The sequence below is a fragment of the Catenulispora yoronensis genome, from assembly GCF_039531695.1.
GTDB classification, from domain to species: domain Bacteria; phylum Actinomycetota; class Actinomycetes; order Streptomycetales; family Catenulisporaceae; genus Catenulispora; species Catenulispora yoronensis.
Genome location: NZ_BAAAQN010000034.1, coordinates 1 through 57,671 on the forward strand (window position 1 = coordinate 1; position 57,671 = coordinate 57,671).

At 69.7% G+C, this 57,671-nt stretch carries 46 protein-coding genes and 4 pseudogenes (1 of these 50 running past the window's edge); 21 read left to right on the forward strand and 29 right to left on the reverse strand.

What is annotated here, in order from left to right; translation table 11 throughout:
- Positions 1-89: 89 nt before the first annotated feature.
- Positions 90-476 carry an SDR family NAD(P)-dependent oxidoreductase gene (locus ABD481_RS25355; RefSeq protein ID WP_344668252.1) on the reverse strand — a complete coding sequence of 129 codons (387 nt, stop codon included), beginning with the start codon at positions 474-476 and terminating at the stop codon, positions 90-92.
- Positions 477-530: 54 nt separating this feature from the next.
- Positions 531-653 (reverse strand): annotated as a pseudogene (locus tag ABD481_RS25360) (alpha/beta hydrolase); the annotation flags it as partial.
- 25 nt (positions 654-678) lie between these two features.
- Here ABD481_RS25360 and ABD481_RS25365 point away from each other — a divergent pair.
- Positions 679-1,581 carry an AraC family transcriptional regulator gene (locus ABD481_RS25365; protein WP_344668253.1) on the forward strand — a complete coding sequence of 301 codons (903 nt, stop codon included), beginning with the start codon at positions 679-681 and terminating at the stop codon, positions 1,579-1,581.
- A 134-nt stretch (positions 1,582-1,715) separates the two neighbouring features.
- Here ABD481_RS25365 and ABD481_RS25370 read toward each other — a convergent pair whose 3' ends face one another.
- Positions 1,716-2,615 (reverse strand): hypothetical protein, encoded by a 900-nt coding sequence (locus ABD481_RS25370; RefSeq protein ID WP_344668254.1) that lies wholly within the window; start codon positions 2,613-2,615, stop codon positions 1,716-1,718.
- Positions 2,612-3,040, reverse strand: a complete 429-nt coding sequence (locus tag ABD481_RS25375) for a hypothetical protein (protein ID WP_344668255.1) — start codon at positions 3,038-3,040, stop codon at positions 2,612-2,614. The genes ABD481_RS25370 and ABD481_RS25375 overlap by 4 nt, the downstream gene beginning before the upstream one ends.
- Before the next feature lie 162 nt (positions 3,041-3,202).
- Between ABD481_RS25375 and ABD481_RS25380 the strand changes: the two genes are divergently transcribed.
- The 3 genes from ABD481_RS25380 (at position 3,203) to ABD481_RS25390 (ending at position 10,883) form a co-directional block, all read left to right on the forward strand.
- A complete protein-coding gene (locus ABD481_RS25380) occupies positions 3,203-8,311 on the forward strand; it encodes a CHAT domain-containing tetratricopeptide repeat protein (RefSeq protein WP_344668256.1) in 5,109 nt (1,702 codons plus the stop codon).
- A 361-nt stretch (positions 8,312-8,672) separates the two neighbouring features.
- Positions 8,673-9,272, forward strand: coding sequence for an STAS domain-containing protein (locus ABD481_RS25385; protein ID WP_344668257.1), 600 nt, complete (start codon positions 8,673-8,675; stop codon positions 9,270-9,272).
- A gap of 276 nt (positions 9,273-9,548) precedes the next feature.
- Entirely contained in the window at positions 9,549-10,883 is a 1,335-nt protein-coding gene (locus ABD481_RS25390; protein WP_344668258.1) for a carbohydrate-binding protein, read from the forward strand.
- A 634-nt stretch (positions 10,884-11,517) separates the two neighbouring features.
- Here ABD481_RS25390 and ABD481_RS25395 read toward each other — a convergent pair.
- Both ABD481_RS25395 and ABD481_RS25400 read right to left on the reverse strand, forming a co-directional pair.
- Positions 11,518-11,943, reverse strand: coding sequence for an Nmad2 family putative nucleotide modification protein (locus tag ABD481_RS25395; RefSeq protein ID WP_344668259.1), 426 nt, complete (start codon positions 11,941-11,943; stop codon positions 11,518-11,520).
- A gap of 469 nt (positions 11,944-12,412) precedes the next feature.
- Positions 12,413-13,411 (reverse strand): phosphotransferase family protein, encoded by a 999-nt coding sequence (locus ABD481_RS25400; protein ID WP_344668260.1) that lies wholly within the window; start codon positions 13,409-13,411, stop codon positions 12,413-12,415.
- 270 nt (positions 13,412-13,681) lie between these two features.
- Here ABD481_RS25400 and ABD481_RS25405 point away from each other — a divergent pair, with 270 nt between their 5' ends.
- The 3 genes from ABD481_RS25405 to ABD481_RS25415 all read left to right on the forward strand — a co-directional run bounded on the left by ABD481_RS25405 (position 13,682) and on the right by ABD481_RS25415 (position 17,259).
- Complete coding sequence (locus ABD481_RS25405) at positions 13,682-14,995, forward strand: bifunctional folylpolyglutamate synthase/dihydrofolate synthase (protein ID WP_344668261.1); 1,314 nt, start codon at positions 13,682-13,684, stop codon at positions 14,993-14,995.
- Positions 14,995-16,044 carry a hypothetical protein gene (locus ABD481_RS25410; RefSeq protein ID WP_344668262.1) on the forward strand — a complete coding sequence of 350 codons (1,050 nt, stop codon included), beginning with the start codon at positions 14,995-14,997 and terminating at the stop codon, positions 16,042-16,044. The genes ABD481_RS25405 and ABD481_RS25410 overlap by 1 nt, the downstream gene beginning before the upstream one ends.
- Positions 16,045-16,146: 102 nt before the next feature.
- On the forward strand, positions 16,147-17,259 hold the full coding sequence (locus ABD481_RS25415; RefSeq protein WP_344668263.1) for a hypothetical protein: 1,113 nt from the start codon (positions 16,147-16,149) through the stop codon (positions 17,257-17,259).
- A 57-nt stretch (positions 17,260-17,316) separates the two neighbouring features.
- Here the strand turns inward: ABD481_RS25415 and ABD481_RS25420 are convergent, their stop codons facing one another.
- Both ABD481_RS25420 and ABD481_RS25425 read right to left on the reverse strand, forming a co-directional pair.
- Positions 17,317-19,635: an ABC transporter permease gene (locus ABD481_RS25420; protein ID WP_344668264.1), complete on the reverse strand. Its 2,319-nt coding sequence runs from the start codon at positions 19,633-19,635 to the stop codon at positions 17,317-17,319.
- On the reverse strand, positions 19,632-20,498 hold the full coding sequence (locus ABD481_RS25425; protein WP_344668265.1) for an ABC transporter ATP-binding protein: 867 nt from the start codon (positions 20,496-20,498) through the stop codon (positions 19,632-19,634). Before ABD481_RS25425 ends, ABD481_RS25420 begins: the two co-directional genes overlap by 4 nt.
- 134 nt (positions 20,499-20,632) lie before the next feature.
- Here ABD481_RS25425 and ABD481_RS25430 point away from each other — a divergent pair, with 134 nt between their 5' ends.
- The 3 genes from ABD481_RS25430 (at position 20,633) to ABD481_RS25440 (ending at position 25,812) form a co-directional block, all read left to right on the forward strand.
- Positions 20,633-21,970, forward strand: coding sequence for a sensor histidine kinase (locus tag ABD481_RS25430; RefSeq protein ID WP_344668266.1), 1,338 nt, complete (start codon positions 20,633-20,635; stop codon positions 21,968-21,970).
- Complete coding sequence (locus ABD481_RS25435) at positions 21,967-22,641, forward strand: response regulator (RefSeq protein ID WP_344668267.1); 675 nt, start codon at positions 21,967-21,969, stop codon at positions 22,639-22,641. The genes ABD481_RS25430 and ABD481_RS25435 overlap by 4 nt, the downstream gene beginning before the upstream one ends.
- A gap of 207 nt (positions 22,642-22,848) precedes the next feature.
- Positions 22,849-25,812 (forward strand): glycoside hydrolase family 3 C-terminal domain-containing protein, encoded by a 2,964-nt coding sequence (locus ABD481_RS25440; protein WP_344668268.1) that lies wholly within the window; start codon positions 22,849-22,851, stop codon positions 25,810-25,812.
- On the opposite strand, the gene ABD481_RS25445 is transcribed toward ABD481_RS25440, so the two are convergent.
- Positions 25,746-26,399: an LUD domain-containing protein gene (locus ABD481_RS25445; protein ID WP_425559286.1), complete on the reverse strand. Its 654-nt coding sequence runs from the start codon at positions 26,397-26,399 to the stop codon at positions 25,746-25,748. The genes ABD481_RS25440 and ABD481_RS25445 overlap by 67 nt on opposite strands.
- A 77-nt stretch (positions 26,400-26,476) precedes the next feature.
- Between ABD481_RS25445 and ABD481_RS25450 the strand changes: the two are divergent.
- Positions 26,477-26,656, forward strand: a pseudogene (locus tag ABD481_RS25450) (winged helix-turn-helix transcriptional regulator); the annotation flags it as partial.
- 247 nt (positions 26,657-26,903) lie between these two features.
- Here the strand turns inward: ABD481_RS25450 and ABD481_RS25455 are convergent.
- Complete coding sequence (locus tag ABD481_RS25455; RefSeq protein WP_344668269.1) at positions 26,904-28,529, reverse strand: ricin-type beta-trefoil lectin domain protein; 1,626 nt, start codon at positions 28,527-28,529, stop codon at positions 26,904-26,906.
- A gap of 1,123 nt (positions 28,530-29,652) precedes the next feature.
- Here ABD481_RS25455 and ABD481_RS25460 point away from each other — a divergent pair.
- From ABD481_RS25460 to ABD481_RS25470, 3 genes are all read left to right on the forward strand, one after another.
- The gene (locus ABD481_RS25460; protein WP_344668270.1) at positions 29,653-31,968 is read left to right on the forward strand and encodes a ricin-type beta-trefoil lectin domain protein; all 2,316 of its coding nucleotides are present in this window, start codon (positions 29,653-29,655) and stop codon (positions 31,966-31,968) included.
- A 142-nt stretch (positions 31,969-32,110) separates the two neighbouring features.
- On the forward strand, positions 32,111-33,523 hold the full coding sequence (locus ABD481_RS25465; protein WP_344668271.1) for a ricin-type beta-trefoil lectin domain protein: 1,413 nt from the start codon (positions 32,111-32,113) through the stop codon (positions 33,521-33,523).
- A gap of 284 nt (positions 33,524-33,807) precedes the next feature.
- Entirely contained in the window at positions 33,808-36,411 is a 2,604-nt protein-coding gene (locus ABD481_RS25470) for a lectin (RefSeq protein ID WP_344668272.1), read from the forward strand.
- Between the two features lie 367 nt (positions 36,412-36,778).
- On the opposite strand, the gene ABD481_RS25475 is transcribed toward ABD481_RS25470, so the two are convergent.
- The 3 genes from ABD481_RS25475 to ABD481_RS25485 all read right to left on the reverse strand — a co-directional run bounded on the left by ABD481_RS25475 (position 36,779) and on the right by ABD481_RS25485 (position 38,777).
- Entirely contained in the window at positions 36,779-37,123 is a 345-nt protein-coding gene (locus ABD481_RS25475) for a winged helix-turn-helix transcriptional regulator (protein WP_344668273.1), read from the reverse strand.
- Positions 37,124-37,127: 4 nt separating this feature from the next.
- Entirely contained in the window at positions 37,128-37,709 is a 582-nt protein-coding gene (locus ABD481_RS25480) for an NADPH-dependent FMN reductase (protein WP_344668274.1), read from the reverse strand.
- A gap of 111 nt (positions 37,710-37,820) precedes the next feature.
- Positions 37,821-38,777, reverse strand: a complete 957-nt coding sequence (locus ABD481_RS25485) for an alpha/beta fold hydrolase (RefSeq protein ID WP_344668275.1) — start codon at positions 38,775-38,777, stop codon at positions 37,821-37,823.
- Between the two features lie 63 nt (positions 38,778-38,840).
- Here ABD481_RS25485 and ABD481_RS25490 point away from each other — a divergent pair, with 63 nt between their 5' ends.
- Entirely contained in the window at positions 38,841-39,788 is a 948-nt protein-coding gene (locus ABD481_RS25490; protein ID WP_344668276.1) for a helix-turn-helix transcriptional regulator, read from the forward strand.
- A gap of 65 nt (positions 39,789-39,853) precedes the next feature.
- Here ABD481_RS25490 and ABD481_RS25495 read toward each other — a convergent pair.
- The 3 genes and pseudogenes from ABD481_RS25495 to ABD481_RS25505 form a co-directional block, all read right to left on the reverse strand.
- A pseudogene (locus ABD481_RS25495) lies at positions 39,854-40,390 on the reverse strand (SDR family oxidoreductase); the annotation flags it as partial.
- Positions 40,391-40,571: 181 nt separating this feature from the next.
- Positions 40,572-41,978, reverse strand: coding sequence for an IS1380 family transposase (locus ABD481_RS25500; protein ID WP_344668277.1), 1,407 nt, complete (start codon positions 41,976-41,978; stop codon positions 40,572-40,574).
- Positions 41,979-42,098: 120 nt separating this feature from the next.
- A pseudogene (locus ABD481_RS25505) lies at positions 42,099-42,293 on the reverse strand (SDR family NAD(P)-dependent oxidoreductase); the annotation flags it as partial.
- 81 nt (positions 42,294-42,374) lie between these two features.
- Here ABD481_RS25505 and ABD481_RS25510 point away from each other — a divergent pair.
- Positions 42,375-42,965, forward strand: a complete 591-nt coding sequence (locus ABD481_RS25510) for a TetR/AcrR family transcriptional regulator (RefSeq protein WP_344668278.1) — start codon at positions 42,375-42,377, stop codon at positions 42,963-42,965.
- Positions 42,966-42,991: 26 nt separating this feature from the next.
- Positions 42,992-43,147: a hypothetical protein gene (locus ABD481_RS25515; protein WP_344668279.1), complete on the forward strand. Its 156-nt coding sequence runs from the start codon at positions 42,992-42,994 to the stop codon at positions 43,145-43,147.
- A gap of 119 nt (positions 43,148-43,266) precedes the next feature.
- On the opposite strand, the gene ABD481_RS25520 is transcribed toward ABD481_RS25515, so the two are convergent.
- The 12 genes from ABD481_RS25520 to lxmK all read right to left on the reverse strand — a co-directional run bounded on the left by ABD481_RS25520 (position 43,267) and on the right by lxmK (position 53,235).
- The gene (locus ABD481_RS25520; RefSeq protein ID WP_344668280.1) at positions 43,267-43,731 is read right to left on the reverse strand and encodes a DUF2871 domain-containing protein; all 465 of its coding nucleotides are present in this window, start codon (positions 43,729-43,731) and stop codon (positions 43,267-43,269) included.
- Positions 43,728-44,192, reverse strand: coding sequence for a DUF6069 family protein (locus ABD481_RS25525; protein WP_344668281.1), 465 nt, complete (start codon positions 44,190-44,192; stop codon positions 43,728-43,730). Before ABD481_RS25525 ends, ABD481_RS25520 begins: the two co-directional genes overlap by 4 nt.
- 221 nt (positions 44,193-44,413) lie before the next feature.
- Positions 44,414-44,782 (reverse strand): hypothetical protein, encoded by a 369-nt coding sequence (locus ABD481_RS25530; protein ID WP_344668282.1) that lies wholly within the window; start codon positions 44,780-44,782, stop codon positions 44,414-44,416.
- A gap of 62 nt (positions 44,783-44,844) precedes the next feature.
- Entirely contained in the window at positions 44,845-45,333 is a 489-nt protein-coding gene (locus tag ABD481_RS25535) for a TetR/AcrR family transcriptional regulator (protein ID WP_344668283.1), read from the reverse strand.
- A gap of 92 nt (positions 45,334-45,425) precedes the next feature.
- The gene (locus ABD481_RS25540; RefSeq protein WP_344668284.1) at positions 45,426-46,799 is read right to left on the reverse strand and encodes a M16 family metallopeptidase; all 1,374 of its coding nucleotides are present in this window, start codon (positions 46,797-46,799) and stop codon (positions 45,426-45,428) included.
- Positions 46,796-48,166: a M16 family metallopeptidase gene (locus ABD481_RS25545; protein WP_344668285.1), complete on the reverse strand. Its 1,371-nt coding sequence runs from the start codon at positions 48,164-48,166 to the stop codon at positions 46,796-46,798. Before ABD481_RS25545 ends, ABD481_RS25540 begins: the two co-directional genes overlap by 4 nt.
- Positions 48,163-48,930 carry a hypothetical protein gene (locus tag ABD481_RS25550; RefSeq protein WP_344668286.1) on the reverse strand — a complete coding sequence of 256 codons (768 nt, stop codon included), beginning with the start codon at positions 48,928-48,930 and terminating at the stop codon, positions 48,163-48,165. The genes ABD481_RS25545 and ABD481_RS25550 overlap by 4 nt, the downstream gene beginning before the upstream one ends.
- The gene (locus ABD481_RS25555; RefSeq protein WP_344668287.1) at positions 48,923-49,891 is read right to left on the reverse strand and encodes an ABC transporter ATP-binding protein; all 969 of its coding nucleotides are present in this window, start codon (positions 49,889-49,891) and stop codon (positions 48,923-48,925) included. Before ABD481_RS25555 ends, ABD481_RS25550 begins: the two co-directional genes overlap by 8 nt.
- Positions 49,888-50,085 carry a PLDc N-terminal domain-containing protein gene (locus tag ABD481_RS25560; RefSeq protein ID WP_344668288.1) on the reverse strand — a complete coding sequence of 66 codons (198 nt, stop codon included), beginning with the start codon at positions 50,083-50,085 and terminating at the stop codon, positions 49,888-49,890. Before ABD481_RS25560 ends, ABD481_RS25555 begins: the two co-directional genes overlap by 4 nt.
- A gap of 47 nt (positions 50,086-50,132) precedes the next feature.
- Positions 50,133-51,140: an LLM class flavin-dependent oxidoreductase gene (locus ABD481_RS25565; RefSeq protein ID WP_344668289.1), complete on the reverse strand. Its 1,008-nt coding sequence runs from the start codon at positions 51,138-51,140 to the stop codon at positions 50,133-50,135.
- The gene (locus tag ABD481_RS25570; RefSeq protein WP_344668290.1) at positions 51,137-52,129 is read right to left on the reverse strand and encodes a T3SS effector HopA1 family protein; all 993 of its coding nucleotides are present in this window, start codon (positions 52,127-52,129) and stop codon (positions 51,137-51,139) included. Before ABD481_RS25570 ends, ABD481_RS25565 begins: the two co-directional genes overlap by 4 nt.
- A 2-nt stretch (positions 52,130-52,131) precedes the next feature.
- Entirely contained in the window at positions 52,132-53,235 is a 1,104-nt protein-coding gene (lxmK, locus tag ABD481_RS25575; RefSeq protein WP_344668291.1) for a class V lanthionine synthetase subunit LxmK, read from the reverse strand.
- Positions 53,236-53,532: 297 nt separating this feature from the next.
- On the opposite strand from lxmK, the gene ABD481_RS25580 reads away from it, so the two are divergent.
- The 4 genes from ABD481_RS25580 to ABD481_RS25595 all read left to right on the forward strand — a co-directional run bounded on the left by ABD481_RS25580 (position 53,533) and on the right by ABD481_RS25595 (position 56,132).
- Entirely contained in the window at positions 53,533-53,694 is a 162-nt protein-coding gene (locus tag ABD481_RS25580; protein WP_344668292.1) for an LxmA leader domain family RiPP, read from the forward strand.
- Positions 53,695-53,917: 223 nt separating this feature from the next.
- Positions 53,918-55,249, forward strand: a complete 1,332-nt coding sequence (locus ABD481_RS25585) for a cytochrome P450 family protein (RefSeq protein ID WP_344668293.1) — start codon at positions 53,918-53,920, stop codon at positions 55,247-55,249.
- Entirely contained in the window at positions 55,246-55,578 is a 333-nt protein-coding gene (locus ABD481_RS25590) for a helix-turn-helix domain-containing protein (protein ID WP_344668294.1), read from the forward strand. The genes ABD481_RS25585 and ABD481_RS25590 overlap by 4 nt, the downstream gene beginning before the upstream one ends.
- Positions 55,579-55,661: 83 nt before the next feature.
- Positions 55,662-56,132 carry a flavin reductase family protein gene (locus tag ABD481_RS25595; protein ID WP_344668295.1) on the forward strand — a complete coding sequence of 157 codons (471 nt, stop codon included), beginning with the start codon at positions 55,662-55,664 and terminating at the stop codon, positions 56,130-56,132.
- Between the two features lie 42 nt (positions 56,133-56,174).
- On the opposite strand, the gene ABD481_RS25600 is transcribed toward ABD481_RS25595, so the two are convergent.
- On the reverse strand, positions 56,175-57,671 hold the 3' portion of the coding sequence (locus ABD481_RS25600) for a LuxR C-terminal-related transcriptional regulator (protein ID WP_344668296.1). The gene runs 369 nt beyond the window's last position; the window shows 1,497 of its 1,866 coding nt (coding positions 370-1,866); the start codon falls outside the window, past its right edge; it ends in the stop codon at positions 56,175-56,177.

The following is a 57,671-nucleotide window of genomic DNA, read 5'->3' on the forward strand; positions in this document are numbered from 1 at the left end:
CAACCGCCTCGTCGGGATCCTGCACGGCTGCCTGAAAACCGGCACCCTCTACGACGAAGCCACCGCCTGGACAAACCAGCACGAACCCATCACCACTTGACACCCCTAACTCCAGGGATGTCTTTGAGCAGGACTCGCGAGAGCCGGTCGAACAACTCCTCGGGGGTGTCCTCGATCAGCGCGGTCTGCGAAGTGCCGGCGTTGTTCACCAGGTAGTCGAAGGTGTCGCGCTGGAAGGTGTCGCGGAGCGCCCCGGCCACGGACTCGCGGAAGGCGTCGAAGGTGCTGGATTCGCCGAGGTCCAGGGGCAGCGCCACGGCGGTGCCGCCCAGTTCCTCGATGGCGGCGATCGTGTCGCGGCCGCCCTGGGCGTTGCGGCCGTAGGTCAGGATGACGCCGACGCTGCGCCGGGCGAGCTCCAGGGCGGTGCCGCGGCCGATGCCGGAGCTCGCGCCGGTAACGATGGCGACCTTCATGGTGGTCCTCCTAGGGATGAGGCGTGGGTGCCGCTACGGGGGGGGTGGGTGATGTCACGTATTCGGGCTCTGCGTGAGCAGTCGCGCCAGCCAGTCGGTACGGGTACGCCGGGCGGCGGCGGAGATCCGGGCGTCGGGGAACAGCACGTCGAACCCGTGGCAGCCGCCGGTCCAGACACGTGAACAGTGCTGCAATGGAGCCATGGCCCCCGACGAGCTGCCCGCCCTCAACGAACTGCGCACCCTGCTGGACCGCCACGCGCGGCCGGACTACGCCACGGCGATCGACGGCGTCCTGGTGTCGAAAGTCGAGCGCCCGGACCCGCCGGCGCCCTCGATGACGGGGATGGTGCTCGCGGTCATCGTCCAGGGCGCGAAGCGGCTCGCCCTGGGCGACCGCGTGTACGAGTACCGCGCCGGCCAGTACCTCGTGACGTCAGTGGATCTGCCGGTCACCGGGCAGTTCCTGCAGATCGAGCCCGGACGCCCGGCGCTGGGCTTCGGCCTGGTGCTGGAGCCGTCAGCGGTCGCCGACCTGTTGCTGGAGGCCGGTCCCGGGAGCGTGCCGCGGTCGGCCGCCGCGCCATCCGGGATCGCGGTCAGCGACGCCCCGGCCGCGCTCCTGGACGCCGTGCTGCGGATGGTGCGGCTGCTCGACGAGCCCGGCGACCAGGCCGTGCTGGCGCCGCTGCTCAAGCGCGAGATCCTGTGGCGCGCCGTCACCGGCGAGCAGGGCGCCACCGTGCGCCAGCTGGGCCTGCCCGACAGCAGCCTGAGCCACATCTCACGCACGGTGCGCTGGATCCGCGAGCACTTCGCGCAGCCGTTCCGGGTCGAGGACGTCGCACGGATCGCGGGCATGAGCGTCTCAGCCTTCTACCGCAACTTCCAGGCGGTGACCGCGATGAGCCCGATCCAGTTCCAGAAGCAGATCCGGCTTCAGGAGGCGCGGCTGCTGCTGGCCACCCGCCCCGGGGACGTCACCGGCGTCGCCCAGCGGGTCGGGTACGACAACCCCTCGCAATTCAGCCGCGAGTACCGGCGCCAGTTCGGCGCGGCGCCCAGCCAGGACGCCGCCCGGCTGCGGCTGGCGGCCGGGGCCTGACGGAGCAGACCAGGCGTACCTGCTGCACCTCACCGCCATCTGCTCAGCCCAGCCCGCGCCTCAGCCAAGCCCGCGCCTCGGCCCAGCTGCGCGACGTCCACCCGGCCGAGTCCGAAGCATTGGCGGGCGGGCTGTCAGCGGATCACGATCAACGCCTTCATCATCTCGAGCCCGTCGGAACGCTGAAGCGGCCGCGTGGCGGTGATGCCGAGCCTGTCTGCAAGATCCGTGACATACAGCTCGACACTGGCGCAGATCAGGTCGGTGAGCGCCACGGCCGCCGTGCGGCTACGTGTCTCGCCGGCGACGATGACCGCGGCGCCGATCGCCAGCGCAGGCCACCAGACGACGGCTACGAACGCGTACATGACGCCCCACGCGGTGCGCCTAGAGGCTGTGGCGTATGCGTCCTGGGCCGCGGAGAGATCGGTCCGCAGCGGCTCCGGGAGGATCACCCAGAGGCGGGGCCACACATGATCCAGGTCCAGGCCGAAATCGGCGTGGATCCGGGCGCCGGTCGTGGAGAAGCGGTCGCCGATCCAGGTCGGTCGGGTGGGGGCCGTCTCGCCCAGCCGGACGTGGGCCGCGTGGGCGGCGTGGATGCGACGGTCGGCTGCGGGCCGGGCCGCGGCTGTGGACGCTGCGGCAGCCACGAATGCCTCCCGGTACCGCCGATCGGTCCGGTTCCACCGTCGAAGCCGTAGCGCGACTGCCAGTCGGGAGAGGCCTCGCCGCCCCGGGAGCGTGCGCCAGCGCTGGACGGCGACGCCCAACGCCGAGGCCGCGAGACCCGCCGCGGCGGCGCAGGCCAGGATGGCGGCCGAGATCAGGAGGATGCCTGCCGCGTCATGGCCTCCTGGACGGCTCGCCTGATGGTCGATCCAGGTGCTCAGGCGGGACGGTGCGAAGGCGTGGGCGTGCCCGAGGCGCAGCCCCAGAACCACTGTGGCCACCCAGAGTGCTCCCGGGAGGACCAGGAGGTCCAGCCAGCGGCCGGCTGCCCGTTTGGCGATCTCGGCGAGGAATCCCGTCACATCGAGGTCCGGTATTCGGCCATCGGGACCCGGCTCGGACCCAGAGTGCAGTCCGGTGCGGTCTCCGACTCCCCCGACGTGACGACGCGGCCGCAGCTGCTGTGCGGACAGACCCATGCCGAGACGGACTCAGCGCGGGCCAGGCCGGCGGGAAGCGGGCGGTAGCCCTTCGATCCGGTGGTCACGCCGTCCAGGTTCAGCGCGGCCATGCCCACCTCGTCGACCAGGTCCAGCAGGGCCGTGGCCTCGTCGGCATCGAACCGGCCCCCGGCCACGATCTCACGCAGCCGATCGAGCGCGTCGCCCGCGCCGCCCGCGGCCAGGCCTTCGTGGAGTCCGGGGGTGCGCTCGACCATCCGGCACAGCATGCCGATACGTGCTTTGACGCCGGCTTCGGCGCGCTCGCGGCGCCGTTCGCTCCTCATGCGGCAAGCGTATGCGTACCCTGATGGAAGTGGGAGCCGTCCGGCGATCCTCCTCAGGAGGTCAGGGTGAGATTCGCGAGTGAGCACGCCGCCATCGCCGAGGCGGCCTCGGCAGCCTTCCAGGGGCTCGTCGACTCTTCGCAGACGCGTGATACCGCCGCGATGCTGCGCTCGATCCTCCGCATGTACGAAGCCGTCGACGCAAGCCGCGAGGCCGCCGACACCGGGACCCGGGATCAGGCCGATCACGTCGAGTTGCTGACGGAGTTCGCCGCGGGGCTGGAGCGTGCCCACGCCGAGACCGGCTTGATCGACGCGCTCCAGGAGAGCGTCGATCTCTGGTGGGAGGCCGTGAACTCCGTTCCCGACGAGTCGCTCGAACAGCGCCGAATGCTGGGAGACTACGCCGAGGTGCTGACCGAGCTGTTCGACCTCCAGCCCACCTCCGAGGTGGTGATGGGGCTGACCAGGATGATGCGGATGGCGCCGGCCGAAGCCCGGTCCGAGGACAGCGTGGCTCTCTTGGCCCAATGGGCTGACGAACTGCGTCCGCAGGCCGTCGCCGACCGTCGGGTCGGTATCTGGCAGGAGATCGTCGCCATTATGCGGATCGTCGTCGACGCGACGTCCGACGACGACCCCGCGAAGACCGGCCTCGAGTCCACCCTGGCGAGCGATCTCCGGTCTTTGGCCAGTTGCGGAGGCACAGTGCAGGCGGGCCCTTCAGCCGCCTCCTCACGCGACTTCGCACAGAACAGCATCGTCCGAAGCACCCGGCTGGTGAATCTCGGCGTCGCGCTGTCGGAGCGGTACGACCTGACCGGCGAAACGGCTGTCCTCAGCGAAGCGCTCACGGCAGTCCGCAGTGCGATCGCCATCTCACCAGAGGGTGATCGAGATGTCCATTCCCACCTATCGGTTCTCGGGACGACGCTGCTCAAGTTGTGGGAAGCCACGGGCGATGACACCGCACTGGCCGAATCGATCTCCACCCATGAAGCCGCGATCGCCGCCATGGCTGGTTTCGACCAGGCCAACGCGCCGAGGCTCTACTCGAACTATGCGGGCGCGTTGGGGCGGCGTGCCACGACCACCGGCGACATCGAAGACTACGCAAAAGCCGCCCAGGTCGCCCGAACAGCCGCCGGTATCGGGTCCGACGACGATCCCGGGCGTTTCATCCACCTCATGACGCTGGGGAACGCTCTCGGCAGCCTGGCTCAGGCCGGCCATGACGACTCGCTGTTGCCAGAAGCCGTGGCCGTCATGCGAGAGGCGCTGGCGCGTACCCCGGCCGGCCACCCTGGCCGCAGCGCGATCCAGATGAGCCTTGCGCGGCTGCTCCAGGAGTCCGGGGCACGCAGCCACGACAAGGAGTCCCAGCGCACCGCTGTCCAACTGGCCCGGGACGCCATCGCAGCAATCCCCGGTGACTTCCCGAACCAGCACCGGTACCAAGGTCAGCTCGCCGACGCGGCGATGGAACTCTTCGCCTTGACCTTCGACCCGGAGCTGCTCAACGAAGCGGTGGCCGCCGGCCGGGCATCGCTTGCCACGCTTGCTCAGGACACGGAGCAGGGGCGCGACGGACAAGACGCCCGCATGGCGGGGCTCGCGCAGATGACCTCCCTGATGATCCACCTGCAGATGCTCTTTCGCTGGACGCGCGACAGCGACCTCCTGCACGAGTCCGTCGCCCTCGGCACCCGGCTTCTCGCCGTCCGGCCGCCGCTGGATCCGAACGTCCGTGCGCTGGTCGAGGTTCAAGTCGCCCTGGCAAAGGGCACGCTGGGCCGAACCAACGGCGACCCCGCAGCTCTGGACGAAGCGCTGGAGACGGCACGCGCAGTGATGACCGCACCGGTTTCCGACCCCAGTGTCCGGTCTCTGGTCGTGGACCGCGTGCTCGAAATCTTCCAGGACGTCGCCGATGCCACCGAAGACGCCGGCCTGCTCACGGAAGCGCTGGACTTCATCGGCGCGGAGCAGAGGTCACTCGCTGTCGATGCGGCCGGGCAAAGCAAACTCACCGCCAAGCGAGCGCTCTGTCTGGCAGAGCTCTACAAGCTGACGCAGAGCCCTGATCTACTGGCCGGGCTCAGGGCCGCCTGTGTCGCCGCCACGGAATCCGTTGCGGCGCACGCCGATGAGACGGACGATTTGGCGGTCGACACGCTCGCGGAGCTTTTCCGGACGGTCTATCGCCTGACGGACAGCGACGACGACCTCGGGCTGCTCGACCTCGCGGTTCAGGTGGGGCGGGCCGCTGTCCAGTCCACGGCTCCGCATGACGTCGACCGCGCGAACCGACTCGCCGACCTGGTGACCGCACTGGATGGCCTGGCCCGTACCCGTGCTGACCCCGCTATCCGCGAGGAGGCCGTCGGTATCGCGCGGGCCGCCGCCGACGCGGTCGATCCGGAGGGCACACAGCGGACGAATCCGCGTCTGGACCTGGCCAAAGCACTCCGCGCCTACTACGAGGTGAGCGGCGACCCCGCGCTTCTGGCTGAAGCCGAGGCCGCCGTCCGGGAGTCCTTGGCGACTCGGCCCGATGACATCGCCTCGCTCTTGGCGTTGTCACAGACCCTCACGGAGAAGGCCCACCAGCGTGATCCGGAGGCGATCACCGAGGCGATCGAAGCGGCCCAGGCCGCACTCGACGCAGTCAGTCCCGACGATCCCGGCCGTGGCTCCCTCTACACCGGTCTGGGATCCGCGCTCCACACCCGCTTCGAGCTGACGAGGGACATCTCCGCGATCACCGAGGCCATCGATGCCTACCGCATCGCCGTGAACCTCGCGATCTCGCGGGACACCCGGGCCGGCTTCACCTACAACCTCTCTCAGGCACTCCGAGACTTCTATTCGCTTCGCGGCGACTCGGATGTCCTTGCCGAATCGGTGGCGCTCGGGAGAGAAGCGGCCGCGACCACAGTCTTCGGCCATCCGGAATACGCCAAACGCCTTACCGCAAGCGCGGCGAACATCTCTCTGCTGTACGACCGTACGGGGCAGGTCGGCTTGTTGGACGACGCCCTCGATGCGATCGAGACCGCGATGGCCGCGACCTCCCCTTCAGCGCCGGACTACGCAGGTCGCCTGACGATCCAAGGAAACACGCTCTGGCAGCTGTTCATCCACACGGACGACGACCAGGCGCTACTGGCATCGATCACGGTCCTCGACGACGCCGTCCGCCGCACGCCGGTCGGGCATCCGCTACGGGCCGGCCGGCTCACGAATCTCGCCACTGTCCTGGCCGCCGCCGTCAGCCTGGGCATTGACGTGGAGGACAGCGACAGCCTCGATGAAGCGAACGCGACGCACGCTCGGATCATAGGCCTCGTGACGGAGGCAGTGGCCACGACACCTGATGACCACCCCGCTCTGGCCGACCACCTGATCAAACTCGGCCGCGCCACCTTTCACTTCCTGCTCGCCGAATACGACGACGACCCGACCTGGTCCGGCGAGGGACTCGATGAAGTCCAGAACGCCTTCCGCCTGGCGGCCGAGCACACGGCCGCGTCCCCGGAGACCAGGCTGAGCGCGTACGCCTTGATGCTAAGCCTTGGCGGCATGTCCCCCACCGCCGCGCTCGCCTCAGCGGAGGAAGCAATCGCCCTGCTCCCGCTGCTCGCTGATCGAACACTGTCCCGCGCCGACCGAGAGTTCAAGGTCTCCGAGAGCAAGGGCTCCGTGGCGACACAATTCGCGACGCTCGCCTTGAACGCGAGTCAGCCGGAGCGCGCCGTGGAGATCCTGGAGCAGACCCGGGGAATCCTGGTCGCGGACCGGCTGCGTGTACGAAGCGTCGACATGGCTCGGCTCGAAGAGGTCCGACCCGGCTTGGCGCACGAGCTGCGATCGGCGACCGAGCTGCTGGACGATCTGCAACACACGCTCACGGAGAAGGACGACGGCGGCGCCGTCGGCGAGCCGGTGCCAGTCGCGGAGCAGCGGCTCGCGGCTCGACGCCTGGCAGTGCTCAGACAGGACGCGCTCGCCGCGCATACGCGGATTCTTGCCGAGATCCGCGCGACCGAGGGCTTCCAGGACTTCCTGGAACCGAAGTTCAGCGACCTCGCCGCGCACGCGGCGGAAGGCCCGGTGGTCTACGTCTACGCCGGCCCGCAAGGAGGTGTCGCGCTCGCCGTGGATGCCGGGCACCCTGGTTCTGCGCGTTCTGCGCGTTCAGCGCGTTCCCCGCGGTCAGCGCGTTCCCCGCGGCCAGTGCCCACAGTCCTGCAGATTCCACTGCCGGAGCTCACCGAGGACGCAGTCGAAGAGAAGGTGGCGACGCTGCTGGACACCGTGGAGATCGCTCGAGATCAGGATGCTGACGCCGAAGACCGAGCCGCCGCGCAGAAGGGTATCGCTGAGATACTCCGCTGGTTGTGGGACGCCGCGGTCAGCGACATCCTCTCAGCCCTCGGATTCGTCGACCCCCTGCCCGAAGCCGACTCGGACGCCTCAGCAACCCGCCGTCTGTGGTGGTGCCCGGTCGGAGGGCTCGCTTTCCTCCCACTCCACGCGGCCGGGCATCACCAGGACCTGACCGGCGACGATCCCGGCGTCCGCGCCAACCCGAGGACCGCCTTCGACCGGGTCGTCTCCTCATACACGCCGACCCTGCAGAGCCTGGCGTTCGCACGGAGCCACGTCCCGGATCCCGCGCTGCGGGGCACGGTGGCCATCGCCGTCACGGACGCCGAAGGCATGCCGCTGCCGAGCGCCGACGCCGAGGCAGCGGCGATCGAAGCGACGCTCCCAGCAGTCCGAGTCCTGACCGAACCCACCCGCGACGAGGTCATAGCAGCGCTGCCCGACTACCTGACCGCGCACTTCGCGTGCCACGGAGTCGCATTCGCCGATCCCGGCGCCAGCCGCCTGATCCTGGCCGACCACCAAGACCGCCCGTTGACCGTGGCAGACCTCCAAGGCCTGCGGCTGTCAGCAGGACTCGCCTACCTGTCGGCCTGCGAGACGTCGCTCAGCAGCGTGGAACTGGTCGACGAAGCGGTACACCTGACCGGGGCGTTCCATTTGGCGGGCTACCGGCACGTCATCGGCACGCTCTGGCCGATCGGGACGTTCGCCTCACAACGGCTGGCCGCCGACTTCTACCGCCGACTCGCTCCCGACCAGGCCGAGCCGTTGGCGCTCGACGGCACGGCCCGAGCGCTGCACTCGGCACTTCGCGCGCTGCGGTCCAAGTTCCCGGGAGTGCCATCGGCGTGGGCCGCACACGTGCACATCGGCCCGTAAAGCCAGCAGCCTGCGGCGGGACGGCCGTTCCAGCTGGACATAGGTGTACCGATGTTGAGTATCCGGCGCGGCACCTCGGCGCCTCCCGGATCCGCCGCTCCCCTAGGCGTTGTAGGTGGTGTGCGGACGCGCCCGGAACAGCACCGCCTCACATTCCGCAACCGTCGGCGCGGCGCTAAAGTCGTTGCCAGTGCGGGACGCTCCGGACCCTGGCGTCGTGGACAGGCGCGCAGCGTCGAGGACGGATGAGGCTCCGGAACCCGGGGCAGCCGTCCCGACGAGTAAGGCGTGCCCCGTGACCCTGAGGGGCAGGGCCAACCCAGTGAACGTCCCACCTCGCGTACCGAATCCGAACCCTCGGATGATCGCCGTGCGCGGCGACATCGACCTGGCGGTCCTGACCCGCTTGCCACGGTGGCTCCACACCGTCTTCGAACCACCCGGCAGCCACTTCTGCTTGGACCTGACCGCGGTGTCCTTCCTGGACTGCGCCGGTCTGCGAGCGCTGCTGGCGATCGAGGACCGTGTGGTCACCGCCGGCGGCAGCATCGAGGCAACCGGGATGTCCGCAGCGGTCGTCCGGCTCCTCGAACTGCTGAACCTGCCTGCTGGTTCAACCTTCTTGGCCATTCCGGCGGCCACGTTCGCCACCGTGACGCCAGCGGCGTCGATGGCGTATGAACTGCTGCCACGCGCTGATGAGACCTTCAGCCGCCGGCCGCTCTGGTCGTCGACGATGACCGAACCGGAGCTCGCTGCAGCCTGCGACGCCGCAGTGGCGCAGCTTGTTGAACAGCTGGTAGCCGGCTTGGTCGGCAACGCAGCGGGCGCGGGGACTGAGATGCTACGCCTGCACGTCCTGGCCCTGGTCCGCGATGCTGCTGACCGTCAGGTGGTTCAGGCCATCAGCCGCGCCAATTTGCTGCTGTCCAGCACCGACGTGAGAGTCGATGCAGAGTAGTAGCCGCTGTTTTGTTCTGTGGTCCGGGGGACGACTCGATACCGAGCCGCAGACCGCGAGCACGCCGACGCGCCGTCTGACCCGACTTCTGTCGGGGCGTCATGGTCAAGCCGAGCAAAAAATGGGTCTAGACCATTGACGAGGCTGCGCCGTTCTCTGAAGATTGCGTCGGCACAACACGTCGCCTCGGTGAGTATCGGCACCTACCGCCAGGCGCCCGGTCCGATCAATCCGTTTCAGGAGGCGTGATCCATCACCATGCTTAGCAGACTGTCCATGAAGATGCGGGCGGCGCTGACTGCCGTCTGCGCCACAGCGTTGTGCGTAGGCGCGCTGGTCGCCGCACCGCTGATCAGTTCGGCCCAGGCGGCCGGGGCCGGCCCGGCCGCGAACCTGCCGGCCTGTAAGTTCTGGGCGCCCGATGTCACGGCGCCGCCCCGGTCGGTCACCCCCTGGGTGCCGCCGCTGCAGACCGCCGCCGCGTTCAACTACTCCACCCGTCAGGCCCCGCCGGCGATCACGGGCACCATGGTCAACGGCCAGGAGACGATAACCGTCTACCCCGTGGCCAACGCGGTGGCGTACAAGGTGTGGCGTGACGGCGTCACCATCGGCTACATCAGCTACTGGGGCCAGACCACCCCGCTGACCGTGACCGACACCGAGCCGTGTGCGAACTCGTACTACGACGTCATCGCGATGTACGACACCAACAACAACGACGCCTCCTATGGCCAGCTCTCGGTTCCCTACTGGCTCAATAGCGACGGCAGCATCGCGCCCGGGAACGGCAACGTGGCACCCGGCACCGCACTCAACGATTTCATGGTCACCTCGTACGACAACACCGGTCCGACCGCGACCGGCTTCAACGCGCAGAGCGGCATATGCGCCACCGACCCGCGGTACATCCCATGGGGCACGTACTTCAGCATCCCGGACTACGGCACCTGCGTGGCCGGCGACCTGGGCACCTGGATCCAGGGCAGCATCGTGGACGTGTGGCTGCCGAACCCCCAGGCCGGCAACTGGGGCGTTCAGAAGCGGAACATCACGATCATCGCGAACCCCTATGGCAACTCGACCCCGCCCACCGTCCCGTCGACGGGATCCTCGTCCTCGTCGCCCGCACCCGGCGGCTGCACGGCTGCGGCGTGGAACTCCAGCATCGCCTACACCGGTGGCGCGGCGGTGTCCTACAACGGCCACAACTGGACCGCCAAATGGTGGACGAAGGGCGACACCCCCGGCAGCAACTCCTCGGGTGTGTGGACCGACAACGGCGCCTGCACCGGCGGTGGCAGCACCAGCAGCGGTGGCAGCACCAGCAGCGGTGGCAGCACCAGCGGCGGGCCCACCGGTAGCAGCCCGCCCGCGACCACCAGCAGCAGCGCGCCTCCGACCACCACCAGCAGCGCGACCGTCACCAGCAGCGCGCCTCCGACCACGTCCGGCAGCTGCGCAGCGGCGTGGAACGCGAGCACCACGTACACCACCGGCCAGAAAGTCTCCTACGCCGGCCACAACTACACGGCCACCTGGACCTCCGCAGGAGCGGTTCCGAACGCGGCGAGTTCGTGGGCGGTATGGAAAGACAACGGAGCCTGCTGACACCTGACACACACTGACGGAACCTGCTGACGCCTGACACACACTGGACGATGGTCGCGACGCGACCGCCGACTGGTAGGCAAGCAGGAACGGCGCGCGACCGGGACCAGGGAGAAAAACCCCGGACCGGCCGCGCGACCTCGAAGGCGACGAGAGCCCATGCTGTGGCGGAGCAGGGCCGTCGGCAGGACTGCCTTCCGCCTCCCATGACCTCCTCGACCGGCCCCAATGACGAACAGTGGCGACTCGCCCGCTCGCCCGGCGCCAATTGCGACTCAGTCCACGTCGCTCCGCTGGTCATCAGTGCGGCAGCGGTGGCCTGGACGGCCTGGCGCTTCAGCGGGTCGAACACCGAGGTATAGATGTCCCGGGTGATCGTGGTGGCGGAGTGGCCATGTCCTGCCGCTGGCGATAGCGGGCCGACTCGATCGCCAGCTCATCCGACAGCATCACCGACCGGATACTCGACTCGGGCTTCGGCTCGGTCTCCTCGACCTCCCAGCCGGTCTGCACACATCAGGTCCGGGTCACGGTAGGCAAAGTGGTCGGGGAGCGTCCTCCCGCGAGTGAGATCAGAGGGGAGTTGGCGACTCTGCCGGCGTCCGAGTCGAATGCCTTGCGGCCATGATCAACCTCACGACTGACGCCAGCTATGGTCGCCTGCCATCCACTCCGCAGGCGCACCCTGGACGCCGCCCGGGAGGTCCTCAAACCAGCGAACAACCGCACTTACCTGGTCGTTGGCGAAGTTGCAGCGGTGGCCGCGTCCCACCGCGAGGAACTCGATCTGCCCCGGCAGCGCTGGGCCGCTTCTTCCCCAATAGGTAAAGCGTTCACCTATCAGGACGTTGTTGCCCCCGAGATCCGCTCGCTTACGGTCGGCTCTCTCTGACCCGTCGCAATTGGAGTGGAACGAGGGCAGCTGTCGGTAGCCGCCGCTCACTGGCTCATAGATGTTGTCGCCCGTGCGATCGATGATCCGTGGCGAGTTCATGATCGGTCGGCGCGACCGGTACTCAGGGTCTGCCCAGTACTCCTCGAAGCTGAGGATTTCGGCCACCTGTACGGTCGCGAGGCGGGTGACATGGGGACGTTGTCAGGGCCGGACATCTCCAAGGTCGGCGCCCGGCAGCTCAGGATCGCGATACCGGGTTCGTCATCCCATCTCGGTCCGCAGGACACTGAGTTTGGCGGAGGCCGACGGTGCTCTGCTACACGTGGCGGCGCCTGCTTCGCCGTCCCACGCGTCCACGTGTGGCCGCATTGGTCGCAGGCGATCCGGCGACGGCCGTCGTCGAGCGCAACCCCGTGCAGCTCCTCGTCCTCGCAGCAGTTGGGACAGTCGATCTGCGGGTTCGTCATCCGGCCCGCGACGATCCGAAAGACGGTGCGAAGTGGGGCCGACCTGCACAGCACCCGCATCGCCGCGTCCGGCGGCATCGCCGTGAGCGGGTCGTCCACTTTTCAGTTGCCGCTACGAGGTTCGGATGTTGCCCACGCCAGTCGCGATTGGGATCCGGTGTCGCGTATCAGAGCTGGAACTCAAGCGCCTTCCGCAGGTGGAAGTCGGCGAGGTCGAGGAACCATTGGCGTTCGGGGTGGTCGCTTGCGGCGATGCGCAGCGGGCCGGCGACCAGGTCGATGTGCATGGCCAGTTGGTACAGGTGCAGCCGGTGCTGGTCGAGGTCGTCGCGGCGCAGGCGGTTGTAGTGTCGGTCGAAGCGCATGCGGGTCCAGGCGTGTTCCCATTCGATGTCGAAGTACATCAGGCCTTCGATGTCGATGAGCACGGGTGTGCCGTCGGGGTCGATGAGGACGTGGTCCGGGCCGAGCTCGCCGTGGATGAGCCCGATGCGCGAGCGGGGGCTGATTCGTGCGGCGAGGGTGTGCAGCATGTCGTTGAGGGCGTCGCGGCCGGTTGCGGCGCGCGGATCCTTGTTGGCGGCTTCGGTGACCTGGGTCAGAGCCCGGTCCAGGACCACCTGCTCGCAGGTGGTGCGTGTCGAACGGCCGCCGCTGTCGACGAACCCGACCTTGCCGAAGGCGGGGGCTTGGTGGCCGTGCATCCTGCGCAGCGATTCGGCCAGCATGTCCAGGCTTGCCGTGGCGGCGTCGGGTTCGTGCTCCAGGAAGTGCTCCAGGGTTCCGCCGGTGACGTCTTCGACGATGGCGATGTCTGCGGGATACAGGGTGCGGCTGCGGTCGGCCAGCAGTACGGCGGGGCTGCGGACGTCGAGATCGGCGAGGCGGATGCTGGCGGCTTGGAACAGGTCCAGGCCGGAGGCGTGGGAGAACGGGTCGGCTGGGTCGGTGGCGCCGTCGGGCAGCACGTCGTGCCAGTAGTCCTCGGCCGGGTCCCAGATATAGACGACGGCGCGGGTGGCGTCGTCCAGTCGCAGGCGGTAGACGCCCTTCTTGGAGCCGTTGGGGAGGCGCTGAAGGTCGTCGATCCGGCGGTCGGTGCCGAAGGCGGCTTTGACGAGGTCGGTGAGGTGGTCGGCATCGGCGAAACGGCGTGCGGCGTCCAAGACGGTTCCTCCCCGAAGACGAAATGGTCACGCTTCCATGCGGTGGCGTCGGCCGGCAAACGACTTCGTGGTCCGGCTTGCCTATGAAGTCGGGAATCAATGAACGCCACCCAAACGCTACCCTGAAGTGCAGAGCCCGTTGGCTGTCATTTGAAACGAAAGAATCTATTTTATGGAGTTCGCGTTTCGCTAGCCCCGCTGGCACCCTTCAGGTATTGGAGGCACTCCATTGGCTCTGGGCACGTATCTCAACCTGTCAGGAGACTGGCCGTGGGCTTCGAGCGTTTGTACGGGACGTGGCTTCCGTCGAGCTACGAAGAAGCCGTCGAATTCCTCTACGCCGAGCTGACGCCGGCCGGGCGTGGTCAGTTCAGCGGCGCTGACGGCTTCGAACGCTCGAAGCGGTACCTCGCGCTGCTCGGCAATCCGCAGGACCGGGTCCAAGCCGTGCACATCGCCGGGACGGCCGGGAAGGGCTCGATCTCCTACGGGGTGTCGCGGCTCCTGACGGCGCACGGGCTCACGGTCGGCTGCCATGTCTCACCGCACGTATACGACATCCGCGAGCGCCTCCAGATCGACAGCGAGCTGTGCGGCAAGGAGCAGTTCCGCGACCTGCTGGCCGGCTGCCTGCCCGCCATCCGGCAGATGGCGGGCTCACCGTCCGGCTGCCCGACCTTCTTCGAGGTCACCGTCGGGATGGCGTTCCTGCTGTTCGCCCAACAGGGCTGCGACGTGGCCGTGGTCGAGACCGGTCTCGGCGGCTTGTTCGACACGACGAACACGATCACGCGCCGCGACAAGCTCGCCGTCATCTCCAGGATCGGCCTGGACCACCAGGTGGTGCTCGGTGACACGGTCGAGCTGATCGCCCAGCAGAAGGCTGGGATCCTGGGCTGCGACCGGGCCGTCGCAGCGCGCTCGGCGGACGACTCGGTCAATCAGGTTCTGGTACAGGAGGCCGCCCGCCACGGCTGCGACCTAGCCTTCATCCCGTCCGAGCCGGGATTGGGCCGGGCGCCCCACGAAGCCGAGAACGCCGGGCTCATCCTGGCTGCCGCGCGCATCACGCTCGCTTCCCGCAACCGGGAACTCGATGAGGCCGCGGCCCGGACCGATCTGGCGGCCTCGGCCTCCCGCCTACCGGGACGGATGGAGCCGGTGCACGGCCCGGGAGGCGAGGTCGTCGCTGTGCTCGACGGCGCGCACAACCCGCTCAAGCTCGCAGCTCTGTGCGACTCGCTGGCAGCGCAGTACGGGCCCGAAGCTCGCTTCCCATGGATCTTCGCCTGCCGCGCCGACAAAGCCATGAGCGAGATGATCGGCATCATCGCCGAGCACGCGTCGGCGATCATGTTCGGGCAGTTCGCGGTGCTGGGCGGCGACGTGCCGGTGGGCCGGTCGGCCACGGCCGAGCAGCTGCTGGATGCGGCGCGCACAGCCGGCGCTGCGGACCTGTGCCAGGGCCTCGACGTGCCGCGGCTGGTCGGGCTCGGCCGGGCGTCCGGCTCGCCGGTGGTGGTGGCCGGCTCGTTCTACTACCTGGCCGACATGCGCCGGGCCATCGAGAACGCAGTCCGCTGATGGCGCTGACCGTGCTGCGGCGTTACCCCTTCGTCACCCGGATGGCCGCCGAGCTGTTCAACAGCGGTGCGCTGAGCAACGTCGAGGACATCGAGATCGAGCCGGAGTTCGGACACACGACGCGCATCCGCTACACCGGCGGCCGGGTGCGGATGACTCGCGGGAACGACGTCGGCCTGAACTCCGGCGCCGCCTGCGAGGTGGTCCGGGACAAGGCCTTCACCCGCTACTTCCTCCAGTTGCAGGGCGTCACCTGCGCGCGCGGACAGTCTTTTCTGCTGAACTGGTGGGCCGACCTGCTGCGTCCGCGGGCCGGCGTGCTGGGTCCGGAGCTGCTGCGGACCGTCGACCAGATGCTCCCGTACATCCGCGAGCAGCTGCGGATGCCGGTCTACGTCAAGCCGGTCGACGGGTCGAAGGGGCAGAACATCTGGTGCTGCCGTACTGAGCAGGAGGTCGTCGCGGCGTTGGACGGCTACGAGCGGGAGCGGGTCAAGGTCGCGCTGGTCGAGCAGGACGTCGCACTACCCGACTACCGTCTCGTCGTGCTCGACGGCGAGCTCATCTCGGCCTATGAGCGACGTCCGCTCCAGGTCGAGGGGGACGGCGTCGGGACGATCGCCGAACTGGTCGGCCGGCTGCAACTGGCCTTCCGGGCGGACCAGCGCGACACCGTGCTCACTCCCGGCGACCGGCGCATCGCCGCACGCTTGGCGGCGAACGGCCTCACCTGGGATTCGGTCCCCGCCGCCGGCGTCCGGGTGCGTCTGCACGACATCTCGAACCTGTCCGCCGGTGGCACGGCGGTGGAGTACACCGACACCGTCTGCGAGCGATGGCGCCTGCTCGCGATCGACATCTGCGCCCAGTTCGGCCTGCGCTTCGGCGGCGTGGACCTGGCCTGCTCGGATCTGACGGCGCCGGACGGCGACTACGCCGTGCTCGAAGTCAACGCCAGCCCGGGGCTGGACCACTACGGCTCGGTCGGCGCGACGCAGGCGCAGATCGTGCGGCGGCTGTACGCGCGCGTGCTCAACACCATCCCCTGAGCCGCCGACGAGGCAGCTGGCCATGCCGTCGCTCGCCGTTCGCCTGTAGCGGCCGTTCGCCCGTAGCGGCAGTGCCTTGAGCCGACCTATATGCTCCACGACGTGCCTCTGAGCCCGACCGACATCCTCCCCGTGGACGCCGCGATGCGCCTTGCCGGCGATGACCGCGACACTTGCGAGGCTGAGGGTGCCTCCGTCGTTGTCGGGAACGATGCGATGGTCATCATCACCGACCCGCAGGACTCGATAGGCATCAGCGGAGTGTGGAACAGTCGGCGGTTTCGACTTCACGGTCCGTTCGTCGAGGATGCCGCCGTCCGCTCGGTTGGCCACCTGCCGGGCTCGCCGCACTGGAGTTGGGCCACAGAGCGCGGCGCGCGCCAGATCCACCTCTTCGCCCGGCTGCCCGAAGGCTGCTTCTACCTGGGGGCCGGGAAGCCGGTTCAGGGCGAGTACCGCGACGGGGTCATGCTCAGCGCCGAGCTGGCAATCGACCCGGAGCTGACTGGCGAGGTCTTGGCACGTGTCAGGCCGGTTCGCGAACCCGACGCCCTGCCGGAGCTGGCGTGGCTCGCCAATATCAAGGACGATCCGACCGCCGCTCTCCAGGACTTTGTCTCCGGCTGGATTCCCGAGACCGCCGAGGACCTCGGCGACTTTCTCCCGCACCAGTGGGACATCCCCGCACCGCTCGCGGGCTTCTTCCGCCTTGCCCGGAAGCGCCCCGTCCTTCTCGGCCGGCAGAACTTCATCACGCGGCCAGACGAATGGGCAGAAGGGGAGCGTGGGCTTGTCGCATTCGGCCATGAGAACCAGGGATCGTTCGACTGGCTTTTCGATCCCGCGCAGGCCGACCCCGACGTCTGGTTTCACGACCTCGACGGCGAAAGGCTGAGTCGTGAACACGAGCCGATGAGCGGGTTCTTGCTCCAGTTCTCGCTTTTCGAAGCCATGGTGAGCGCCCATTACTTCGCTTACAGTCCCAAGCTATCGGCTGAACAGACAGCAAAGGTGACCGCGGCGCTGACACCGATGCCGTGGAAGCCGTGGCGCTGGCCGAACGACTCCCAACGTTTCTTCGTCGCGCCTGGCCTGATCGCGGCCGTGACCCAGGAAGGGAACGAAACCTTCTCGTTCCAAGCCGCGGCATTCCATCGCTCCGTGCTTCGCCCGCTTGGAGAACTCGGTGTTCCATGGCGCAGATTTGACGGTTGAGCGAACTACGGTAATGACGCGGTCACACTTCGATGGCCCGGCCGGCCGCACGACGGGCTATTCGGTCCGGAGCACCTCCGCGACCGGAGCCCGCGATGCGCGGATCGAGGGCAGGTAGGCCCCTGTCGCGGCGATCACGGCTCCGGACAGCGTCAGGAGGACCAGGCCAGCCCAGTTCCACACGTCCAGCATCGAGTCCGGGGTCTCTTCCTGGATGCCGTGCATAGTGAGCGGGATGACGATCCGGTGGGCGAGTATCCCGAGGGGGACGCCGATCAGGCCGCCGAGCGTGCCGAGCGCGGTCATCGCCGTCACCACCATGGCGATCACCTGTCCTGGTGTCATGCCGATGGCCTTGAGTGTGCCGAGGTCACGGCGGCGCTCGCGGGTGTTCAGGACCACCGTGTTCAGCACGCCGAGCGAGGCGACGATCGACAGCATGATCGTGAGGGTCGTGATAATGCTGAGGAAGGTCTTCTCACTGGTCTTCGATTCGCCGTCGACGGCGCCGTGCAGGCCCGGGTCCTGGCCGCCGATGGCCGCGATCACGGCTGCGGGGTCGGCGCCCTTGGCGAGGGTGACATAGAACGTCGCGGCGCGGCCCTGCGGGTTGAGTCCGATGAAGGACTGCCAGTCGGGCGTGGCGATGTGCCAGCCGGGTCCTTCGCCGACGATCTTCTCGGGCACCTCCGCACCGCTCGCGTCGAGCATCCTGATCGTCTGGCCGACAGTGAGGCCGAACTGGTGCCGGTATTCCGAGTCCACGGTGACCTCGCCGGGCGCGGTCGCCCAGCGGCCCTGGACGAGCGGGGCCTGGATGGCGCCGTAGTCGCCCCGGATCACGCCGGCCCAGATCGTCGCCGTGGAGCCCGCGATGCGCGTCTCGACGGAGGCGTCGGCGGCCACCCGCAGGACGCCCGGCTGGGCGCGGATCAGCGCGTCGATCTGGGCGTCGGTGTGGGTCGGCGCCGGGTCGGCGGGGCTCCCGGAGCCGGTGGTGAAGTACACCTGGTCCGTTCGCCGGTGGAGCTCCCCGAACCTGAACGTCGACCCCGCCATCCCGATCGCCAGCGTCACGGTCGTGACCCCGGCGACGACGGCCGACAGGGTCAGGAGCGTGCGGGCCGGCCGGGCGAACGGCCAGCCCAGACCGAGGCTGATCGCCCGGGGCAGGCGTGATCCGCCGAGCCGGCGCTGCACCGCCAGTCCGCGTCCGGCCCGCTGCGCGCTGCCCGCGCTGATGGCCACGGCCGCCGGCAGTCGGCGGGCCCGGAACGCCGGCATGAGCGCGGCCAGGACGACGACGGCGGGCATGCCGATCAGGACCGCGGGATACACCGTCGCCGGGACTCCGGCGGCACCGTCGATCAGTTCGGCCCCCTGGATCCCGTAGAACACCTGGTTCACCAGCCAGGTGCCGAGCGCCGCGCCGAAGACCGTGCCCAGGACGCAGCCGACCGCCGCGGGGAGTGTGACGATCAGGAGATAGACCACCGTGACCTGGTCGGGGGTGAATCCCATGGCCTTGAGGATCCCGATGTGCCGGAACCCGGAGACGACGGCGCCGCTGACGACGTTGCCGACGATCAGGACCGAGACGATCAGGCCGAGGATCCCGAAGACGGTCAGGAAGGGCAAGTAGGCGCTGGGGCCGCTGGCCAGCTTCGCCTTCAGCGCGAGGTAGTCGTGCGAGCCGGTGAGGGCATCGGCCGGCAGGCCCTTCGTGGCCGCGGCGAGTCCGGTCTTGAGGTCGGCGTCCGTGCCGGCGGAGTGAAAGCGGTACTGCATCTGGGTCGACGTCGCGCCCAGCGCCCTGGCCTCGTCCGGGGTGACCCAGGCGTCGGCGGACTGGCCGGCGGAGTTCGCGAACCCGACGATCCTCAGCGTCGGCTCGCCCGGGGTGACGAGGTCGATCGGGAGAGGGACTGCTTTGAAGAATCCGGGCTGCCGCAGGACGATCTCACCCGGGGCCGAGGGCCAGCGCCCCGTGCTGAGCGTGAGGTCGTCGACAGGCCCGTGGGGATCGGCGCGGCCGACCACGGTCATGATGCCAGGCACGTTGATCGGCCGGGCGCCGACCGCCACGGACTGGTGGAAGACGAGCTGGGGGAACGGGCCGGCCACGGCGGCCACGGCGGGATCCTTCGCCGCCTGGGCCAGCTGCGCGTCGGTGACCTTGGAGCGGTCGAACTCGGCGACCACATGGGCGCCCTTCGCCGCGGCGTAGACCCGGTCGAAGGGGCCTGAGACGGCCGCCAGCAGGCCGAGCGTGACGACGACCGTCACGGTCGAGATCATGACGACCAGCGCCAAGACGAAGGTCTGTAGCCGGCGCCGCTTGACCGCGGCCCGGGACGCCCGCCAGACGGCCCTCATCGCACGGTCCTGCGGAGCTCGGCGGCGTTGGTGTCCGCGGGAGCTTCGCCGGTTACGGAAGCGGATCCGGCGTTGGTGTCCGCGGAGGCTCCGCCGGTTACGGAAGCGGATCCGGCTTCGGTCCGGTGGTCGCGGGCGATGAGTCCGTCGACGACCTCGATGACGCGGTCGGCGCACCGGGCGGCGACCCGGGGGTCGTGGGTGACGACCAGCACCGTCTGGCCGAGCCGGTTCAGATCCGCCAGCAGCCGCATCACCTGGTCGCCGGACTCGCTGTCCAGCGCGCCGGTCGGCTCGTCGGCCAGCAGCAGCGACGGCTTGTTCATCAGGGCCCGCGCGGTGGCGACCCGCTGCCGTTCACCGCCGGACAGCGAGGCCGGATAGATGTCCCTCCGGTCGGCGATCCCGAGCCGGTCCATGAGGTCCAGGGCCTGCCGGCGCGCCGGGCGGGCCTTCATCCCGACCAGCTGCCCGGCCAGCGCGATGTTGTCCAGCGCCGGCAGGTCGTCGAGCAGGTTGAAGAACTGGAAGATCATGCCGATCCGGCGCCGCCGGAACAGTGCCAGGCCCTTCTCGGTCAGCCTCCCGAGGTCCTCCCCGCCGACGACGACCGATCCGGCGGTCGCCCGGTCCAGCCCAGACACCAGGTTCAGCAGCGTCGACTTCCCCGAGCCGGACGGTCCCATCACCGCCACCGACTCCCCGGCGGTGATCTCCAGCGAGACCCCGTCGAGCGCCGGGTGGTTCCCGAAGTCCTTCCGGACGTTCACGAGCCGGACGACGGCGTCCCGCTCCCCGGCACCCCCATCGTCGGCACCCCCATCGTCGCCACCCCTGCCGTCGGCATTCCTGGTTTGCGTCATGCGGTCAACGGTGTCGCGGCCGCCGCGTGGTCCTCATCTGGCTGTCGGCAACAATCGTGCGGTCGTGCTTGTGGCCCGTGGGCATACATCCGCGGGCCAATGCCCGGGCCGGGCCGGCGGCTTACGATCACTGCGTGGACGCCGACCCGCCGAACCCGCCCCGCGCCGTGAGGCCGCCGACCGCGAGATCGACCGTGCTGGTCTGGACCGGCGCCGCGCTGTTCCCGATCATGACGCTGCCGTCGCTGCTGCCCGGTGTGCCGCACCCCTCCTACCTCAGCCTCCGGTACATCGCGTCGACGCTCGCCATGGGTCTGCTGACCGGACTGCTCCGGCGGCGGCCGCTGACCGCGTTGACGCTGATGCTCGCCGGATCGGTCGTCGTGGTGGGGGCCCATCGCCGTTCGGACGACGTCCTGTTCCTGCCCTTCCTGGGCGTGGACCTCGCGGTCGGCTACATCGTCGCCACCCGGACGTTGAAGGTCGCGACAGCCGCGGTCACCCTGTCGCTGGCGGTGCAGCTCTGGGTCATCGCCTACTTCCGCGACTACCACCGGCAGCGCGTCGCCGTCGCGGTGACCGCTCCCCCGGGGCTGTCCGAGGGCCCGCACGCCTCGGTCACCATCTTCGGGGTCCTCGCGATGGCCGTGGCCTGCATGGTCGGCATGTTGGTCAGCGAGCGGCGCGGACACGCAGCGATCCTGCGCGCACGGTCCGCGGCCGAGGCCGTCACCGCGGAGCGGCTCCGTATCGCGCGTGAACTCCACGACATGGTGGCGCACAGCATCGGCGTGATCGCCATCCAGGCCGGCGTCGGCGGCCGGGTCATGGCGACGCAGCCGGCCGAGACCCGGAAGGCGCTCCAGGCCATCGAGACCATCAGCCAGGAGACGTTGTCGGGGCTCCAGCGGACCCTCGGCGCCCTGCGCGAGAACGACCCCGGCCCGGCGGCGTCCCTCGAGTCGGCGGCGTCCCTCCAGACGGCACCGGGCCTGGCCGACGTCGATCGGTTGGCGGCGACGACGACGCAGGCCGGTGTGCGGGTCGACGTCCGGTGGCGGGGGGAACGCAGAGCGGTGCCCGCCGACATCGAGCTGTCCGGCTATCGGATCGTCCAGGAAGCGCTGACCAACGTCGTCCGGCATTCCGGCGCCCGCGAATGCCGGGTGACGGTCGACTATCGGGAAGAGGAACTGGCCATCGAGATCATCGACGCGGGCCGCGGCCAGAACGGTCAGGGCGGCCAGGGCGGTCAGAGCGGCCAGGGCTGCGTTGCCGGCCTGGACCGTGAGCGCGAGCCGGAACGCGGCGCCGGCCCGCACGGTGGGTACGGCAAGTACGGCGGGTACGGCATCCCCGGGATGCGGGAGCGTGTCAGCCTGCTGCACGGCGACTTCACCGCCGGGCCGCGGCCGGACGGCGGCTTCCGGGTCGCGGCCCGGCTTCCGGTGCCCGCCGGGGCGCACCGGTGATCCGGGTCGTGATAGCGGACGACCAGCCGCTGGTCCGCGCCGGACTGCGGGTCCTGATCGCCGACACCCCGGACATCGAGGCCGTCGGGGAGGCCGCGGACGGCGCCGAAGCGGTGGAACTGGTCCGGGCCCTGCGCCCCGACGTCGCCGTCATGGACATCCGGATGGACGGCATGGACGGCATCGAGGCCACCCGGCTCATCACCTCGGACCCCGCGTCGACGACGCACGTCCTGGTGCTCACCACGTTCTACGACGACGACTACGTCTACGCCGCGCTGCGCGCCGGGGCGAGCGGCTTCCTCGTCAAGAACATGGTCCTGGAATCGATCCTCGACGGCATCCGGACCATCGCGGACGGCGAGGCCCTCCTCGCCCCGGTCGTGACCAAGCGTCTCATCGAGCACTTCACCGGGCGTCCCGGACCGGCCGCCGCCCGGCCGGTCGCGGCGGGCCCGCGGGCGCTGGACGGCATCACCGAGCGGGAGCGCGAGGTCCTGACGCTGGTCGGCCGCGGCCTGTCCAACGCCCAGATCGCCGAGGAGCTGTTCATCACCCCCGGCACCGCCAAGGCCCACGTCGCGCGGATCTTCACGAAACTCGACGCCCGGGACCGCGTCCACCTCGTGATCATCGCCTACGAGCTGGGCCTGGTGGCCGTGTCCGGCTGAGGATCGACTGCCGCGCGCGGGTGGCTCCGCGTTCTCGTGGCGCAACACAAGTGACTCAGGGCCCTTGGACACGGTGTCAGGGTTGTTTGACAACCCCGTAACGCGAGCGTATACCTCACTTCAGGATGGGAGAGCGCTCTCCCAATGCCGCGCGTCACCACGGGGACTTCGACCACTGACGTCTGCTCGACCAGAGAAGGAGCCTTCATGGCCCGCTCGAGTCCCGGCACATCGCGACGCCACGGAAGACTCAGGGTGCTGTTCACCTCCCTGACCGTCCTGGCGACCCTCATGGCACTGGTCGGCGGCACCCAGCTCGCCGTGCCGAGCAAGGCCACAGCCGCGGGCACGACGCTGCTGTCGCAAGGCAAGGCGGCGACCGCGTCCTCCACCGAGAACGCCGGGACCCCGGCGAGCGCCGCCTTCGACGGCAGCACCACCACCCGCTGGTCCAGCGCCTTCAGCGACCCGCAGTGGATCCAGGTCGACCTCGGCGCGAGCGACACGATCAGCCAGGTCGTCCTGCAATGGGAGACCGCATACGGCAAGTCCTTCCAGATCCAGACCTCTCCTGACGCCGCCACGTGGACGAGCATCTACTCGACCACCACAGGGACCGGCGGAACCCAGACCCTGAACGTCACCGGCACCGGCCGGTACGTCCGGATGTACGGCACCGCCCGCGGAACGGCTTGGGGTTACTCGCTCTGGGAGTTCCAGGTCTACGGAACGGCCGGTGGCACCGGCGGAACCTGCGGGCCGACGAACGCCGCGCAGGGCAAGCCGGCCACCGCTTCGTCGACCGAGAACGCGATGACGCCGGCGAGCGCCGCCTTCGACGGGGACACCAGCACCCGCTGGTCAAGCGCCTTCAGCGACCCGCAGTGGGTCCAAGTGGACCTGGGCTCGTCCCAGCCGATCTGCCACGTCGACCTGACGTGGGAGGCCGCGTTCGCCTCGGCGTTCCAGATCCAGACGTCGCAGGACGCGGCAACCTGGACGACGATCTACTCGACCACCAGCGGCCCCGGCGGCACGCAGGCGCTCAACGTGACGGGCACCGGCCGGTACGTCCGCATGTACGGCACGGCCAGGGCCACCCCGTACGGCTATTCCCTCTGGGAGTTCCAGATCCTCACCGGCACCGGCACCCCGCCTCCTCCCAACTGCCCGTGGGTCGGCTCCACCGCTCCGGTCGCGACGCGCGTCAGCCAGGTCATCGCGGCCATGAACCAGTCCCAGAAGATCTCGCTGCTGCACGGCGTCGGCGGCGCGTACGTCGGGGTCGTCGCACCGATCCCGGCCCTGTGCGTCCCCGGCCTCAACCTGCAGGACGGTCCCCAAGGCGTCGGCGACGGGCTCGGCGGCGTCACCCAGCTGCCCGCGCCGGTAGCGGCGGCGGCGACCTGGGACACCGCGCTGGAGAACCAGTACGGCGCGACCGAGGGCACCGAGTTCGCCGGCAAGGGCGTGAACGTCGCCCTCGGCCCGACGATCAACATCGTCCGCGACCCGCGGTTCGGCCGGGCCTTCGAGACGTTCAGCGAGGACCCCTACCTGGCCGGGCAGATAGCCGCCGCCAACATCCAGGGCATCCAGAGCCAGGGCGTGATGGCCCAGGTCAAGCACGCGGCCGTCTACAACCAGGAGACGAACCGCAACAGCCCGGCCGACAACGCCATCGTCAGCAACCAGACGCTGCAGGAGATCTACCTGCCCGCGTTCAACGCGGCGATCACCAAGGGCAACGCGTCCTCGGTGATGTGCTCGTACAGCACGGTCAACGGCACCTACGCGTGTGAGAACCCGTATATCCTCAACACCGCGCTGTACCAGCAGGACGCGTTCACCGGGTTCGTCACCTCGGACTGGGGCGCCACGCACTCGACCGTCGCGTCGGCGAACGCCGGCCTGACGATGGAGATGCCGGGCAGCAGCTACTTCGGCACGGCGCTGTCCTCGGCCGTCACGGCGGGCACGGTGACCACGGCCACGCTGAACACCATGGTCGGCAGGGTCCTGACGAAGATGTTCGAGTTCGGTCTCTTCGACAAGGCGCCCAGCGGCTCGACCGGCGCGACCGTCACCACGCCGGCCCACGTGGCCACCGCGCGGACGGTCGCCGAGGAAGGCACCGTCCTGCTCAAGAACGCCAACGGCCTGCTGCCGCTGTCCACCTCGACGACGCACTCGATCGCGGTGCTGGGCAACGACGGCGGCTCGGGCGTGCAGACCAGCGGCGGCGGCAGCGCCGGCGTCAGCAGCTCGGGCACCGTCTCCCCGCTGACCGGCATCACGAACCGGGCGGGCTCGGGCGTGACCGTCTCGTACGAGGCCGGCACCGACGCCGCCGGCGTCACCCGCGCGGTCAACCTGGCCAAGGCCTCCGACGTCGCGATCGTCTTCGCGAACTACGGCGAGTCCGAGGGCAGCGACATCTCGAACATCGACCTCCCGGGCAACCAGAACACGCTGATCTCGTCGGTGGCCGCGGCCAACCCCAAGACCATCGTCGTCCTCAACACCGGCTCGGCGGTCACCATGCCGTGGCTGGGCTCGGTCGCCGGCGTCTTCGAGAACTGGTACGCCGGCCAGGAGGCGGGCAACGCCATCGCCGCCCTGCTGTTCGGCGACGCGAACCCGTCCGGGAAGCTGCCAGTCACCTTCCCTGCGAGCCTGGCCGACGTACCGGCGCACACCGCGGCGCAGTGGCCCGGCACGAACAACCAGGTCCAGTACTCCGAAGGCGTCGACGTCGGCTACCGCTGGTACGACTCGCAGAACAAGACGCCCCTCTTCCCCTTCGGATACGGGCTCTCCTACACCAGCTTCGGGTTCTCGAACCTGAGCGTCGGCGCCCTCTCCGGAGGCACCAGCACCGTCACCGCCACGGTCACCAACACGGGGACCACGGCGGGAGCCGAAGTGGCGCAGCTCTACGTGAGCGATCCGTCGTCCACCGGCGAGCCGCCCAAGCAACTGAAGGGCTTCGCCCGGGTCAACCTCGCCCCCGGCCAGAGCCAGACCGTGCAGTTCACCGTGAGCAGCCACGACCTGGCGCACTGGGCGGACTCGGCCGGCGGCTGGACGACGACGTCGGGGGCCTACCAGATCCTCGTCGGCGACTCGTCCAGGAACCTCCCGCTGACCGGCACTATCACGGTTCCCTGATTCGGTCTCGCCCGGCCGCCGACGGTGGCGGCCGGGCGAGTCTCTTTCCGCACAGGGACGAGAACCACGGTGCCGCGCTCGGGTAGGGCCTCTCGCTCGATGATCAGGATCTTTCCGATGAACGAGCCCTGGCCGGCCAGTTCCCGCAGGTGTTGGTGCTCCTTGCCCAGGGTGTAGGTGCGGATCCGGCGCAGTGCGGTCTCCAGGTCGGGCACGATCTTCTGCGCGCCGACCACCCAGACCGCTTTCTTCGCTCCCGCTGCGTACGGGGCGAATTGGCTGCCGGTGGCCGAGGCGACGACGAGGTGCCCCTCTTCGGTCACCGCGTGGACGCTGCCGACCACGACGTCCGGCAGTGCTCCGAGCCTGATCCGCGCGTCGACGTCGTCAGCCGGGATGTCGCTCAGCTGAGTGCGTACGGACACGTGGTCCTCGGACGCGTCGACGTCCTCGGCGATTCCGGCCAGGCGAAGCGTCTCGCTGGAGGCCGTGAACACCTTCGTGTTCTTCGGCAGCAGCTCTCCGACCAGCTTGCGTGCCTCGTCCGCGGTCGCGGTGACATGGACGATGAAGCCGTTGGCCCGCAGGGCCGCCGCAGCTGTTCGGAGCCGCTCGTCCGAGACGGCGGACGCGAAGGCCCCAGTTTTGGGTACCGTGGACTCCGATCGGCGGCAGGGTGTTGATCCGCGACGAGGCCCTGTGCCGGATCCGTGACGTCCTGGACCGGATCGGCGACAAGTGGTCCCTGGCCGTCATCAACGAGCTCGGCGCCGGGACCCGGCGGTTCACCGAGATCAAGGCGGCTGTCCCCGGGATCAGTCAGCGGATGCTCACCGTGACCGTGACCGTGCGCGGGCGCTGGAGAACGTCGATGAGATCAGCAACGCGCAGGACGCCTACGACACGCGCACGGAATAGCAGTCTCGTATGTGATGCAGCATAGGCATTCGCTCAGGACCGCCGCGGTCCCTGGGAGCGACGAGAGGTGCCCCGACCGACCGGGCCGGGGCACGCCCTCATGAATTCAGGCCGACGTCATGCCCGCCGCCCGCCGCATGAGCTCGACGCCGCGCCGGCCGCTGGGTATTCGTTCAGGGTGTGGTCCATTTCTGGTTGACGCCGCCGTTGCAGTCCCAGAGGTCGAGTTGGGTGCCGTCGGTGGTGGAGAAGCCGGGATCGTCCAGGCAGCGGCCGGAGGCCGGATTGAGCAGGGCGCCGTTCTGGGCGACCCACTGCTGGTTGCCGCCGCCGTTGCAGTCCCACAGCTCGATCAGCGCTCCGTTGGTGGTCGCGGCGCCGGTGATGTCCAGGCATTTGCCGTTGATCTGGAGCGTGCCGTTCGATGCCACGGTCCACTGCTGCGCGCCGGTGCCGTTGCAGGAGTACAGATCAGCCTTCGTGCCGTTGGCGTTGGACCCCGCGAAATCGTCCAGGCACTTGCCGGCGATTCCGGAGGTGACGGGGCCGGTCCTGGTGCCGCCGGTGCCGCCGGTGCCGTTGAAGGCTCCCAGGCCGTTGGGGGTGCCCAGGCCGGTGGGCCCGTCGTAGCCGGAGCCCGCGGTGCACACGTATCCCGGGTTGCAGGAACCGTTGGAGCCGGAGGTCACGTCGTACAGGCTGCCGGTGTTCGCGTACAGGCTCGCTGCCGCGGTGGCCGAGGGCGTCCCGGCCAGGGCGTAGACCGAGGCGATGATCGGGGAGGAAGCGCTGGTTCCGCCGACGACGAGCCAGCCGCCGTTGCCGTAGGTGTCGTAGACCGCCACGCCGGTGCCGGGGTCGGCGACTGCCGAGACATCCGCGACGGTACGGTTGCCGCAGCCGGTGTCGTGCTGCCATGAGGGCTTCGCAGCCCACGACGAGCAGCCTGAGCCGGACCCGGACCACGCTGTCTCGGTCCAGCCGCGCGATGTCCCGGAGTTCTGGCGCAAGGTGGTGCCGCCCGCGGCGACGACGTAGCGCGAGGACGCCGGGTAGCTCACCCCGTAGCCGTCGTCGCCGGAGCTGGCGACCTCCACGACGCCGACGTGGTTGAAGTTCCCGTCGCCGCCGGCGTCACCGGAGTTGTCCCCGGTGCCCCAGCTGTTGGATATGTAGTGGGCACCCAAGGACACCGCGGTGTTCTGCGCGGCGCCGAGGTCGCCCGCTTCCACTACGAGGATGTGGCACTGTGGGCAGATCGCGGAGATCATGTCGATGTCCAGCGACGCCTCGGTGCCCCAGCCGGTGTCGCCACCTGGGTACGGGCCCTGCTGCCCGCTCTGGTTGACCTTGCGGAAGCAGCCGTTCGCGGTCGTACAGGCCGGAAGGCCGAACTGGGCGCGATAGGTCCCCAGGTCGGACTCCAGGCGCGGGTCGTCGGCGAGCTCTGTGACGGCCACCGTCTGTCCGCCGCCACGCGACGCGGCGGCCGAGGCCAGATTGTAGGCGGCGAGCAGGCCGGAGGGGCCGTAGCCGGACGGGGTGGCGTTCGGGGTGGCGTTCGGGCTCAGGGCGTCGGCGTGCACCGCGGCGACGTCGGTGCGCACCTGGGCGAAACAGATGGGGGCGCCGGGGTGCAGCGGCACCGAGCACGCGCGTCGCGTGTCTGCCTGGGCGACCGGTGTGGTTGCGACTGGTGCGGTTGCGACCGGTGCGGTGTGGCCGGCGGCGGGCGCGACAGCCTGCGCGGTGGCCGGGATCCCGACCGCGAACGCGGCGGCTGCGGCGAGCGCAAGCAATCTGGGCAGGGGAATCTTCAATGTTCCATCCGTTCGGGATGTTGGGCAGGGCGCTGACACACCACTGGATGACAGGGTTGTGGCGGGTGTCCGCGGGGTCGCGAACCATGCGCCACAGGTGATGGGCCCCGTGTCCCGCAGCCCGCCGAAGCCGGCGAGAGGCGGATCCGAACGGACGCCGCTCGGCCGCACCCGGACCGGCATCAGCGGCCTGATGCCTGCCGCGTCCGTGGCTCAGTGAACACCGCGCCCAAGGGGCCGTCAAGCAAAACGAACGTAAAACAACGCAACCAATCGCAAGCCTGTCGTCCGCTTGGCGTCGACCGGCACGCGGCAGCGTGCGCCGTATGCTGCGGTGGCCGCAGTCAAGCCGGCATACAGCACCCGGTAGACCACTTCCCGAAACTCTTATACAAGCTTGACCTGCTAACCCGTCGGATCCGGCGAGCGTCGCGGGCAGACGCAAGGCGTGCGCAAGAAGTTGCGGCGCGTGACGCAGAAGAGTCAACGGCGTCCTGTTGATTTATGTTCGAGGTGGTCCGCCAGGCCATGGCCATGGTCCGATGCGTGCGAATGAGGCCCCGCCGACGCTACGACGAGCACTGGCATCCCGCGGTCTTGACGGCCTCAAAGTCGGGACGCACAATTGCGGAAACGTTTCCGTCATGGTTCGAACACCAACGGAGACGCCCTCGGCACGACGGTTCGGGACAGCCCTCACTGCCCGTACTCTCCTCGGCTGCGCGGCCCGGCCGGTATCAGAACACAGACTCACCCGCATCTGCCACCGCCGTGGCGGACGACGGTGGGTGCTGGTCCGTACCGACGTCGGCGAACCCGAACAGGTGGCGTACCAGCCCTGCGATCGGATCCTGGACGCTGCCTCCCACACGGCCGCCGCCGGGCTTCGCCGCGCCCGCGTGCCGCCGGACGGTGGATCCGCGATCAGCTCCCGTCGTCACCAATCAACCGGTCACCAATCAACCGGTCACCGGTCACCGGGTCGACGCCGGGGCCGGTACACGCCTGCCCTGATGCCGACGGGAGACCTCCCCGGACGCGGCCTTACCTCCATCCGCCCATCCCTGAGACGTGCAAGAAACCGACTGTGAAGGACTCTTCCATGAGATTCAAAGACACCCCGCGCCGTCGCGCCCGGCACCGGGTCGGCGCGCTCGTCGGCGCACTCATCGGCGCACTCGCCCTGGCCGCCACGAGCCTGGCGGCCGTCGCGATCACGGCGGCCGGCGCCCAGGCTGCCGCCACGGCTGTCGCCAAGGCTGCTCTGCCCGCCGCGACAACGCCAAAGGCTGCGGCATCCGGCGTGATCACCGGGTATCAGGGCCTGTGCCTGGACGACTACGCCGCGTCCAACGCCAACGGCACCAAAGCCGACCTCTACACGTGCAACGGCACGCCGGCCCAGCAGTGGACCGTGGCGGCCAACGGCACCTTGCAGATCAACGGCAAGTGCCTGGACATCACCGGCGCGGCCACCGGCAACGGCGCCCTGATCGAACTCTGGGACTGCAACGGCGGCGGCAACCAGGTCTGGCAGGCCCAGCCCAACGGCGAACTCCTCAACCCCGTCTCCGGCCGCTGCCTGGACGACCCCGGCTTCAACGCCACCCCCGGCACCCAGCTCGACCTGTGGGACTGCAACGCCGGAGCCAACCAGATCTGGACCCTCCCCACCGGCACCGGTACCGGCGGGAGCCTGGGGCCGAACGTGATCGTCATCAGTCCGAGCCAGTCGGTGAGCGCGATCGCGAGCGAGCTCAACGCGATCGGGACCCAGCAGAATCCGAACCAGTTCGGCACCCAGCGGTACGAGATCCTGTTCCAGCCCGGGACCTACGGTTCGGCCGCGAATCCGCTGGACTTCCAGATCGGCTACTACGAGAGCGTCCAGGGCCTGGGCCAGAACCCGGGACAAGTCGTGATCAACGGAACGATCGACTCCTGGAACCAGTGCACCAACGGCGACCAGACCCAGTGCTACGCCACCAACAACTTCTACCGCTCGATCTCCAACCTGACCATCAACGTCACGGGCCTGACCGGCTGCTTCGCCGGTGAAGAGGTCTGGGCCGCCTCGCAGGCCGCGCCGATGCGCCGGGTGGCGATCAACGGCAACACGACCCTGATGGACTACTGCGACGGAACGCCGGCCTGGGCCAGCGGCGGGTTCATCGCGGACTCCGAACTCAACGGCACCGTGCAGAACGGCTCCCAACAGCAGTACCTCGTGCGCAACACCACCATCGGCAGCTGGACCAACGGCGTGTGGAACCAGGTGTTCAGCGGCGACCCCGGCGCCCCGGCGCAGAGCTTCAGCACCACCCCCGTCTCCGCCGGCGGCCCCCAGCCGTACACCACCCTGGCCACCAGCCCGATCACCGAGGAGGAGCCCTACCTGTACACCGACTCCTCGGGCAACTACAACGTGTTCGTCCCCTCGGTGAGAACCAACTCCAGCGGCCCGAGCTGGGCCAACGGCAACACCCCCGGCACCTCTCTGCCGCTGAGCGCCTTCTACGTCGTCAACTCCGCCAGCACCATCACGCAGATCAACGCCGCGCTGGCCGCGGGCAACAACCTGCTGTTCACCCCCGGGGTCTACAGCTACAACCAGACGATCAACGTCACCAAGGCCGACACGAAGATCCTCGGCCTGGGCTACGCGACGATCGTCCCGACCGCCGGCCAGACCACGATCACCGTGGCCGACGTCAACGGCGTCAACATCTCCGCGCTGATCCTGGACGCGGGCCCCGTCACCTCCCCGACGCTGCTCACGATCGGCACCGCGGGCTCGACCGTGAGCCACGCCGCCGACCCGGTGACCGTGGACGACGTCTTCCTGCGGGTCGGCGGGGCCACCGCGGGCTCGGTGAACGACGCCTTCATCGACAACAGCAACAACTCGATCCTGGACGACGTCTGGTCCTGGCGCGCCGACCACGGCAGCGGCGCCGGCTCGTGGACCTCGGACGTCGCGGCCACCGGCCTGACCGTCAACGGCAACAACGTGACGGCCTACGGCCTCGCGGTCGAGCACTACCAGCAGTACGAGACCGTCTGGAACGGCCAGGGCGGCACCGTGATCTTCTTCCAGAACGAGAACCCGTACGACGTGCCGAACCAGGCGTCCTGGAAAGCCGGCTCCACCCAGAACGGTTACCCCGGGTTCTATGTGGCCAACAACGTCACCTCGTTCCAGGGCTACGGCATGGGCGTCTACTCCAACTTCACCGCCGGACCGGCCATCCAGAGCTCGGAGGCGTTCCAGGCACCCGTCACGCCGGGAGTGGTGTTCCACGACCTGCTGACCGTGTGGCTCAACAACAACGGCGGCATCCAGTCGGTGATCAACGGAACCGGCGCGGCCGTCAGCTCCGCCAACCCGGGCCCGGTCAACCTGGTCACCTACAGCTGAGCTGCCTCCGACGACGTCGTCATCATTCGAATCCGCGACAGAAGAAGGACGAATCATGCATCTGAAATCCGCACCACCCAGTCGGCTGGGAAACCGTGGTGTCCGAGGCGCCCGGCGGCGCGCCGGGGCATCCCTGGGAGCAATGGCCGTCGCCGTCACCGCCGCCGGCTTCGGACTGATGGCGACGACCGCGACGACCGCCGAGGCGGCCGCGTCAGGAGCGGTGGTCGGTTACCAGGGAATGTGTCTGGACGACTTCGGTGGTTCCAGCGCCAACGGCACCAAGGCCGATCTGTACACCTGCAACGGCACCCCCGCCCAGCAGTGGACGGTCGGGTCCAACGGCACCCTGCAGATCAACGGCAAGTGCCTGGACATCACCGGCGCCTCCGTCAGCGACGGCGCACTCGTCGAGCTCTGGGACTGCAACGGCGGCGGCAACCAGGTCTGGCAGGCCCAGGGCAACGGTGCGCTGCTCAACCCGGCGTCCGGCAAGTGCCTGGACGACCCCGGCTTCGCCACCACCCCCGGCACCCAACTGGACCTCTGGGGCTGCAACGGCGGAGCCAACCAAACCTGGACCCTGCCAGGCGGCGGCACCACACCGGTGACCGGGCTTCTCTTCAGCCCGTACAAAGACGTCACCATCAACATGAACTGGAACACCGACCAGATGCAGTCGGCCGTGGCCGGGTCCGTCCTGCCGGTGGTGGGTTCCGGGAGCCTGGTGTCCCGGTACCTCCCGAAGCTGCCCGCGCTCACGCTCGCGTTCGCCACCGGCTCCTGCGGCAGCGAGTCCTGGGGAGGCGTCCCGGGCGCCAGCTGGGCCGCGGCGAACGTGCCCCAGCTGCACAGCGCCAACCTGAACTACGTCGTGTCGACCGGCGGTGCGGCTGGAACCTTCACGTGCGCCTCGTCCGCCGGTATGGCTTCCTTCATCGCCCGCTACGCCAGCTCGAACCTGGTCGGCATCGACTTCGACATCGAAGGCGGCCAGAGCGCGTCGGACATCCAGAACCTGGTATCCGCCGCGGCAGGAGCACAGGCGCAGTACCCGAACGTGCAGTTCTCCTTCACCCTGGCCACGCTGGGCGCCTCCGACGGCAGCTACGGCGGCGTGAACTCGCTCGGCAACCAGGTCGTCCAGGCGGTGCGCGGCTCCGGCCTGAACAACTACGTCATCAACCTGATGACCATGGACTACGGCAACGCCTCCAGCAGCGTGTGCGTCGTGGCCTCCGGCACCTGCCAGATGGCGCAGTCGGCGATCCAGGCCGTGAAGAACCTTGAGCACACCTACGGGATCCCGGCGAGCAAGATCGCGGTCACGCCGATGATCGGCATGAACGACGCCACCAGCGAGATCTTCACCACCGCGGACGTGGACACCCTCACGTCGTATGCGGCCGGCAACGGCCTGGCCGGACTGCACTACTGGTCACTGGACCGGGACACGCCCTGCTCCAACACGTGGGCCTCCCCCACCTGCAACTCCGTCCCCAGCACGACACCGCTGGCGTACACCAACAAGTTCCTGAGCGACCTCGGGCGCTGACGACGAAGTTCTTCACGGCCCCAGGGCGGGCGGCGCACGAGTCATCGTGCGCCGCTTCGAACGCGGACCCCCGCGCCGGTTCCACCGTCACCGGCGAGTTGTGGACCTGGTCGGTCCTCGCCCGGGCCCGCGAACCTCGCCCTCTTGACAGAAGCCTGCGGCAGCCGAATACTCACGTCGCATGTGAACGTTCACACTTGCTCCTCCCCAGGGACTCGACAGACCCAGACCGCTCCACCCGGCACCACAACCGACCCGCGACCCCGACCCTCTGTGGAGGCGCAATGATGAAACGATGGCGAATACCCCTGGCGGCCAGCCTCATGCTCCTGGGGGCGTCCGCACCCGCCGCGAACGTCCACGCCGCCACGCCGGCGGCGGTGACCGACCCGGCGTCCCTGGTCAACCCCCTGCTCGGCACCTCCAACCAGGGCAACACCTTCCCCGGTGCCGACACGCCTTTCGGCATGGTGCAGTGGAGCCCGGACACCACGTCCCGGCCGCCGGGCGGCGACTACGCCTACACCGACAACGCGATCACCGGATTCAGCCTGAACCACCTGTCCGGCCCCGGGTGCGGCGCGATGGGCGACATTCCGGTGCTGCCGACCACCGGTGCGGTGAACGGCGGTGCGAACGTTACCTTCTCGCACGGCAACGAGTCGGCGAGCGCCGGCTCCTACGCCGTGACGCTCGACAACGGGGTGAAGACCGAGCTGACCACCACGGCCCGCTCCGGAATGGCCCGCTTCACGTTCCCCGCGACGACGCAGGCGAACCTGCTGTTCAAACTGAACGCGGACAAGGCCACCAATCTGCATTTCACCAAGGTGAGCAGCACGGAGGTGAGCGGCTCGGTCGACGCGGGTCTGTTCTGCGCGGCCGCCCCGTCCTACACCGCGTACTTCGACATGGTCTTCGACCAGCCGTTCACGTCCAACGGAACGTTCAGCGGCGGCGATTCGCTGACCTTCAACACCACGGGCAACCAGGTGGTTCAGGCGAAGGTCGGCCTGTCGTACGTCTCGATCGCCAACGCCGTCGGCAACCGGCAGTCGGAGAATTCCGGGTGGGACTTCACCGGGACCCGGACGGCCGCGCACAACGCGTGGAACAACGTGCTGGGCAAGATCGCGATCACCGGCGGCACCTCGGACCAGCAGAAGGTGTTCTACACCTCGCTGTACCACGCACTGCTGCACCCGAACCTGCTGAGCGACTCCAACGGTCAGTACTGGGGCTTCGACCATCAGGTGCACACCGTGACGGGCAGTCAGGGGGCTCAGTACGGCACGTACTCCGGCTGGGACATCTATCGCACGCAGGCCCAGCTGGAGGCGTTGGTGGCGCCGCGGCAGGCCAGTGACAGCGCCCAGTCGCTGGTCAACGACTACGCCCAGTCCGGCGCCTTCCCCAAGTGGTCGCTGAACTCGGCCGAGACGCAAGTCATGAACGGCGACCCGGGCCCGGCGATCGTCGCGGACTACTACGCCTTCGGCGCGCGGAGCTTCGACACCGCGGCCGCCAAGGCCGACATGGTCAAGGAGGGCACGACCACCAACCCGATCCGGATGGGTCTGGACCTCCAGACCCGGTACGGATACCTGCCGTCGGACGGCAGCTATCCGCATGACTTCTACGGTTCGGTGGCCACTCTGCTGGAATACAGCGCGCAGGACTTCGCGACCTCGGCGTTCGCCGGCGCGCTCGGTGACGCCACGACCCAGTCGCAGTTCGCGAACAGGGCGCAGGACTGGAAGAACGTCTTCAACTCCGGAAGCGGCTTCATGCAGCCGAAGCTGGCGAGCGGCTCGTGGGCCTCGGGCTTCAACCCGACGAGCAGCGACCAGTTCGTGGAGGGCACGTCCTGGCAGTACACCGGTGCGGTCCCGCACAACGTCCGCGGTCTGGCCGACGCCATGGGAGGCAACGGCAAGTACGCGACATACCTGGACAGCGTGCTGTCGGACTTCCACGGTTCGGGCGGGTCGCACGCCGACCTCGGCAACGAGCCGTCGCTCGAACTGCCCTGGGAGTACGACTACGTCGGGCAGCCGTGGAAGACCCAGAAGATCGTGCGGCAGGTCCAGGACCAGCTCTGGCCCGACAACCCCGCCAACTGGGCGGTCGGCAACGACGACCTGGGGACGATGAGCGCCTGGTACGTCTGGTCCGCCATGGGCTTCTACCCCGAGACGCCAGGCACATCGGACCTCGCACTGGGGAGCCCGCTGTTCACCAACGTCACCGTCACGCTGGGCAGCGGCGGCACGATCAGCGTCAACGCACCGCAGGCCGCGGACAACGCACCCTACGTCCAGAGTGCCACGCTCAACGGCGCCGCCTGGAACAACGCCTATCTCCCGCAGTCCTTCGCAACGAGCGGCGGCACGCTCAACCTGACGCTGGGCACCGCGGCCAACACCGGCTGGGCCACGGCGGCTTCCTCAGCCCCGCCGTCCTATCCCGGCGACGGCGGCGCCAAGCCGCCGGGGCCGCCGGCCGGCGCCACCGGGCCCGTCACCTCCGGAATCGCCGGCAAGTGCATGGACGACAACACCGCCTCGACCACCAACGGCACCAAGATCCAGATCTGGTCGTGCAACGGCTCCGCGGCCCAGTCCGTGACCGTTACCGCCACCGGCACGCTCCAGATCCTGGGCAGGTGTGTGGACATCACCGGTGGCGGCACCGCCAACGGCACCTTGGTCGAGCTGTGGGACTGCAACGGCGGCACCAACCAACAGTGGAGGGCCCAGAACAGCACCCTGGTCAACCCCGCGTCCGGCCGCTGCCTCGATGATCCGGGAGGCAGCACCACCGACGGGACGCAGCTTGTGATCTGGGACTGCAACGGAGGTAGCAACCAGAAGTGGACAGTGCCCTGACTCACGGCAGGCTCACCAACGGATAGCCGGGGAGTCGCGCCTCGGTCAGGCCGGAGGTAGGAGTCCGCAGGCGGAAGCTGCTCCACTCGGAGCTTTCGCGACGTAGGGTGCGGCACGCCGAGAGGCGTGTCGCACCCTAGGGCACTTATCTTCACCGCGCCGCGTCAGGCCGAAAGCGCACCGCGTCACGCCGAAACCGCACCGGCGTCACGTCGAAACCGCACACCATCGCACAGAAACTGGACCCTGCCCTGTCCCGCTCTGCCCCGCCCGGGAGGTCGGCTTGGCGGCGAGCCGCAGGTCACTCCGACTGCGGTGGCAAGGTCGAGCAGGCCGTGCGCACGTCGCCCTCGGCGGCCGCCGCTGCTCAGAGCGTTTCGGTCAGTCCGGTGTCCGGCACTGGGATCCAGTCGTGCGACCAGGCGATGACGGCCTCCAGCACCGGTTCCAGTGCGCGTCCCATCTCGGTGAGGTGGTACTCGACCTGCACGGGAGTCGTGGCCAGTACCCGGCGCTCGACAAGCCCCTGCTCCTGCATGGAGCGCAGTCGCTGGGACAGCATCGTATCGCTCACGCCGGGGATCGCCGCTCTGATGTCGGCATAGCGATGCTGGCCGGTGAACAGCGCGCGCAAGACCGCGCCGGTCCACCGGCTGCCGATCAGTTCTATCGCGGTATGGAAGCGCGCGCAGACGGTGTGTATATCCGTCACGATGTCACGCGGCCGACTGCGGAGTGCGCAGGGGGCGCAGTGCGTCGCTCATCCGCACGAGCTCGTCGAGCATGGCCTTCGCGGATCCGATCATGACGTCGTTGGGGATCAGGCCCTCCTCCTCGCTGATGAACTGGTGGACGAACGGGATGGAGACGGCCTCGGACAGCGGAGTCATCTTGAGCGTGGTCACCACCTGCTTGATCATCTGGGCCGCGCGGGTGCCGGCGGAGACGCCGCCATAGCTGACCAGGCCGACCGGCTTGTACTTCCACTCGTTGTGCAGGTAGTCGATGGCGTTCTTCAGCTCGGCGTTGAAGCCGTAGTTGTACTCCGGCATGACGAACACGAAGGCGTCCGCCCCGGCGACTTTCGCGCTCCAGTCGAGGGTGTGCTGGTGGGTGTACTGGGCCAGGCGCGGATGGTGCGGCTCGTTCATGAACGGCAGGGCCACCTCGGCCAGGTCGACCAGCTCGACCTCGTCGAACCCGCCGTGCGCCCGGGCCGCCTCGTCGATCCAGCGGGCGACCGTCGGGCCGACCCTGCCGGGACGGGTGCTCGCGATAATGATCTCCAGCTTGGCCACGCGCCACTCCTCGGTCGATGTCGATCTTGCCGCTTCGAAGCTACGGAATTCTTAGTCGCAAAGCAAACCGTAGCTCCTGGAGGCCCCCGTCGCCACGCGGCTCAGTCGGCCTTAGGGAAGATCGAGGCCAGGTGCATCCTGCTGTTCCAGCCATTTTGAAATCACTTGGTTGGTTTCTTCGGGCTTTTCCTGCTGAATCCAGTGACCGCAGTCCAGGCTGACCACTTCCGCGTTGGGCACGAACTCGGTCAGGTTCTCGGACCTCGCGACCACGTCCCGGTCGCCGTAGATCATGAGGGTGGGCTGCTGGATGATCGGGTCCACGTCCGCCAGCAGGCGCCAGTTGCGGTCGAGGTTCCGGTACCAGTTGATGGTGCCCGTGAATCCCGACGATTCGAAGGCGGAGACGAGGACGGCCAGTTCGCTGTCGCTCATGATGGGCTCGCCGAGTGGTGTTTCCGCTCTGGCGAGATTGATCAGCGCCATGCCCGGCTGAGGCTCCGCAGGGGGCAGGTTCTTCCGGTACAGGTTGCGGAGGAACTGGAAGGTGTTGTCGTCGAACACGGCGTCCGCGACGCCCGGCTGCCGGTTGAAGTGGACGAAGTAGAAGTCGCCGCCAAGCACGGCTTCCATGAACTCGATCCAGGGCTTCTCTCCGCGCTCCTGGTACGGCAGGCTCAGGTTGATCACCTTGTTGACGCGGTCGGGGTGCAGCAGGGTCAGTCCCCAGACGACGAACGCGCCCCAGTCGTGGCCGATGAAGGTGGCGTCTTCGTATCCATAGTGGTCGAGGAGTGCGACGAGGTCACCCGACAGGTGTTCGATGTCGTAGTCCGTCACTTCGGTCGGGCGGGACGAGTTGCCGTAGCCCCGCTGGTTCGGCGCGATGACGTGGTAGCCGGCCGCGGCGAGGGCGGGCATCTGGTGGCGCCAGGTGAAGGCGTGATCGGGCCAGCCGTGGCAGAGCACGATGGGCTTTCCCGCGTTTTCTCGGCCCGCTTCGAAGACTTCGAGTTCCACACCATTGACGGGGACAAGGGTGGGCTTGGGGAAATCGGTTGAGGTCATGGCGCCATCCTGGGGCCCGAAACCGGTCATCCCACGACCGGTTTCTGTGAGAGTTTTGCCGGCATGCGAACCGACCGGCTGGTGGCCATCCTCCTCATGCTGCAACGGCGCGAGAAGGTGACAGCGGCAGAGGTCTCCCGAGAGCTGGAGGTCTCCGAGCGCACCGCCCGCCGCGACCTCGACGCCCTGTCCATGGCCGGGGTGCCCGTGTACTCCGTGCAAGGCCGAGGTGGCGGCTGGCGGCTGGTGGGCGGCGCCCGCACCGACCTGTCCGGACTGACCGCGAGCGAGGCCCGCGCCCTGTTCCTGGTCGCCGGCCCGGCCTCGGCTGCGACGCCGGCCGTCAAAGCGGCCCTGCGCAAGCTCGTCCATGCTCTGCCGGAAACCTTTCGGGAGCAGGCCGAGGCAGCGGCGTCGTCGTTGGTCATGGACCCGCAACGGTGGGGGTCGAGTCGGGTCGAGAACCGGCCGCCTCGCTTCCTCGACGAACTCCAGGACGCGGTGATCCGCGGCGTCCAGGTGCGGCTCGGCTACGTCGACGGTAAAGGCGCCGAGACCCAGAGAACCGTCCACCCGCTGGGCATCGTCGCCAAAGGTCCGTCGTGGTACCTCGTCTCCAACACCGAGACCGGCCGGCGGACCTTCCGGATCGACCGCGTGTCGTTCGTCGACCCGACCGACGATCCCGCGGACCGGCCCGAGGACTTCGATCTCGCCGCGAGCTGGCGCGAGATCGCCGACGAGATCGACCGCAAGCGAACACCCCTGGAGCTCCAGGCGCTATGTACGCCCCACGCGATAGGCATACTCCGGATCGGGTTCGGCAGCCGCCTCAAGGTGGGAGGTCCCGCGCCCGACGGCCGCATCGAGGTCGTGATCCGCGGCCACGACGAATACACGCTCGCCGGCGAGCTCGCCGGGCTGATCGAATGGGTCGAGGTCACCGGCCCCGCGAGTGTGCGAGACCACCTGGCCTCGATCGGCGACGCGCTCGTCGAACGCTACCGCTGAGACCGGTACATATACATATACATACGCATAGCGCCGAAGCCTTCCGTCACCGGAACCGAGTGGGTCTAGAGAAGGGCTCCGCCGGTGGTGTCGAGTCTCTGGCCGGTGATCCAGCCTGCGTCGTCGGAGGCTAGGAATGCGACTACGCCGGCTACGTCGTCGGGCATTCCGACGCGGGCCAGCGGTGAGCGAGCGGCCGTGGCGTCGCGCGCCGCTTCATCGGAGCGCAGCCATGAGGCGTTGAGGTCGGTGTCGATCGCGCCTGGGTTGACGGCGTTGACGGTGATCCCGCGGGGGCCGAGTTCCTTGGCGAGGGTCGTGGTGAACACGTCGATTCCGGCTTTCGACATCGAGTACGCGATCAGCTGCGGCTCGGTCTTGCCGAGGGTGTAGCTGGTGGAGACGTTGACGATGCGGCCACCGTCGCGCAGTCGCCCCAGGGCGAGCTGCGCAATGAAGAACGGCGCCCTGGTGTTGACGGCGAAAATCCGGTCGAAAAGCTGCGGCGATGTATCGGCGATACCGCCGATTTCCGCGATACCCGCGTTGTTGACCAGGATGTCCAGCCCGTCGGCGTGGGCGTCGAAGGCCGACCACAACGCCTCGGCGTCGCCCGGGACGCCTAGCCCTGGTCTTTCATCAAGAGCGTCAAGCGGCCGTTTGACTCAGGGAGCTGATCGCGTGGCTTGCCGTGGTGGGTGCGGGCATGCCGGTGGCCCGGCGCGGTGGCCGGGGTCTCCTGGTTCCTTCGGGTCGTGGGCGGCTGGGGTTCTTTGCCGCTGGTCAGCAGATGTGCGGCCGGGGCAGGGTGGCGAGTTGGGCGAAGGCGGCGGCAAGGTCGTCAGCCCAGGGCCACTTTTCGGCGATGCGTAGGTGGACGCGGCGTTGGCCGCGGGTGATGCGGGCTGCGGTGTGCAGCAGGCGGTAGCGCAGCTTCTTCGGCTCGGCCTTGGCCAGTGCGCCGTCCAGCAGTAGGACCTGGGCCCAGGCGATCAGGTCGATCGCGGTCAGGGCGAGTTCCAGCCATGCGGCGTTGATGTTGAGCTGGCGGGAGGGGAAGCGGCCGAAGCCGGTGTCCTTCCCCGTCCGGATGCGGTCCTCGACGCGGGCGTGGGCTCGGTGTCGGGCGTCCAGCCACGGGATCGGGCCGGTGCCGATCGGAGTGTCGGTGGCGATGAGCTGGTGGCGCATGCCTTCGACGGTGTCGAACAGGTCCAGTTGCGCGCCGGGGTGCGGGCGTTCGCGGCGGACGATGAACCGGGTGCCGTCGGGGAACCGGTCGTCGTCGATCAGCCCGGTTAGTTCGGCGACCTCGGCGCCGTCGCGCAGCTCGGCGTCAATGTCGATCGCCGGGAACCAGGCGTCGTCTCCCAGCGTGCAGATCGCTTCGCGCACATCGGCGTCGATCGGCGCCCCGACAGAGAACCGCACGTCGCACCCGGTGGCCCGCAGGCTTCGGATGTGTGCCAGGAATGCCTTGGTGCAGCCGGCGGTGTCGGTGCGGACCAGGATCGGGACCCCGTGCCGCAGATGGTCCGGGATCTGCGTGAGCCCGGCGTCGAGCACACTGATGTGGTCAGCGGCGGTGTTCGACCCGGCGCGTCCCGGCCGAAGCACCGCCGACAGCGCCTCGCCGGTGTTATCCAGGAAGCAGAACATCGGGTGATACCCAAACGTCTTTTTCCAGGTCGGAGCGGCGTCCTCCTTCTCGGAGTGGCAGATCACGATGCTGGCGTCGATATCCAGAACCAGCCCGGGTATCTGGCGTCCGGCGGCCTTGGCGGCCGGGAAGTCGCCGCGGGTGTCAGCGTGCTGTGCCCAGGCGACCTCCCGTGCCGTCGCACGGGCCGCCCGCAACCTGGCAAGCGCCTGCTCATCGATACTGTCCAGGACCCGCCAGGCGGTGGCCGGCGAGGCGACCGGCCCGAACAGCTCTCCCTGGTCCCGCAGCACTGCCAGGTCCGCGATCGCCTCGCCGCCGTCGGCCAGCATCACCGCCACATCGACCGCCACCCGGCCCGGATCATGCGCCCCGCTGCGCTGCCGCGACGGGGCCAGAGCCGCCGAGAACGCCTGCTCAAGACCGGTGGCCTCGGCCAGATCGGCCAGTAGCCGGGCGCCGGCGTGCGCGACCACGCCCCGCCCGTCGGTCCCCACGGACAGCTTCGGACGCGACGTTATAGGCTTCACCTGGTAAGTGCTCCGGTTCTCTGGATGTTCTCGACTTCGCAATCAAGATCATCCCAGGTGGCGGGGCACTTCCTCGTTTCGGGGGTCAGCCTACGGATTCGCCTGGTGAAAGACGCAGGCTAGTTCGGCGCGGATGGCGAAGGCCGTCCCGCCCGCGTCCTCGATAGCGCCGACGGTTTGCTTGGCCGCGTCGGCGTTGGCGGTGTAGTGCACGCCCACTCGGGCGCCCTGCCTCGCCAGCCGCTCGGCGATCGCCCGCCCGATGCCCCGGCTGCCCCCGGTGACCAACGCGACTTTGCCTGCCAGTGTGCCCATGACACCACACCCCTTTTCGCTCTTGATCGCTAGGGAAATAACCCTAGCAGCATTCTGGAGTGACTGCTCTAGAATGATGGCATGGCGAGTACGACGCGCGGCCGGCCCCGGTCCTTCGACCGGAAAGCGGCCCTGGACCAGGCTGTTCTGCTGTTCTGGTCGCAGGGCTATGAGGCGACCTCTATCAGCGACCTGACAAAGGCCCTGGGTATCGGGCCGGCGAGCCTGTACGCGGCGTTCGGCGACAAGAAGGCCCTGTTCGACGAGGTGGTCGACGCTTACGGGGACCGTTACGGCGGGTACATGGACCGCGCGCTGGCTCAAGAGCCCACCGCGAAGCAGTCCCTCGCGCGGCTGCTGCACGAGGCGGCCGAGGAGCACACGCGTGACGGACGCCCGCGCGGCTGCATGTTGCTGTGCGCGGGCGAGAACGCCAACAGCGTCGAGGTGACCGAACAGCTTCGACAGATCCGCGCCGGCAACGTGGCGGTGTTCGAACAGCGCATCCGAGTCGATGTCCAGGCGGGCATCCTGCCTCAGGACACTGACGTGGCGGCGCTGGCCCTCTACATCGGGTCGGTGTTGCAGGGCATGTCACAGTCGGCCCGCGACGGTGCGAGCCGAGAGGACCTGGAGAAGGTCGCCGCATTGGCCATGAACGGGTGGCCCTGACGACGTGTTTTCTCGCGGAGGCTTGATTGACCTTCACCGCGAACAACTTCCGGCGAATCTTGGTGACCGACGCCACCATGAACGGGATGTCGCCGCACATCGCCCAACTGATACTCGGCGGCTTGTCCAGAAGAATCGGTACTCGCCCGCTGCGAACGCCGACGAGCAGTTTGCCCGAGTGAGGAGTACCGCTCTCTCCCGGTAAGGCGGCGATCGGGGCCGCGAAGATCCGGGCCCCGATGGCGATGATGAGCAGGTCGAGGGCTATGGCCAAAGTGGCCGCAGCGTGGTCATGGCGTCCTCAGCGACTCTCGGGCACCGGGTCGACGACCGGGTCGGGCGCGGGCTCGGAACGGGGTCGGGCATCTGGTGGCAGTCGCTTGCCGATCGTGATGAACAGCAGCACCAGGCCGGCGGTCAGCAGGATGTGCCCGACACCGGCGATCCCGGCGATGGCGCCGCCGGCGTCGTGACCGAGAACAGTGAGCGTGCCGTGCAGCGCCATCATGCCGACGGTGATGACCAGACCCACGTTGTAGATCCAGAAGAACCACGTGAACAGCGGACTCGATGTCAGCGAGAACAGCTTCTCCAGTGCCAGGACGATGAGGAAGAACATCATCCCGAGGGTGAGCAGATGGGTGTGCACGACACCGAGTTGCGACTCTCCGGTGAAGTGCTTGGTCTTGGTGAGCTCCCGGTAATACAGGCCGCTCGCCACCCCGACGATCATGTACACGTGGGCCGTGCCGAGTAGCTTCCTCATTCGCTCGCCGCTCCCCCGAGGCGACGGCCGACCAGCGGGATGATGATGGCGGCCGCGATGAGGTGGGCGACGACGAGCGTCGACTTGGTCCCCGCCGAGGTGGCCGCGGCCGTCAGCGGAGCGGCCAGGGACACCACGACGAGCACGCTGGTCACCACGGTGTAGACCCGGGCCGGGCGGGACGACCAGCGGTTGATCGCCACCGCGAGGCCGGCCCCCGGGATTGTGACCATCGCGAGGGATATGGCGAACGCCCCGGGGTGCAGCGGAACGACGCTGGAAGCGTCGCCGCCGGGGTCGCCCACCGCGAGGTGCACGCCTGCGGCCCGGACGATCGCGGCGAACAGTTCGGTCGCCGCGGCGGCGAGAATCAACGCGACCAAGATGGTTCGCAGCAACGCCATGAGCGGTACGCGCACGTACGGTGCGGGATCGGTTGCGGTTGTAGTTGTGGTGGTCATCTCAGGGCTCCGTCGATTCAGGATCGGCACCGGTCTCGGTGCGTTCGTTCCTAGATCGAACGGGCGGGCGGCCGGATCGACACGCAGCCGTGCCTCTCAGGTCACGATCATGCAACGAGCCTCACAACCTGATCTGCCGGATCCCGGTGCCCGGCTCACCATGGTTCGGGGCGAGGCTGCCATCACCAATGATCAGCCAATCGGCGCGCTCAGCCCCTCGATCAGAGCTCGTCCTGGCTCTCGGTCAACGCGCGGACGATGAGTGCGACCGTGGCTGCCGGGTCGTCCACTTGGATGATCAGGCGGGCGTATCGCTCGTCGGCCAGTTCGATGACGACGGCCTGCGCGGGGTCGTGGACGTCCCAGAAGATCCGCTCGCCGTCGATGTGGAACGTCCCCGCTGTGATAACGCCGCGGATGTGGGTTCCGGGTGCTCGGATCCCCTTCGAGTCCTTGGCCACGCCGGGATCCACTGTCGCGCCGCGCACGTTCGCGAGCGGGATGGTCAGGCTGCTTTTCAGGGCCCAGAGTTTGTCCAGGCCCTCGATCTCGACGGACAGGGTCTGGCCGTCGACGGTCACACGCGCCATGTCGGCTCCTTCGGTGTTCACTGCGGGTCGCCCGGTGCCGGGTCGCGCACTTCTGGCGCAGGTCAGTCGGGTCGGCCGGTCGCCTTGGCGCGAAGGCGGTGGCCCAGTATCGCCGCCGTCGCCTCGGCGACCGATGGCGAACCGGCCGCGTGGTCCTCGCCGAGTGCTCGGGCCACCGCCGCGTCGAGCGCCGTGAAGAACAGGCCGACCTCCGTCGCGACCCCGGGGTCGGTCGAGGCCTGTTCGACTGCCGCGATGAGGAACAGATCGAGCGCTTCGCGTTCCTGGTTCAAGGCTCTGTTCAGCGCTTCGAGGCCGCCTGTCGCAGGGGTCTCGGCGAGCGCGGGCTCCAGTTGGTTCTCCCTGCGCCAGCGCAGCGCCGCGAGGTAGAGGCCGCGCTTGCTGCCGAAGGTCCGGTAGAGGCTGTGGCGGTGCACGCCCAGCGCGACCACCAGGTCGTCGACGGACACCCCGGCGTAGACGCGATCGGCGAACAACGCTGCCGCCGCGAGCACCGCGTCGGTTTCGTCGAACGCCTTCGGCCGTCCCATGACGATCAGGCTAGGTGATGGGGAACGATCGGTCAAGAACGACCATTCCCGTATTCTCGCCGCTTCATGGCCGCCGCTTCATGGCCGCCGCTTCATCGCCACCGCTTCATTACCGCGGCTTCATTACCGCCGCTTCGTCCGCTCCGGGTGGCCTCGGACATCGCCAGGCGCAGCCGGCCCGGATCGCAGTGTCCGGGGTCCCCGACGACGACGAGCGTGAGGGCGGCCGGGTCGACGGCGCGCGCCAAAGCCTCCGACGCCTCGATGGGAGTCACCGCGCCGACCGCGGCGATATGGGCGTCCTGATAGTCCTCCGACAAGCCGGCGCCGATCAGGCCCGCCCGGCTCTGCGCCACGGCACGGGGTGTCTCGAACATCAGCGGCATGGTGCGCACGAGGTGTTTCCGGGCCGACTCGCACCGGGCCGGATCGAGCCCCTCCAGCCGCGCCCGGTGCAGGATGTCCAGCAACCCGGACAATGCGTCGGGTGTCGCGTCGCCCCGGATCGCGCCCGCGATCGAGAAAACGCTTCCTCTGCGCAAGGGCACAAGTCGCGTGTCGAACCCGTAGGAGTAGCCGTCGCGCTCCCGCAGCGCCGAGTTGATCAGCGAGGTGGCGCCGAAGCCGAGCACATGGCCGGCAACGGTCAGGGCCGGCCAGTCCGGGGAGCCGCGATCGGGCCCGAAGGTTCCGAGCGCCAGCCGGGTCTGCTCGGCGCCGGGACGTTCGACCACGATCAGCCGCGGCGTCGCGCGTGGCACCGGGGCGGGGTGCGCCGTCGCGAGCCGCGCCCGCGCCGCCCAGCCGCTGAAGGACCGCTCTGCCAGGGCCGGCACGTCCACCGTGCTCAGGTCGCCGACGACGATCAGGGTCGCGCGATCCGGGCCGACCACGGACGAGTGCAGTTCCAGCAGCGCTTCGGACGTCAACGCCCGCAGCGAGTCCGCGTCGCCCTCCACCCGACGGGACATGCGGTGCCCGGGATCGACCATCGCGTTGATCACGTCGACCTGGGTGCCGCCGGCCGCGTAGGCGTCGAGCTGCGCCGCCGTACGAGTCGCGTACCGCCGGACGGCGTCGGCGGGGAACCGGGGCTCGGCGACCGCGACCGCGAGGAGCTGGAGCGCGGTGCCGAGCCCCGCGGTCGGGACCTCCACGACGAGCCGCGGCCCGTCGGGGCCGGATCCCGGGAACCAGGTGGCTCCGACGCGGGCGAGCCGGGAGACGAGCTCGTCGGAGGTCAGATGTCCCGCTCCTTCGGCGAAAGTGTGGGCCATGGCCAGCAGGGCGCCGTCCAGTCCTGGGGGCTCGGCCGCCAACGGAACGTCGAGCCCCAGGACGGCGACCGCGACGGGTCTGCCGGGAAGGTGGACCGTCTCGATCACGAGCCCGTTCGCCAAGGCGGACCGCCGCACTGCGGGAAACCGCCAGGCCGGCGGCGGGGCCACGGCGGGCCGTGCGCTCACGACGCCCACCACGCGGATGCCGGCGCCGCGTGGTAGGCGACCACCGCTCGGTCCCGGCCGCGCGGCCACGCCTTCGCGGCCTGGCGGACGGCGTCCAGGTCCGGCGCCTGGGCCCGCGGCTCCGTGTCGTCCATGCCGCCAAGGCCGCCGAGGCCGCCGAGGCTGGCGGGTGCCAGCGCCCACCTGGCGAACTCGTCCGCCCGTCCGGCACAGGAGCTGAAACGTTGCAGCCGAGTGCGCCGAAGCTGCGCGGCGGCGGCCTCGAACTCGTCGGGGCCGGGGCCGTCCGCCATGAACCGGTCGATCTCTTCAAGCACGAGCGTCTCCAGATCGTTGGTCGACACGCCCGGCCCGGGGTGCGCGCGCACGCTGCCGATCGAGGTGCCGGCCAGCCTGAGGACCTCGGCCGCCACCTGGATCGACCAATGGTCCCGGACCACGAGCCGACGGTGCAGCCGGCTCGTCACGCCCGCCCCGAGCGCGGTCAGGGCGATCTCGGACGCGTTCGCGCCGGGTGCGTGCTCCGGCGGCAGCCGGAAGGCGATCTGGACGAGCCCGCCGTGGGTCCCGTCCGCGTCGTCCCTGGACGGCTCGCCGCCGGCGGCCGACCCGCCGGCCGACCCGGGGACGGTTTCGGGGGCGGTTTCGGGTGCGGTTTCGGGTGCGGGCTCGTCGACCGCCGCCCGCGCCGGAGCGTCGGCCGCGGAGAACGCGAAGTACCGCTCGACCGACTCCGCCACCCGCTCGGCATCGACGTCCCCGACCACGCTCAGCACGGCGTTCCCGGCGACGTAGTGGTCCCGGCGGAACGACGCCAGCTCCGCCGGGCCGACGGTGGCGAGGTCCCGGTCCAACCCGACGGGCGCATGATGGTAGGGGTGCCCGGCCGGGAACAACAGTCTCAGCGTCCGACGGAGGAGGTCCCCGAACGGCGTGGACCGCTCTGTCTGCCTGCGCTCCTCGACGACGACCCGCCGCTGCGCGGCGACGGCGTCGGCCGTCGGGTTCCCGGTCGGAGGCGCCATGCGGTCCGCTTCCAGCCACAGCACCAGATCCAGCGCGCCGACCGGAAAGCGCTCGACGTAGCTCACGCTGTCCAGACCGGTCCTGGCGTTGGAGGTGCCGCCCTGCTCGCTGATCAGCGCGGTGTGCTCGCCGGGCCGGACGTTCCCGGAGCCCTGGAACATCAGGTGCTCGGTCAGATGCGCGGTGCCGCTCCCGCCCGGAGGGTCGTACGCGGACCCCGCGAGATAGGACACATTCACCGCCGCGACCGGGACCGTGTGGTCCTCGGACACCACGACCCTCAGGCCGTTCGGCAGGCGGGTCCGAAGCGCCGGGATCCGGCCGGGTCCGGGCCCGGTCATCCCGTCTCCCGCCGGGCTCCGACCCGGCACCCGGCCAGGAGCAGGACCGCGCCCGAGAGCACGGCCGAAACGACGGCATACTGATAATGGCCGGCGGTCGCCGAGTGCCGGACCAGCGCGTCGGGCGCCCGGACCAGCGCCGACGGGAGCCAGGACCCGAGCCGCGGGATCGCGCCGACGAGCGGGAGCAGCAGCAGGACCACGAGCGCGTAGCCGACGGTGCCCAGGCTGCTCCGGGCGAACGCGCCGGCCGCCGCGGTGACGACCACGGCGAACGCCAGGTAGACCGAGCCGAGCAGGGCCGACGCCGCCATCGCGCCCGCGTCCGGACCCCCGATCAGCACGGCGGTCTCGTACCAGGCGGCGGCGAGCCCGACCAGATAGGCCGCGATCGCGCCGCAGGCGGTCACCACCGCGCGGGGGATCAGCAGGGCGGCGAACGAGCGGACCCGGGTCCGGTAGAAGACGGTCAGCGCGGGGCGGGAATCGATGGTGCAGGCGAAGGCGGCGACGACGACCACGACGACCAGGCCGAGTTGCAGGCTGTTGCTCGCATAGCCGCCGACGCCGTCCGCCGGCACGGCCGGCGCGACCGCGGTGACCGTCAACCGGGATCCGGTCGAACCGCGCAGCAGGTCCGGGAGGTACCGGGCGGCGAGCGGTTCGCTGAATCCGAGGAAGGCGAACACCGCGAGCAGGGCGAGCAGCCGGTGGCTGCGCCACAGCCGAAGCCACTCCACCCGCCAGGCCGTCAGGTCAGTCATCGGCGCCGCCACCTCCTGGGATCCGCTCGCCGGTCAACGTCAGGAAGGCGGTCTCCAGATCGGCGTCGACCGGGTTGAGGCTCACCAGCCGCGCCCCGGCGGACCCGAGCTCGCGCGCCAGCCCGAGCTCGCCGGCCTCCGCGGACCGGGCCTCGACGACGAGGCGGCCGTCCTGGCCCGCGTCGGCGCCGACCACCCAGGGCAGGGTCCGCAGACGCTCGGCGAGCGGCCCCGCCGCGCCGCGCACCCGGACCTCCCACACCGGCCGGGCGTACGCGTCGATCAGCCCGCTCATCGTCCCCTGGAACAGCAGGCGGCCGCGGTCCAGAACGCCCACCGAGCCGGCCACTCGCTGGACGTCGGGCAGGACGTGGCTGGAGAAGATCACGGTGCGGGTGCCCTCCAGACCGGAGATCAGGGCGAGCACGTCGGCGCGACCGGTCGGGTCGAGCGCGCTGGTGGGTTCGTCGAGGATGAGCAGCTCCGGATCGAGCACCAACGCCGCGGCGAGGCTGAGCCGCTGCTTCATCCCGCGGGAGAAACCGCCGGTCCGCCGCTGCGCGGCCTCGGTGAGACCGACCTCTGCGAGCCGGCGGGCCACCGCGTCGCTCTCCCGCTCCCGGCCCCGGTCCCCCTCCCCCCGCCCGGCCGACGCGGCCAGGCCCAGGGACTGCCGCACCACCTCGGCGGCGGTGAGCCAGGGCTCGAACTCCGGGGTGTCGGGGCAGAACGCGGTCCGTCCGGGGGCGACGCCCATCTCCACGCGGCCGGCGTCGGCCCGGCGGAGTCCGGCGATGATCGAGAGCACGGTGGTCTTGCCGGCGCCGTTTCGCCCGATCAGGCCGTACACCTCGTTCTTCGGGACCTCCAGATCGACGCCGTGCAGCCCGGCCCCGCCGCCGTAGTCGCGCACGAGGCTGTGCGTGCGGACGGCGTGCGCCGCCGCCGTCCGCGTCGTCAACGCTCGCCCCGGCCGACGAGCAGGTACGCGATCGCGCCCAACGGGACCGCCGCGCAGCAGAGCACCGCCCACCCCCAGCGGGGAAGGTGTCTGGTGTCGGGCCGCCGGGCCAGGTCGATCAGGCAGTAGACGACGAAGGCGACCGCCAGCAGAACAATCGGCGCGAAGGCCGCCCAGCTGGTCCGCGAGTGCACGCCGCACCCCCCCCTCTATCAGAACTCTGTGTTACTTCGGGACCAGGCTACAGTGCCTGCCGCGCCCCGTGGCCCCCGCCGGAGTCGATCTCGGCGAGGATCTCCTCCAGGTCCCGGAACGCCTCGTCGGTTCCGAAGAGGTTGGAGACCGCCGTCGGGTTGAGGACGACCTCGTCGACGCCCATGGCGTGCTGTTCCCGGATCGCGGCCGCGACCTCGCTCGCCTTCCCGTACACGAACACGCCCTCCTCCACGAGCTCGCGGGCACCGGCGACAGGATCGGCCGAGTGGACGTCGAGTCCGGCCCTGCGCAACATGTCGGTGTAGTGCGCGGCGCGCAGATGGCTGCCGGCCCCGCTCTGCGCGAGCAGCATCGGGCTGCGGCCGGGTCGGTCGATCGCCACGTGCACGACCGAGGCGACCCGCGGTGGCTTCCGTCGGCCGCCGGCGCCCTCGGCCAACGCCGGGACCAGCGTGTCGCGGACGTAGGAGGCCGGCGTGAGCCAGGTGATCGCGACGTCCGCCGCGCGGCCCGCCGCCCGCGCCATCGCCTCCCGCAACACACCGGCTCCGACCTCGACCGGCGGATGCTCCAGCGGGGGCAGTGCCTGGTCCATCTGGTACAGCGACCCGTGGTGGGTCACGCGCTCGCCGCGCAGCAACGCCTGCATGATCGTCAGATACTCCTCGACCGCCTTGGCGGGGCGGTCGTAGGGGCTGCCCCGCAGGCCGCTGACGAAGCGCGCGTCCGCGGCGCCGTAGCCGACCGTCACCGGTTGACCGGTCAGAGCGGCCAGCGACCTCGCCTGCAACGCGGCGTCCAGGGGGTGGCGCAGCACCATGAGACCCACGCCGATCCCGACGGAGATCTCGCAGCCCGCCCCGGCGAGGTAGGCCAGGACCGGATGGCTCTCGACCCGCAGCGACTGGCCCATCCAGAGGCGGACGGCACAGGAGTCCCGGACCAGGCGGCCGAAGGGCAGGATCGAACGCCCGTCGACAGGCTGCTGCGGGAACAACACCGAGACCGACCCGGGGCGCGGGCCGGCACTCATGGCCGCGCCTCGACGACGAACTCCGGGGAGTCGAGGTTGCGTGCGGGCTCCCGGGGATCGATCGACGCCTCTGTGAGGGCTTCGGCGATCGCCTCTTCCAGAACCGGCGCACCTGCCAGATGGCGCAGGATCCCCTCCGCGAGCGCCGCTGTCCGGTGCTGTCCGAAGCTCATGCGCTTCCAGCCGGTCCGCTGGTCGGCGGGTTCCCAGGCCATACCGACACCGGGGGCCAGGCGGGTGGTGAGCGGCGAGGTCACCGGGTCCAGGCCCGGCACAGCGGCCATCACGCCGGCCACCTCACCGGCGTGCCGCCAGGAAGCCTCGGGCAGATACACCACGATGCCGTCTCGCCGGGGGTAGGAGTCCGGGACCGACAGCACCTTCGCCCGGTAGGGCGCCTTCCGGTCTTCGAGCGCGCCGATGACGCTGCTCCATGCTGACGGAGCCGACGCCGCGTCCGCGACGTGTGCGTAGAGCCGAAGCACCGGCCCCTGGTCGGGAGCCGCGGGTGTCGAGCTGGTGACCAGCAGGAAGCCGGGGCTCAGCATGGGGCGGACGGCGGGCACCGCCAGCAGCACGTGTCCGTCGTCCCGCGGGCCCTCCAGAATCGCCCCGGCCGCGACCCGCACCCGGGTCCGGCCGACGTCGACCAGGACCTCGTCGGGGCCGGGGTCGGGCCCGGGGCCGGGCCCGGGATTCGGGCTCAGCACGGCCTCGACCGGGCTGGTCGCGTGCGGCACGCCCGCGATCAGGAGCGCCTCGAAGTCGACGTCGCGGCCCGGCGCACGCGATCCGCCCGCGTCGTTCCGGATCCCGGCGTGGAGTTCGGCGTAGAGGGCCGACGCGAGCTCGTTCCTGACCTCGCCGACGGATTCGCCGCGGACCGTGCGGCTGCCGAACGTCACGCTGGTGCCGCCCGGCTCCACCGTGAGGCCGCTGAGGAAGTCGGTCAGTCCGGGGCCGAACTCCCCGGTCGTCGCGATGGACACGCTCACTCCCCGTCCCGGATCAGTCCGATGGTCTCGACGAAGTCGTCGGGGTTGATCAGTGCGTTGCGGCCGATGCCGGCGATGCCGCGTTCCATGGTGCTCAGGTAGGGCCTGACCATGGCGCCGGCCATCATCCGGTCGAACAGGTGCCATCCGGCATGCGCGGTGACCCGGACGGCCAGGTCGGGATCCACCGGACCCCGCTCGTCGAGATAGCCGGACCAGAACGCGGAGACGAAGGGCCGTATCCGCTCCAGTTCGCGCTCGCCCTTGGCCACCAGGTCCTCGTGGATCCGCGCCGCGGGCTGGTCGGCGGCGAACTCCACGTCGGCGAACATCAGCGTCGCGGCGCGGTGCAGCCACTCACCGACGAGCGACCCCAGGTCGACCGCCGCGTCCATCCGACTGAACTCCTCCCAGTCGGTGATGTGCAACTCGTCGGCACCGACCAGCAGGAACTGGTCGAGCCGGAGGTCTCCGTGGCTCGGCACCTTGGGCGCGTCGGCGGTCCTGCGGTCGAGGGCTTCCAAAGCCCGGCGCAGCGGCTTGTCGTGCTGCATCAGGGTCCAGACTTCCAACTCCCCGCCGCTGGCCTCGGCGTACTCGGCGAGGGTGAGCGCCTGGAGCCTGCCGCCGATGCCGCCGACCTGCTCGGCATCGGCGTCCTGCGCCACCTTGCAGGCGTGGAGCTCGCCCACGCCGCGCCCCATCCGCCTGGACAGCGAGGTGTGGAAGCGGTCGTCCTGGACGAGCGTGTTCGCGCCGACCGCGCCGGTCAGGGCCCGGAACACCAGCAGCCCGTCCTGCTCGTCGCCGCCCAGGTACTCAGGGCTGCGCCAGGACCGGAAACCGGCCTTCGACGCGGTGGCCTGGAACGCCGCACTGCGCCGGAACCGGCGCAGTGCGGCGGGTCGTGGCCCGGTCAGGCGCTTGAGGAACAGTTCGAAACCCTGATCGGTCCGGGCCGTCCAGTTCTCGTTCCGGCCCAGCAGGCGGGTCAGGCTGTCGAGCGTCAGGGCGCCGAGGCCGAGCGACCGTACCGTCCGGGTGAGTTGGTGGAAGCGGGCCGGCGCCGTGATGACTGCGGATCCATCGAGCACGTCCATGGTCACGCAAGGTAGTCGGGGGCGGATCCGCCTGACGACCGGCAAAACCTTGCCGTGTGCCCGGCGCGACGCGCGGTTGCTGGCAGGTTCCTGCCGGCATTCATCGGCGCCGTGCCGGATCCCCTAAGGGTCGAGACGGCTGGGACGGGCTGCCGCCTGCCGAGCAGCCGCTGCGCGCAGCCGATCGCAAGGTTCTGCTATATCGCGCCGTCCAGCCCGCTTGCTTACCTGAGCGTGGCGGGAGCACCGAAGGGACCCGCCGATCGGCTCCCGATGTGTAGTGAGGAGGTGAATCACATGTCTTCCGACCTCATGAGCGGCTACGCCGCGTACGCCAACCTGGACGAGATCGTGGCTGAGGCGAGCTCGGCGCAGCTCTCCTCCGGCCCGGACTCGGTCTCGGTGACCGTCTCGGTCTCGCTGAGTGCGTCCTGGTCGTGGTCCTGGTCCTGCGGCTGACCGCCGTGGCCGGGCCCGAAGAAACCTGTCGGCTGCGGAGGTGGATCGTACCCCTGCGCAGCCGGCGGGCCGCGGTCGTGCCACGGGGCCACCGCGGCACGACCCGCCCGGCAGACCCGCCCGGCAGAACCGCCCGGCAGACCCCTGGACCCCGGGTCCGCCATCGACACCGCTCGGCGCGGACGGACCCGGCACGAGCGGAACCAGCCACGACAGGATTCCCATGACCAGGTACCAGCAGGGTGAGACCGAACCGGTCGACCTCGCGGATCAGGACTTCCTCCGAGACCCCTTCAGCGCCTATGCGCGGATCCGCGAACGTGCGGCGATGGTCCGCGGGATCCTCCCGGGTACTGAACCGTGGTGGATCGCCACCCGCTACGAAGATGTGCGGGCCCTGATGAAGGACCCGCGCTTCGTCAACAACGCCGCGAACGTCCCCGGGGTCCCGCCGCGACCCGGGATCGACCGCAGGCGGCTCGCCGGGGGTGTCCCGGCGGACTACCTCAAGTACCTCCAGGCCGGCATGCCGGGCCTGGACGGCGCCGATCACGAGCGGGTGCGCCGCCTGGTGGCGGGGGCGTTCACCGCCCGCCGGGTCGCCGGCCTCCGTCCCCGGATCGAAGCGGTCGTCGGCGCTCTCCTCGACCGGCTTCCCGACGCGGCGGACTCAGGAGTCGTGGACCTGCTCGCCCACTTCGCCTACCCGCTGCCGCTCACGGTGATCTGTGAGCTCGTCGGCGTGCCGGAGGCGGACCGCGGGCGCTGGCGGGAGTGGAGCGCACGGCTGTCCGCCGGCGCCGGCGACGCCGTCGTCGGCATGGTGGACTACACGCACGCCCTCGTCGAGCGGCGCCGGTCCGCCCCGCGGGACGATCTCGTCTCCGCGCTGGTCCGGGCCCGCGACGCCGACGGCGACGGCGACCGGCTCAGTGACACGGAGTTGGTCACTCTCGTTCTCAGCCTCGTGGTCGCCGGGCACGAGTCCAGCGCCCACCTGATCGGGAACGGGATCGCGGCCCTGCTCGCGCACCCCGACCAGCTCAGCCTCCTGCGAACCCGGCCGGAGCTGCTCCCGGACGCGGTCGACGAACTCCTGCGCTGGTGCGGGCCGGTCGTGGCGGCGTTCAACCGGTACGCGACGCAGGACGTCGCCTTCGGCGGCGTGACGGTGCGGCGGGGCGAGTCGGTGCTCCCGGCCGTCGTGGCGGCCAACCACGATCCGCGCAGGTTCCGGGCGCCCGAGGCGCTGGACATCCGGCGCGAGACCGGCTCGCGGCGTGAGGCCCATCTCGGGTTCGGGCACGGACCGCACTACTGTCTGGGCGCGCCGCTGGCCCGCCTCGAAGGCGAGGTCGCGCTCGGTGCGCTGTGGGACAGGTTCCCGGACCTCGCACTCGCCGTCGCTCCCGGCGAACTCCGCCGGGTGCCCATGAACGGCGCCTGGCGCCTGGTCTCGCTGCCGGTGCGGATCAGCGGCGGCTCGCCGCCCGCGGCGGCCCCGGCGAACGCCACCTCCGCCGCCACCTCCGCCGCCTCGGGGGTGCCGGAATGACCCGGGCCGGGCAGCAGCTGCCGCTGGCGCTGCGGAACAGCCTGTCGATGCTGGAGACCCTGACCGACCGCGAGATGACCGTCCTGCGCATGCTGGCCGTCGGCATGGACAACCGCGCGATGGCCTGGCATCTGCGGATCCGCGAGGCGACCGTGAAGCGGCACATGACGACGCTCCTGGCCAAACTCGGACTGACCTCGCGTCTGCAGGCCGGCCTCGTGGCGTTCGCTGTCTGCCTCGATGGGACGCTCACTTGGTACGAGGGCGCTCCCGAGTCGGCTCCGTACCATATCGGCGTGCGGCTGACCCCGAGAGCGACACCGGGATGACCGCCCCCGGTGTCCGGCACACCCTCCCGCTCCCGGCGCCTGCGCCCGCCCGGCAGACGACGTCCGCCGAGTTCCGTTCCGTCATGGCCACGCTGCCGACCGGTGTCGCCATTGTGACCGTGACCGGTGCGGACGGGCGTCCGTACGGCATGACGTGTTCCACCGTGTCCAGTGTCGCGGTCGCTCCGCCGACGCTGCTCGTGTGCCTCCGCAGCGCGAGCCCGACCTGCCAGGCGGTCCTGGCACGAGGCGGATTCACCGTGAACCTCCTCCATCGCGGCGCACAGTCGGCCGCCGAGCTGTTCGCGTCGGGAGCACCCGACAGGTTCGACCGGATCGGGTGGGACACCGCCCCGGACGGCGCCGGACCGCAGCTGACCGAGCACGCGCACGCAGTTCTCGACTGCGATCTGGCCCGGTCCTTGGAGGTCGCGGACCATCACGTGGTCATCGGCACGGTGCGCGCGAGCCGACGCCTGGGCTCCGAGCCTCCTCTGCTCTACGGGTTCCGTCGCTACTCGGCATGGCAGGACCCCGGGCACAGGGCCGGATGAGCCGGCCCGGCGGCGGCCCCGCCCCCCGTCAGCCGCCGCCCGTCAGCCGCCGCCTTCGGCCGATCCGGCCGACGCGTGGATCCAGCCGGCCACCTGGACCCGCGAAGTGCACTCAAGCTTGCGCATCACCTGGCGCAGATGGTTGACCGCGGTCCACTGCGAGATCCCCAACCGCCGCGCGACCTGTCTGTTCGTCAGCCCTTCGGCGACGAGTCTGGCGACCTCTAGCTCACGCACGGTCAAGTGGGTCTCCGCGGCTCTGCCGTCCGTCCCGTCGCGGTGCGGGCTCACCGGCGCCGCCACAGTCCGCGGCGGTCCCCCGTCGGCGATCACACCCGGCGGATCGCCGCCGAACCGGCATCTGGCGAGGAGGCCGAGGACCTCGAACGGGGTCGAGCAAGCACCTTCCCGGAACAGGGCGGTGTACTCCTCGTCACCGATCAGGGCCGCGATCTCGTATTCCCGGTCCGCGACCGAGGACTCGCCGCAGTAGTGCTCCGGTGTCAGCCACACGTAGCAGGCGCCGAGCATACGAGCGGTGTTGGCGGCTCTGGCCGCCACGCCGCGTACCAGACAGCTGCCGGCGAGCTCCGCGAGCTCCGAGACGAGCACCCGGTTGCCTGTCCTTCGGAGCTTGGCCGTGGCTCGTTCGAAGTATCCCAGGGCGGTGGCCTCCTCCCCGACCGCCGCCACGAAGACGGACATCGCCAACAGAGCCCGCCCCGCGGTGAGGTCGTCGCCTCGCAGCGTCGCGTCGGTGAGGGCGAGGCGGACGTGGCACATCGCGGCGTCGGCCCGGGCGGCGAAGTACTCCGCCCATCCGAGGTCCAAGGCGGTGTCCGCGAACACCGGACCGGAGTCCTGGGCCGCCGCCAGCGCGGCGTGCAGGTGGGCGACTCCCTCCTCCGGGTTCGACGCCACCGCGCTGAGGCCGCGCACCCGCGCCGACGCGCCGGACGACGCGATCTCGTCCAGCAGCGTGCCGGCTGTCTCGCTCTCGCCCCGCCTGGCGAACGTGTCGGCGAGCACCACCTTGAGCGGCTCGAGTTCGGCCGAGCTCGTGGTCAGGTGCCGGTCGAGGACGGCCGCCAGCAGGTTCCTGGCCCCGTGGGCCGGCTTGTACCTGTTCCAGATGGGCAGCAGAGTCTTGAGGGCCTCGGTGACGTCCGCATCGCTTCCGACGTCGAGAAGATAGGTGAGCGCCGCCTCCAGGTTGTCGGACTCCGAGCACAAGGCCAGCAGCGCCGTCCACTGCTCACGCGTCGACAGCGCCGTGATCTGCTGTCGGGCGAAACGCAGGTAATAGGCGGCGTGGTCGGCCCGACGCCCCTGCTGCCACGTCCCGAACCTCTCGGCCGCCCGGCGGGCCGTCACCAGCGCGTTGACCGGGACGTGGAAACGCCGCCGGGCCAAGCCGCCGAGGGTGCCGGAGTACTCCTCGGTCGATTCGACGAGGTCCTCGTCCGCCAACTCGAAAAGCGACTCCACGGCGTCCTCCTGGCCGGACACCGCCCGCATCGCCTCGCTGCCGAAGCCGGT

Coding starts and splice junctions, on each gene's coding strand:
- ABD481_RS25530 (WP_344668282.1), bottom strand. CDS start 44,782: ATGGCGCGTGTGACCGTCGACGGCCAGACCCTGTCCGTCGAGATCGAG.
- ABD481_RS25410 (WP_344668262.1), top strand. CDS start 14,995: ATGGCGCTGACCGTGCTGCGGCGTTACCCCTTCGTCACCCGGATGGCC.
- ABD481_RS25510 (WP_344668278.1), top strand. CDS start 42,375: ATGGCGAGTACGACGCGCGGCCGGCCCCGGTCCTTCGACCGGAAAGCG.
- ABD481_RS25535 (WP_344668283.1), bottom strand. CDS start 45,333: ATGGGACGGCCGAAGGCGTTCGACGAAACCGACGCGGTGCTCGCGGCG.
- ABD481_RS25595 (WP_344668295.1), top strand. CDS start 55,662: ATGGCCACGCTGCCGACCGGTGTCGCCATTGTGACCGTGACCGGTGCG.
- ABD481_RS25375 (WP_344668255.1), bottom strand. CDS start 3,040: ATGAGGAGCGAACGGCGCCGCGAGCGCGCCGAAGCCGGCGTCAAAGCA.
- ABD481_RS25520 (WP_344668280.1), bottom strand. CDS start 43,731: ATGAGGAAGCTACTCGGCACGGCCCACGTGTACATGATCGTCGGGGTG.
- ABD481_RS25465 (WP_344668271.1), top strand. CDS start 32,111: ATGGCCGTCGCCGTCACCGCCGCCGGCTTCGGACTGATGGCGACGACC.
- ABD481_RS25585 (WP_344668293.1), top strand. CDS start 53,918: ATGACCAGGTACCAGCAGGGTGAGACCGAACCGGTCGACCTCGCGGAT.
- ABD481_RS25525 (WP_344668281.1), bottom strand. CDS start 44,192: ATGACCACCACAACTACAACCGCAACCGATCCCGCACCGTACGTGCGC.
- ABD481_RS25420 (WP_344668264.1), bottom strand. CDS start 19,635: ATGAGGGCCGTCTGGCGGGCGTCCCGGGCCGCGGTCAAGCGGCGCCGG.
- ABD481_RS25580 (WP_344668292.1), top strand. CDS start 53,533: ATGTCTTCCGACCTCATGAGCGGCTACGCCGCGTACGCCAACCTGGAC.
- ABD481_RS25565 (WP_344668289.1), bottom strand. CDS start 51,140: ATGAGTGCCGGCCCGCGCCCCGGGTCGGTCTCGGTGTTGTTCCCGCAG.
- ABD481_RS25590 (WP_344668294.1), top strand. CDS start 55,246: ATGACCCGGGCCGGGCAGCAGCTGCCGCTGGCGCTGCGGAACAGCCTG.
- ABD481_RS25485 (WP_344668275.1), bottom strand. CDS start 38,777: ATGACCTCAACCGATTTCCCCAAGCCCACCCTTGTCCCCGTCAATGGT.
- ABD481_RS25440 (WP_344668268.1), top strand. CDS start 22,849: ATGGCCCGCTCGAGTCCCGGCACATCGCGACGCCACGGAAGACTCAGG.
- ABD481_RS25470 (WP_344668272.1), top strand. CDS start 33,808: ATGATGAAACGATGGCGAATACCCCTGGCGGCCAGCCTCATGCTCCTG.
- lxmK (WP_344668291.1), bottom strand. CDS start 53,235: ATGGACGTGCTCGATGGATCCGCAGTCATCACGGCGCCGGCCCGCTTC.
- ABD481_RS25355 (WP_344668252.1), bottom strand. CDS start 476: ATGAAGGTCGCCATCGTTACCGGCGCGAGCTCCGGCATCGGCCGCGGC.
- ABD481_RS25460 (WP_344668270.1), top strand. CDS start 29,653: ATGAGATTCAAAGACACCCCGCGCCGTCGCGCCCGGCACCGGGTCGGC.
- ABD481_RS25550 (WP_344668286.1), bottom strand. CDS start 48,930: ATGACTGACCTGACGGCCTGGCGGGTGGAGTGGCTTCGGCTGTGGCGC.
- ABD481_RS25380 (WP_344668256.1), top strand. CDS start 3,203: ATGCTGCGCTCGATCCTCCGCATGTACGAAGCCGTCGACGCAAGCCGC.
- ABD481_RS25365 (WP_344668253.1), top strand. CDS start 679: ATGGCCCCCGACGAGCTGCCCGCCCTCAACGAACTGCGCACCCTGCTG.
- ABD481_RS25425 (WP_344668265.1), bottom strand. CDS start 20,498: ATGACGCAAACCAGGAATGCCGACGGCAGGGGTGGCGACGATGGGGGT.
- ABD481_RS25545 (WP_344668285.1), bottom strand. CDS start 48,166: ATGACCGGGCCCGGACCCGGCCGGATCCCGGCGCTTCGGACCCGCCTG.
- ABD481_RS25385 (WP_344668257.1), top strand. CDS start 8,673: ATGATCGCCGTGCGCGGCGACATCGACCTGGCGGTCCTGACCCGCTTG.
- ABD481_RS25490 (WP_344668276.1), top strand. CDS start 38,841: ATGCGAACCGACCGGCTGGTGGCCATCCTCCTCATGCTGCAACGGCGC.
- ABD481_RS25390 (WP_344668258.1), top strand. CDS start 9,549: ATGAAGATGCGGGCGGCGCTGACTGCCGTCTGCGCCACAGCGTTGTGC.